This window comes from Prolixibacter denitrificans, assembly GCF_003014495.1.
GTDB classification, from domain to species: domain Bacteria; phylum Bacteroidota; class Bacteroidia; order Bacteroidales; family Prolixibacteraceae; genus Prolixibacter; species Prolixibacter denitrificans.
Genome location: NZ_PYGC01000009.1, coordinates 1 through 57,671, shown reverse-complemented (window position 1 = coordinate 57,671; position 57,671 = coordinate 1). Strand labels below are relative to the sequence as shown.

Here is a 57,671-nt window from a genome sequence, read left to right as displayed (position 1 = left end):
TTTCTTAAGTATTTACAGGTAATTTACCGGGTTGGTTTTCACCTCCGATAAGCGAATGGCAAAGTTAGGGAAATTTTTGGTAAGTATTTCATAAAAAACCTCTTTAGTAAACTGTTCGCTTTCGTAGTGCCCGATATCGGCAATCACCAGTTTATCTTCGGCATCGAAAAACTGGTGGTATTTGAAATCGCCGGTGATGAAAACATCGGCTCCCGAAGCTTTGGCTTCGTTCAACAGGAAACTGCCTGAACCACCGCAAAGGGCTACTTTTTCAACCGGTTTGTTGAGCAGGCGGGTGTGGCGAACAGCTCCACAGGCAAACGTTTCTTTAACCTTTAGCAGGAAGGTTTTTTCGTCCATCGCTTCCGGAAGACTACCAACCATTCCCATACCGGTTTCGAACCACTCGTTTTCCAACGGATAAAAATCGTACGCCACTTCTTCGTACGGGTGACTTTCCAGAAGCGCCCGCAAAACCTTACTTTTCCGGTAACGGGGAAGAACGGTTTCCACACGGACTTCCTTTTCTGTATGTTGCTTGCCACGCTCGCCGACGAATGGATTGGTGTTTTCGCTTCCGCGGAAAGTGCCCTCTCCCGGAAGGTTAAAGCTGCATTGATCGTAATTGCCAATGTGGCCTGCTCCGGCAGCAAAAATGGCTTCACGTACTTTTTCAGCGTGCTCAACAGGGACGAAAGTTACCAGCTTCAACAGCTGTCCTTTCATTGGTGAGAGGATTTGACAATCCTGTAAGCCCAGTTTTTCACACATCTTGGTGTTTACCCCGCCTGGAACACTGTCGAGATTGGTGTGAGAGGCGTATATGGCCACATCATTTTTGATGGCTTTGATCACACAACGCTCCACATAGTTTTTACCGTTGAACTGCTTCAATCCTTTGAAAACGATGGGGTGGTGGGCGATTATCAGGTTGGCTCCCGTGGAGATAGCTTCGTCAATTACCTCTTCAGTTACATCCAAAGTCAATAAAACGGCGTCTACTTCGTCGTTCGGGTGACCGACAATCAAGCCGGCGTTATCGTACGATTCCTGAAATGAGGGAGGAGCCAGCGCTTCCAGTTTGCTGGTAATGTCACGTATCTTGAGTTTCATGCTCGCGGTTTTTAGGCGGGTAATCAGGATAAAAAAAGAAGAACCTGTTACAGCTCTTCTTTAATCTCCAGTAAAAAGTTCTTTATGTCCTGCAGTTTCTTCACTACTTCGTAAGTATCCTGAGTTCCCTGCCGGTTTTCTTTTATCTTTTTGTGCGCACCTTTGAGTGTCATTCCCCGTTCCTTCACCAGGTGATAAATCAGACCGAGGTGGTCGATATCTTCTTTGGTAAAAAAACGGTTGCCCTTTTTGTTTTTGTGCGGTTTGAGAGAATCGAATTCTTTCTCCCAGAAACGAATGGTTGACGGCCGGAGATCGAACATCTCGGCTACCTCGCCAATCGAGTAATATAGTTTTTCCGCTTTGGGCTGTTTAAATGGCACAGTGTTGTTTTTTTAGTCAAAGCTTTGTCCCATGTTGGACGAAATTTCAATCATCTTTTCATACTCCTGCGGCGACAAATCGAGGAAGTAGTAGTTCTGGGGGTTCACCTTTTTACCATTCTTATGTACTTCGTAGTGAAGGTGTGGTGCTGTTGATGTTCCGGTGCTTCCCACGAAACCAATTACATCCCCCCGCTTCACTTTTTGTCCCGGTTTTACATTGAATGCGCTCAGGTGAGCATACTCCGTTTCGAAGCCGTATCCATGGCTGATCAAGATGTGGTTTCCATAACCAATCTTGGAACGGCGAATCCACTTTACTACACCACTCCCCGTTGCGAATACCTCGGTTCCGGTAGGTGCAGAGAAATCCATTCCGTAGTGAAACTTACGAATTTTATAAATCGGGTGGATGCGGTATCCCCATCCGGATGCGGTGCGTTTTAAATCCTTGTTCGAAACCGGCATGATGGACGGCAGGCTGGCTAACATCTTTTCCTTGTTTAGAGCCATCTTCATCACATCATCGTACGATTTGGACTGAATGTAAATCTGCTTCGTTAAAACGTCCAGCTTGCGAGCCGTCGAGATAACCAAATCAGCATTATCCATACTTTCCAACTGTGAGTAGCGGTTTATTCCACCGAAGCCCGCTTTCCGAACGGATGCCGGAATGGGTTCAGCTTCAAAAATAACCCGGTAAATATTGTCGTCACGATACTGAATATCCTTCAATACCTTACTCATGTTGTCCAGATCCTTGTTCATTAAGGTATATTGCGTGAGCAACCTTTCGTTCTCACGTTTCATCCGGCGAAGTTTGGGGGAATCAAAAAACTGGAGAAAAATCATAGAAATGATAACCGCCAGTACTATACTCGTGGAAAGGTAGCCAAGCAATCTCTTGACAAGAGACTTAACATTTCGTTCAATCTTGTCGTAACTGAGCGTTTCAGGGTTAAATCTGTAGTTGGTTTTACCCATGCTGGTCCTTTATTTTACAATATGTGTTAACAAATTTAACGAAATAATCTAAATTTGCAAGGATCAATAAAACAGACCCTTCAAACGGTTGCAAATCTAAAATTTTTTTCGAGTTTCGCAGGAGAAAACCCGATGAAGCGGGTCAATTTTAACATTTATTCGAATTAAGCTTCTTGATTATGAATTCAAAAGAGATACGTCAAACATTTCTCGACTTTTTTGCATCGAAACAACATCAGATTGTTGCCTCAGCACCGATGGTGGTGAAAAATGATCCAACGCTGATGTTTACCAACGCGGGGATGAACCAGTTCAAGGATATCTTCCTGGGGAATTCGCCGGTAAAATCGCCGAGGATAGCGGATACACAGAAATGTTTGCGTGTTTCGGGTAAGCATAACGACCTGGAAGAAGTGGGACACGATACGTACCACCATACGATGTTTGAGATGTTGGGTAACTGGTCGTTTGGCGATTACTTCAAAAAAGAAGCGGTCAACTGGGCGTGGGAATTGCTCGTTGGCGAATTCAAGATTTCTCCCGAACGTTTGTATGCTACCGTATTTGAAGGCGATGAAACAGATGGCGTTGCAGCTGACGAAGAAGCCCGTGGTTACTGGAAACAGTACTTGGCGGACGATCATATTCTGAACGGAAACAAGAAAGACAACTTCTGGGAAATGGGCGATACCGGACCGTGTGGCCCCTGTTCCGAGGTTCATGTTGACTTGCGTGACGAACACGAACGTGTCAAAAAAGACGGACGTTTGCTGGTCAATAAAGATCATCCGCAGGTGATTGAAATCTGGAACCTGGTGTTCATACAGTATAACCGGAAAGCTTCAGGTAAACTGGAAGAGCTGCCGGCGAAACATGTCGATACCGGAATGGGATTCGAGCGCCTTTGTATGGTATTGCAGGGCAAGCAGTCGAATTACGATACCGACGTTTTCCAACCGATCATTAAAGAGTTGGGCAACCTGGCCGGTGTAAAGTATGGCGACGACGATAAGACGGACATTGCCATGCGTGTGGTGGCCGACCATTTGCGTGCGATTGCTTTCTCCATCACCGATGGACAGCTGCCGTCGAATAATAAAGCGGGTTACGTTATCCGCCGGATTCTTCGCCGTGCGGTGCGTTATGGTTACACCTTCCTGAATTTCCGGAAGCCGTTTATTTTCCAGTTGGTCCCGGTTCTTATTCAGAATATGGGAGAAGCTTTCCCGGAACTGAAGAAGCAAGAGGAGCTGGTGACCAAGGTGATTCACGAAGAGGAGGAATCATTCCTGCGCACGTTGGAAACCGGAATTCGTATGCTGGACAACATCATCGAAGAGACTAAAAAGAACGAATATAAAGTGGTTAGTGGTAAGCTGGCTTTTGAATTGTACGATACGTTTGGTTTCCCGCTCGACCTGACTGAGTTGATTCTCCGTGAAAACGATTTGGTTGTTAACCGGAAGGAATTCAACGAGGCGATGGAAGCCCAGAAGAATCGTTCGCGGAATGCCACTCATCAGGAGACCGGCGACTGGATTCAACTGCAGGCCGACGATGAAGAGGAGTTCATCGGGTACGAGCACCTGGAGGCTAAAGTGAAAATTACCAGGTATCGCAAGGTAAAAGTGAAGAACAAAGAATCGTATCAACTGGTCTTCAACTTCACTCCTTTTTACGCTGAGTCAGGTGGTCAGGTTGGTGATACCGGCTACATCGAAGTAGACGGCAAGAAAATAAGTATTCTGGATACCCAGAAGGAAAATAACCTCATCATTCATTACGCGAAAGAGTTACCGGCCGATCCATCGGCAACGTTTGTCGCGCATGTCGATAGCCGCAAACGGCAGTTGACGGCCAATAACCACTCGGCAACACACTTATTGGACCACGTTCTGAGAGAAGTGCTGGGTGAGCATGTGGAGCAGAAAGGTTCGTTGGTGAATGAAGATTACCTGCGTTTTGACTTTTCGCATTTTCAGAAGGTAACCGATGAAGAGTTGGACGAAATTCAACGTCGGGTAAACCAGATGATTCGCAGGAACCTGAAGCGCGAAGAGTTCCGGGCTGTGCCAATGCAGGAAGCGATGGACATGGGAGCGATTGCGTTGTTTGGTGAAAAATACGGCGACTTGGTTCGTGTGATACGTTTCGGCGATTCAACCGAATTGTGTGGAGGAACGCACGTGGAAGCTACCGGTGAAATCGGTTTGTTTACCATCGTTTCCGAAGGTTCCGTTTCGGCAGGCGTTCGACGGATTGAAGCCATTACGGCTGACCGTGCAGAGCAGATGATGGTACAAAACCACAAAGTGCTGAAAGAGGTTTCGGGTATGCTGAATAATCCGAAGAATCTAAAAGTTTCGGTCGACGAATTCCTGAAACGCAACAACGAACTGACGAAGCAAATCGAGGCTTTCGAGAAGGAAGCGGTTGGTATTATGAAGCGCGATTTGCTGCGTGAAGTGCAAGACATTAATGGTGTGAGCTTTATCGCCCGTCAACTGGAAGTAAACAACTCAGCGATGCTGAAGGATTTGGCTTTCCAGCTGAAAGGAGAAATTGATAATCTGTTCCTGGTACTGGCTGCTGAAATCGATGGTAAGGCGAATCTTCATATCATGATTTCAGATGCTTTGGTGAAAGAACGTGGTTTCAATGCCGGCAAATTAATTCGCGATTTAGCGAAGCATGTGAAAGGCGGCGGTGGTGGACAGCCATTCTACGCAACAGCCGGAGGAAAAGAACCTGCAGGAATTCCAACTGTATTGGAGGAAGCATCCAATTTGGTGAATCAGTAAATAAGATTAGTAAAGATATCAATTGAAAGGCTGCCTGTTATGGGCAGCTTTTTCTGTATGAAGGGGGAAGTTTTAAGAAAAAGAAAATTATTTCAGCCGAAACGGTATCTATCTTATGTCCTTAAATACAGACACTTTTAGTTATTTATATATGTTTTAAATTTGGAGCATGTCGCAAAATCTCATATTTCATACTGAGATAAAACCGCGCAGATGCTATTTTTGTCAGATGCAGAGACCTGCCTTTTGTAAATTGAACTAAACCAGTAAGGATAATGAAAGTGACCAGAACATTTGATCTGCTCGATCGGATGGCCGCCAACTTTGATAAAGAGGTAATCATTGCCGGCAAACAGGATGGAAAGTGGAAGACGTACAGCACCCGGCAATACATCGAAAAAGTAAATCATTTTAGTTATGGCTTGTTGGCTTTGGGAATAAAACCCGGCGACAAAATTGTCACAGTTTCCAATAGTCGTCCCGAATGGAATATCATGGATATGGGGATGGCGCAGGTTGGAGCCGTTCATGTAGCCCTTTATCCTAACCTGACGGAAGAAGAATATACTTACCTGCTTTCCCATTCCGATTGTCGTGCTGTGGTGGTGGGAAACCGTACTATGTACAACCGTCTGAAGAAAGTAGCCGATGCATCTGAAAATGTGGAATTCTTTTTCACGATCGATGATATCGACAGTGAGCGTAGCCTGTCAGAAATATGCGTGTTGGGAGAGAAGCATCAGGACGAATACAAAGAAGAGGTTGAACGAATTAAGAGTGGCATTACCGAAGAAGATTTACTGTCCATTATTTATACTTCAGGAACTACCGGAACCGCGAAAGGCGTTATGCTGGCTCACCGAAGTGTCGTGACGAATGCTGTTGCCACTTCTTCCCGAAATAAGGTTGATGAAAACGATAAAGCCATTAGTTTCCTTCCGCTATGCCACATCTACGAACGCATGATCAATTACCACTACCAGTACAAAGGCGTTAGCATTTATTATGCGCAAAACCTGGGAACGGTAGTAAATGATTTACGCGACGTGCAGGCCGATACGTTCACTACCGTTCCTCGGTTCCTGGAAAAGGTTTACGACAACATCATCGCCAAAGGGAAGGACCTGACTGGTATTAAGAAGTCAATATTTTTCTGGGCGGTAAGACTCGGAGAGAAATTTGACCCTTCGAAGAATTACGGACCTTTTTACCGCTTCAAACTGAAGATGGCCCGCAAACTGATTTTCGACAAATGGCGTGCAGCCCTTGGCGGGAAGATTCGTGTCATTATTACTGGTGGAGCGGCCATGCAGGAACGATTGGGCCGTATTTTCTCTGCAACGGGAATCAGCATTCAGGAAGGTTACGGACTGACCGAAACCGGACCTGTGATTGCTGTTAATGGCTGGGAAAAAGAAGAGAAGATGGTAGGCACTGTTGGACCTGTTCTGGAAGGTGTAGATTGTAGGATTGCTGAAGACGGCGAGATTTTGTGCAAAGGTCCCAATGTGATGTTGGGTTATTACAAAGATCCGGAATATACCGCAGAGGTGGTCGATAAAGATGGTTGGTTCCACACCGGTGATATCGGAACATTGATTGATGGCAAGTTTTTGAAGATTACCGACCGGAAAAAATCGATTTTTAAGCTTTCGGCCGGAAAATATATTGCTCCACAGGTGATTGAGAACAAACTGAAAGCTTCCGGTTTTATCGAACAGGCTTTGGTGGTGGGAATGAACGAGAAGTTCGCTGCTACTTTAATTTCTCCATCCTTTGATTACCTGCATTTCTGGGCAGCGAAGCACAAGATAAACTATCGTGATAACGAAGAGCTGATACAGAATCCGGCGACGATTGACCGGATTCAAAAAGAGGTGACTTTGATAAATCAAACGTTAGCTCCTCACGAGCAAATCAAAAAGATAAAAGTGGTGGCCGATGAGTGGACCCCGGCAACAGGAGAGTTGTCGCAGACGCTGAAAGTGAAGAGGGATGTGTTGATTGAAAAATACCAGGCTGAGCTGGAAGAAATATTCGGTCATCCGCACAACGCCCGCCAATAATTCGATAACGATTTCAGAACTACAATAAATGAGTGCAGTAACACGTACATTCGATCTCCTCGATCACTGTTTGAAAAACTTTCCGCGCGAAGATGCTCTTTGCCGGAAAGAGGGAAACGAATGGAAAAAGTACAGTACAGAAGAATATGCCCGTCATGCTTATTTGATTGCCTACGGTTTAATGGCTTTGGGTCTGAGACGAGGCGACAAGGTAGCCACCGTAAGCAGCAACCGTCCCGAGTGGAGTTTCCTCGACATGGGACTGTCGTTGTCAGGCGGCGTGCATGTTCCCATTTACCCAACGATTAGTGAAGAAGAGTACCGGTATATTCTGGCACATTCCGAGGCCCGTTTCCTGTTTGTCTCCGATGCGAAGATGTATGAAAAATTGAAGCCACTGGCTGATGAGCTGGAGTCAATCGAAGAGATATTCTCGTTTAACGAAGTGGAAGGGGCGCGACACATCAGTGAAATTTATTCGCTGGGCGAAACCAATGAGAGCCATTTTCGAGGAGTAGTTGGCGAGCTGAAAAACAGCATGAGTGAGGATGAAATCGCTACACTCATTTATACTTCCGGTACAACCGGAAAACCAAAAGGTGTGATGCTGTCGCACAAGAATCTGGTGTCCAATTTTAAGGCGCATGCGCAGAATCACGAATTGGGAGATCAACACCGGGTCATTTCATTTTTGCCACTTTGCCATGTGTACGAGCGGTCGATGAACTACCATTTTCAGTACAAGGGAATGGGAGTTTATTACGTCGAAAGCATTGCTCAGATTATGCCGGCGGTGAAAGAGGTGAAGCCTCATCTCTTCAACACGGTGCCTCGTTTGCTGGAGCGTATTTATGACGGGATTATCGGAAAAGGAGAACAACTGACCGGAATCAAACGCAAAATATTTTTCTGGGCACTTGGCCTGACCGAACGATTTGATTATCAAGTGAAGTTTGGCCCGGGATATCGTCTGAAGCTCGCTATTGCCGACAAACTGGTTTTCTCGAAGTGGAGAGCGGCACTTGGTGGAAATGTGCATTACATTGTTTCGGGCGGGGCAGCTTTGCAGGAAAGAATTGCCCGTGTGTTTGGCGCAGCGAAAATCTGCACGCTCGAAGGTTACGGTTTGACGGAAACCTCACCGGTCATCGCGGTAGCGAACCCGGCTACCGGCGAACTGAAAATTGGCACCAATGGTCCGGTTCTTCCCGGTGTTGAGGTGCGGATTGCCGATGACGGAGAAATCCTCGTGAAGGGACCGAATGTGATGCAGGGATATTACAAGGAACCGGAGATGACCCGGGAGGTAATCGACGACGAAGGATGGTTCCACACCGGCGATGTGGGAACATTAGTTGAAGGAAAATACCTGAAAATTACCGATCGAAAGAAGGAAATTTTTAAATTGTCGGGCGGAAAATACATCGCACCCCAGATGATTGAGAATAAATTCAAGGAATCTCTCTTCATCGAGCAGATGATGGTGATTGGTGAAAACCAGAAATTTGCCAGTGCGCTGATTTCACCTAATTTTGATTTTCTGCACGACTGGTGTGCCGAACGGAAGATTCACTTTCATGATAATAAAGAGTTGGTTCGGACACCGGAAGTGATGAATCAATACCGGAAAGTGGTTCGCGAAATCAATAAGGTTTTGGGACAGCACGAGGAAATCAAACGTTTCCGGTTGGTTTGTGAAGCCTGGTCGCCCCAGTCGGGCGAGTTGTCACAAACACTGAAGCTGCGGCGTAAATTCGTGGCGCAGAAGTACAAGAAGTTGATTGACGATATTTACAATAACCCGGTGTAGTAGCCGGTGACTAAATCCAACCTATCATTTATTCTGAAGGGAAGATTCATTATCCGGATCTTCCCTTCTGTATGTGTAAAACTTTTAAAGGCGGTTGGAGTTGAATAGTATAGGAGTGGTAGTTTTCAGAAAAACAGCATCTTTTTTTCTGATTATGTAAAAATCAATCTTTATTAACGATCGGGTTTTACAGCTAATCCATTACTTTTGTCAGGTTAAAGAGAGTTACTTTCATCGTACTTGCTTTACCGAATAATCCAGTATGCAATGGAGAAAATTTTAATAACCGGTGCCACGGGGAATGTAGGGTTGGCAACGCTGAAGTATTTAGGCGAAAAAAATCTGCCCGGAGTAGAATTGCTTGCTGCCGTTCGGGATGAGGAACGTGCACACCATGATATTGGTGCAGGGAATTGCCAGTTTATCCCATTCGAGTTTGACGAACCTTCGACTTATGCAGCTGCACTCGAGGGCGTGACGAAAATTTTGCTGGTCAGGCCACATCAACTTTCTGATGTGTCGAAATATATTTACCCGTTTTTAGATGAAGCGGCCCGTCGCGGGGTGAAGCAAATCGTTTTCTTATCGGTCATTGGGGCTGAGCGGAATAAATTGCTTCCTCATTACAAGATTGAGAACTACCTGCTGAACCTGGGAATCAGCTACACATTTGTGCGGCCCTGCTTCTTTATGCAAAATCTCACGACCATTCACCGGAAGGAGATTCTGGAAAATAACAAGGTGTATATCCCAGCCGGAAATACGCCGGTCAACTACATCGATGTGCGTGACGTGGCTGAAGTGATGGGACGGGTACTTACCGAACCGGGCCACGAAAATATGACGTATGAGATTACCGGCTCGCAAACCATGACTTACTATGAGTTGGTGGGAATTCTGTCTTCGGTTCTCGATAGGGAAATTCGTTATCCCCGCCCCAGCACGCTGATGTTTATGCGGCAGAAAATCAGGGAGAAAAAACCGTTGGCTTTCGTGAAGGTGATGGGATTGTTGTACAGCGGTGCCAGGAACGGTAAGATGAATGTGGTAACCGAGGATTTTAAACGGCTTACCGGTCGCGACCCGATTGATTTCAAAACGTTCGCTAACGCGTATAAGCACAAGTGGATAAAAAAGGAAAAGAAATAAAATCAGATAAATCGAAGCCGGTCAGTGAACCGGCTTTTTTTTGTGCTACAACTTTTCCAAAGTTTCGAACTTTGGAAAAGTTGTTTACAGCATATTTTGTAAATAACTTTAAGACTTCGTGGTATAATTCTCTTCATCCCGGCAGGGATGACATGTTGTTAGCAAGGTGGCGTTGATGTATCCATGGGACTCCGGCCGGAGTCGTATCACGTTTTTCGTTTTGCAGCTCTAACAATATATGACTCCTCCGGAGTCTTTTCGATAAGTCAGCTGCCGGATTTTTTAATTCCCCTGAATCTTCTTCATACAGCAATGTTTGTATTTTTTCCCTGAACCGCAGGGACATAAATCGTTTCGGCCCACATTACTGGTAATGCCGGCCAACATAGGTTTTTCCGTTTCGAAAAGAGGAGCGAGCTGCTGGTAATGGTTTTTCCACTCACCGCGCTGCAGATAGTAACTGTTCGGGTGCTTTTCCCCCTTTTTCAAAACCTCCAGCGCATAAGCTATTTCCACCCGGATGCGGTTTTCTTCGGTTCCCGTCTGCGTGTGCTGTTCGTACTCTTCGTAAAAGGCTTGCAATGCTGGTTCGCATTCAGTCATGCCAGCTTCTGCTGCCTGTACAGCGAGCAATTCCCTCCACTTTGTCTTCTTATCTTTCAGCAAAGCAGAAACTTTCTTAGCATGTGTGTTATCGGCGAAAGCCAGACATTCGTACAGAAAAAGGTACGGCGTTTCGTGTTCTTCCTTTACTTCCTTGGCGATAGCATCCAGGAAGGTATCAATCACTTCCGGGAACTTTTCGGCCAGCAATCCCACCAGGTAAAGTCCCTGCTCATTCAAAATGTCCCAGTCGGGCGCATCGGGTGTAGTGAAGAGTTTGACAACCGCATCGGCCATTTTCCGGGTGGCGTGGGCTTCCGCCAGAATGGCGTACCAAAGCGGCAGATTGGAAAACTGACCATTCTTTTTCAGCATCAACGCTTCGTCGTACGCATGCTCCAGGTGGAAAATGATCTTCTCTTCCAGCTCTTTGCCGGTAGGTTGTCGGTACAGAAAATCCAGTGCATCAAACGGAATTCCGTCTTGTGTTTTATGCAGAATGGCCAGCGCCTCTTGGGTTGTCATATGATATATGGTTTGATGGGGGCAAAGATAAAGGAATAAAAAGAGTTTGCCAGTTTTGCCATTCTTGCAACTCTATATTCTCACCTTATCTCCATTTCATCCCGTCACCTTTTCTCCCGCTCACTAAAAACGACTTCGAACCATACTTTATGTTTCAAAAGAGCCTATGTTGGTTTCTAATTATCGACAAAGTGTTGTCAGACTGTTAAATTGAAAGTTGCAATCCTGCTGGATAACATGTTTATGGTCCAATTTTTTGATGAACGGTTCAAATTCTTCCATGAATGATGCGATCTTTTCCGTAAACGTCACTTTCAATTTTTACTGGTGCCTCAATGTGAGTGCTTTGGGGGCGTGTTGATTTGGCTTTCTGGTTAACATCATTTAATTTAACAAAACAAGCAGATAAAATCGATCAAACTTCGCGGGGAAAGAAAAGTGCTGCACATCGACCGGAAAAACCGGCATGGAAACTCCATGCTCATTTATAACCTCAAACAAACTAATCATGGCACAAAATGATTTGATCAAAGTGGAATTTACACCCGAACAACTGGATGCAATGAAACAGGGACTGCAGCAGGTAACTAACGTGATTGACCCGATTGCTCCCGTATTGTCGAACGACGACCGCCGTAACTATGGCTCGGTTGCCGAGCAAAACAAGCTCCTGATTAATAGCTCGAAAAGCTACATGGAGCAGTTTCCGGATTTGAAACCGGCTTTTGTGGACAAGGCAGAGTTCGACCGCGATTTTGCCGCCCGAAAAGAGATCGAGGCGCTTCTGATTGTGATGTCGGATTTGCAGCGGAAGCTCACCGATATGAAAATCCTCCTCGATCATGACAATTACCAGGATGCCTTGATGTTTTACCGTGGCATTCGTTACATGGCCCGTGAGAGGGTAGCCGGAGCGGTGACCATCTATAACGACCTGAAGCAGTACTTCCCGCGCAGCACGAAAGCCGAAAATGTTGATTAATGCCATATCCCTGACAGGGTTCCGAACCCTGTCAGGGTTTTTCGTTCGTTGAAATCATTACGGGATATAATTGGTTAAAGCCTGAATGAAACGTGCATAAGTAGGCACGATATATCGTGCCCCTACAATGCACCTTTGTTCTGCGCTTCCGCCCTTGTAGGGCCACGACATGTCGTGGCCGGGTATCAAAATCGAATATTACCCCGACGTTCACAACCTGACAGCGTCGAAAGACCTGTCAGCGTTAGGAGAACAGCCCGCTTTAGGTTATTTATCGCAGTGATCCATCATCAGAACCTTTGTATGCTGAAAATCATCACTCCTAATGGTTCTTTTTACATTTCCTTCCGGTGAAATAACCTTTACTATCATTAAATCATCGGAGTTATTGACAGGATTGGCCTTTCGGGATGGTAAAACGAAGGTTCACAACATTGAATTTGAGATTCGAGGCTCAAAAAGAAGGATGCACTTCGATAAAACAATGATTCGAAATTCAAAACAACCGGATAACAGGGCTACCGAAATGGATAAAGTGGGTAGTCAGCCCAATCGAAAGGCAATTCCACCTAATTCATTGGCCGAAAGACTGATTATTTTAGGTTCGGGACCTGATGGATTACGTTAAATACAACAAAAGGAGAAAAAGTTATTCAATATTGGAATAAAGGAAATGCAAGCAGAAAAAAAATAGGATATCGATTTAAAATTTGAACTTGTGTACGTAATGGCAGTATTTGTTATTGTGTATTGCTCTTGTACAGGTAATATCGTTAGTTATAAATTTTGGCTGGTGCTTAATTTATTCTTTTAGAATTGAAGGAATTTTATCCATATTTATTGTGTCTAACTTAAAATATGAAGTAATGTCTGATTATCAATTTTCAATATTCTTTGTGGCTTTTGTCGCGATTATTTTTACAATTTTTATTTCATGGATTGATGGGCGTATTGAAATTAATCAAAAAAGAAGTAATATAGTTTACTATTATGTTTTAGGATTGATATTTTCATTACTGCCAATATATTATATCGTTCACCCATCTTTATATGTTTTCTATTACTCATTAAGAAGTGCACGAGATATTGAACCCAATGATGTCATTGATTTAATAAGTTATGTTGTTTCTTTTTTGGGATATGTTATTATTGGTTATGTTCTTAACAGAAGACGCCATTATATTAAGCATAAAATAGAGGAGGATCAGAAAAAATCTTTGAGATATCTGCTGCTGCCTTTTACCATGATTGGATGGTATCTAATGTCTTATTATGGTGTAAAATTATTTGTAAAGCTGACGATGATTGCGTTTGAAATGCTTCCTGGAGGTATAGCCTTAATGATTATTTTTGGCTTTTTATCTATGCTGGCATTTGTATTTATATATTTTATCGCAGTAGGACTTCCGACTTTGTTAGATAAGTTAATTAGGAGTTTGTATGGCATGAAGTGGTTCTCAGTTATAGCACATTGTTTTATGGGATTTTTGGGAATATATTCCATATTGTCAGAATATGCCCATCATCCTCCTCAAATGATGGATGCGCAGGATAATATGCAGGTTATGTTTTTAAGGTATATGTGGGAAACTGCACCAATAAGAACAATACTTGTAGTTTTGCCGTTTTTGGCGTTGTTAATTTACTTCATGTATATAACAAATATCTATTTATTCATTTTGAAAAAAAATAAAAATCTGTAGCTATTAAATAATGTTTGGTGTACTAAAGTTCGGAGGATGTCGCCTTGAAAGGGCTTAAGGACGGAGAAAAGTCGCAACAATAGAGGTCTTTCGGAATTTGGCTAAAGCCAATATATTCTTTCCCATTCTGTCCCCCGACTAAAGTCGGGGGCAATTGGAACGATGAATTATAGTAGCCCCACCTCATTGCGCTGGAATTTACAGTTGCCCATGGCTTCAGCCATGGGATGGAAAGCTATACAATGATGGGCTTTAGCCTAAATTACTTCTAGTCGGGTATCCCTTTGTTTTGGAACAAAAAAAAGAGGCCGCCCAATATCCGGGCGGCCTCTCTTTCAGTAAAAATATAATAATGTAGATTAAGCTTCGGATGCTCTTTCCAGCCTTTTCAGAATCATGAAAATAAAGGCGGCTGAGACCAAACACATCACCACCAGGATGAGGAAGAATTGCCATAATTCCAGCGTATCCCAGAATTTTCCAATCAATCCGGCCATCAGGTTACCAATGGCGGTAGCTCCGAGCCAACCTCCCTGGGCCAGACCTTTGTACTTGGGCGGTGCCACTTTCGATACAAACGAAATACCGATAGGACTCAGGAACAACTCGGCAATGGTGAGCGTGAAGTAGGTGCTGATTAGCCAGTACGGCGATACCAGTGAATCTGAAACGTTTCCGTGTAGTGCCCCGGGCGACATCAGGTTGTCTGATGCCAGGATGAGCAACGTAAAACCAAGTGCCGTCAGGATCATCCCGATACCAATCTTCTTCGGTGATGAAGGTTCTTTGCCAATTTTGCGCAGCATGGTGAAGAATCCTACAATCAGCGGTGTCAGGAACACGATGAAAATCGGGTTGAAATGCTGGAACAACTGCGGAGAGATCATCATGGTGTCATCGTAACTGTTGTACACCATTCCGGTAATAATTGAGCCTACAACGAAGACTCCAAAGCCGATCGCCCGGAATTTGGAGGCCAGTTTCCGGCTAAACGTCATAATCAATCCGATGATAGCAAACAGCAATGGCAGGAATGCACTTAAGTCGAAGAACATAAATGTGAACCGGCTTACCTTGCTAACAGTATAATCGCGCGCGAACACAGTCATGGTAAATCCATTCTGGTGGAAGGCCATCCAGAAGAACATGACAACGAAGAACACCAGCAACAAAGCCACCAGACGCTTGCGGGTTGCTTCCGGTGTCATGTGCACCATCTTGTCTTTCAGGTTCACATCCATTGATTTTTGTTTCTCGGTCACGTCAGCAGCTTTGTAATACTTGCGGAATCCGATAAAAATCAGGAGTGAAACAACCATACTAATGGCTGCCAAAGCAAAACCAGCGTTGTATGACTGAGATAGCGTGTCGAGGTACAAGTGGCTGAAGTGGGTTAAATCAGTGAATTTATCACCCATTTGCTCGTGAGCCAGTTTCATCAATTCGGTTGTGTCTTTCAGCTTTCCATCGAGATAGAGATGAGCCATGTTTGGAATCTGGGCGTTGTAAAACAATCCGGCCTTTTTCAGGATCATGTTGCTGATACCGGTCGCTGCCGAAGGAGCGAAAAACGCACCGATATTGATTCCCATGTAGAAAATGTTGAAAGCATTATCGCGGTTGGCGCTGTATCTCGGGTCATCGTACATGTTACCCACCAGGGCCTGCAGGTTTCCTTTAAAGAAACCGGTTCCCAGTGATATAACGGCAAGCGCCGCTACCATTAACAGTAGTCCTTGTCCTGGTATGGCCAGCATGAGATAGCCGAGGAACATGACAATGGTTCCGATAGTAATGGTTTTTCCGTAACCCCACACTTTGTCGGCCATAATACCACCAATGAGGGGAAGGAAATAAATTCCAAACAGGAAACCACCGTAATAGTCACCCGCTGTAGCTGTTGAGAAGCCAAATTTTGCCTGGAGATAGAGGGTAAAAATAGCGAGCATGGTATAGTACCCGAAGCGTTCACCCATGTTGGCAAAAAACGCGACATATAGTCCTTTAGGATGTCCTTTAAGCATAAATTATGATTTTGATAGATTAGTTCGAAAATTCGCAATCGGACAAATATAATTAACTTTTTTTTCCATAAAGGAGAGCCAGGTCATACATCAACATGTTGTATGAAAGAAAATGACCAGCATCCGAAGGTCTGAATATGGAAAAGCGGCCGTGATTTTGTAAATTCGTTCAACATGCAGGTATTGCAGGATATCACAAAGCGAATGGGAATTCATAAAGCTGTCCAGTTGGGTGCGACAGGGATAAATATCACCCCTAAATCCCCTAGAGGGGACTTAAGCCGCCCCTTTAGGGGAGGTTTGGAGGGGTGAAAACAGGTTTGTTCTCAATTGGTTTAAGGCTGTAGTAATTCTGCTTCTACTTTGTTATACAACATCTTTCAGAACAAAAAACGATCATCTATGAAACTTTTTGCCACCAGCCAGATTGCCGGTATTGATAAATATACCATTGAGCATGAACCCATTTCTGATATCGATTTGATGGAGCGGGCAGCATCCACTTTGGTCGACTGGATTCTGCATCACGCCGAACCGGACCAGCATCTGATATTCTTTGTGGGACCGGGTAACAATGGTGGCGATGCGTTAGCTGCTGCCCGAATGCTGGCATGGGCACTTTCCGGTATCGATGTTTATATCATGGATTTGGGAAAGGGAATGTCCGAATCAGCCAATACCAACCTGGAGCGTTTGCAGCAGCAGAACCGCACACAAATCGTTTATTTAAATGCTGATGCTCCGATGCCGGAAATCAAACCGTCCGACTGGGTGGTTGACGGCTTGTTTGGGGCAGGCTTGTCACGTCCGTTGAAAGGTTTGCCGGCGAAAATCGTGAAACACATCAACGCCTCCGGTGCACAAGTCATCGCCATTGATATTCCTTCCGGCCTGATGGGAGAAGATAACCGACAAAACGATCGCGATTCCATTATACGCGCCGATGTGACGCTTACGTTTCAGTTTCCGAAAATCAGTTTTCTCCTGCCGGAAAACGATCCGTTCACCGGCCATTGGATAGTTCTGGATATTGGTTTACACCCGGATGGAATCGGGCAAACGGAGACCCCTTTCTTCTATACCGACCATCAGGTAGCCAAAAGTCTCTTGAAAGACCGGAGAACCTTCGCCCACAAGGGGAACTTTGGGCACGCGTTGTTGATTGCCGGAAGCTACGGAAAAATGGGCGCTGCTGTTCTGGCATCGCGTGGTTGTCTTCGTTCGGGAGTCGGTTTACTCACCACCCATGTTCCCCGTCTCGGATACAACATCCTGCAAAACAGTATTCCGGAAGCCATGGCCAGCATCGACCAGTCGGATTTGATGTTCACCCAGAATCCGGATTTGGCCTCTTTCGATGCGATTGGTATCGGGCCTGGTTTGGATACGAAGTGCAATACCGGGCGCGGTGTTCAGCGCATGCTGGAAGAAGAATTGAAAAAGCCGATGGTTATCGATGCAGATGGATTGAACCTGTTGGCGAAAAATCCGGAGTGGTTGAAGTTGCTTCCCCCTGAAACCATTCTGACACCGCATCCGGGAGAGTTTGCCCGGTTGACGCACCCGGTGGAATGTGGATACGAACGATTGCAACTGGCCAAAGAATATGCGCGGGATAATGGTGTTGTGCTGGTATTGAAGGGTGCTTACACGGCTATTGCCTGCCCCGACGGAACCTGCTGGTTTAATAGTACAGGTAATCCGGGAATGGCTACGGCTGGAAGCGGTGATGTGCTCACAGGAATTCTGCTGGGCTTGCTGGCACAGGGATATACGGCTAAAGAGGCAGCTATTTTGGGCGTTTTCCTTCATGGGTTGGCTGCTGATTTCGCTGTTGAGGAAGGTTCGCACGAAGCACTGCTGGCAGGCGACATAACTCAGCACCTCGGATTGGCATTTGCCACACTTAAAGATTCTTAAAGATTTTGTGAAAGCAAAAAAAACTATCAAATTTGGGGATATTTGTTTCTGTTAATCTCTCTTTTTCACTGAGAGAAACTGAGAAAAGAATTTGCTGGTGTATGAGGTAGCAGAAACAAGCAGACTTAAGACAATGAGGCAAAGCGGTATGAAATCTTCCCGATAAGGGTGTTTTTGCGACTTGCCGTTTTTATGTGGTTGAATGAATAATTAAAGAAAAATGAAAAGTATATATCTTACTTTACTGGGCGTACTGTTTGTTGCCGGACAGGTGATGGCATCGCCCAAAGATGACAAGCGCAAAGATGGAGAACAGGTTCCTTTTACAGGAAGCGTTGTTTATTCTTTGCCGGAGACGGGGATTAGGGTAACCGTTGAAGCGGAACAGGTGAAATTTGTTCACGGTCCGTATTACCAGTACGCCGAAAAATATCTCGGAATTCCGAATGCACCTTCTACCGACCGGGAAACCTGGAAAATTACCAATGTGAGCCTGGAGACCTATGGTGAACCGGACCCGAATGAAGTGCATAAAGCATCAGGTCCTTATGCTTCGGCTTTAAGCCTGACAGCAGACGGAGTGTTGATTGGCATCAACAGCGATGTGAAATCGGGGAAAGAGGATGTGAGCAGTTCCGTTTATACACCGGATGTGGCGGTGCCGGATGAGCCCTGGCCCGATCGATCGATGCATTCGTTCTTGAATGAGGTGGATACGATTTCGCCGGAGATGTACACTGCCAAAACGTTGCAGCAGAAAGCGCTGGAAACCGCACACGATATTACCAAAATCAGAAAGCGGAAATTCAAATCGCTTGTTTTCGGATACGATAAAGCTTTACCCGATGGTGAGGCATACAATACCATGGTGGCTCAGCTCGATAAACTCGAAAAGAAATATGTGGGGCTTTTTATTGGAAAGTCATACAAGGCAAAGCATACGTATGTTTTCAATATAGTTCCCGGAGCGAAGAATGGTAAGAGCCAGATCGTGTTCCGGTTCTCTACTTCGAAAGGCGTGGTTCCGACCACCGATCTTTCCGGGAAACCAGTGATGCTGGAGCTTGACCCGAATACCAGCCTGGAGAAAAGCAATGGCCAGATGGCGGCGGTGCAGCCAACCACAACTCCTGAAACAAGCAACAGCGGTTTGTTTTACCGGATTCCCGGAAATGCAGAAGTGCGTTTGTTGGACGGGACGCAAACTTTGCTGGAGTCGCACCTGACGCTGGCACAGTTCGGCAAAGTGGCTCCCATTCCCGAAGGCCTGCTCAACGGGAATTATTCCATACGCTTGCATCCGGCTACCGGCGCGATTCAACGCATTAAGGAGAAAAATAAAGAAGAAATTCAATAGTTGATGAATGCGGACTACGGTCCGCATTTTTTTGTTGCTATCGGCTTTTCCTGATGTTTCCCAACATCTTTGAAGCAACGCATGGCTCTCCCAAACCTCCGGTTTTAAAGGGTTTTGATTTTTAACATCGTATTTTTTTTGTCAAAATATGACGTAAATCGCCTTTGTTGAGCAGAATATCTTCCGGTTTTTATTGTATTTTGGGCTGCCAATAGGAAAAAATCATTTGTAAGTAAATAGATAATTATGACTGAAGCAATTCGAAAATCGTTGAGGGAATCACCAAAAGCAAGGTGGACGGCGATGGTTGTCGTATCACTTTCGATGTTTGGTGCATATTACTTTAACTATGCTTTGTCGCCTGTAAAGCCAATTCTTGAAAGTGCTTTAGGGTGGACAAGTTCTGATTTTGGTGTCTACACCTCTGCCTATGCCTGGTTTAACGTCTACTTTTTGATGTTGATTTTCAGCGGTATTATACTTGACCGTCTGGGGATTAAGATTACCGGTTTAGGTGCTACCGTTTTAATGGTACTGGGTACAGGTGTTAACTATTGGGCTATTACGGCACCTTTCCCCGCCGGCGCTCATGTTACTCTTCCGCTGGTTGGTGATATCAAAACGGAAGTACTTCTTTCATCCATTGGATTTGCCATTTTTGGTGTAGGAAGTGAGGCGACCGGAATTACCGTTTCGAAGGCGATTGTGAAATGGTTCAAGGGTAAAGAGATGGCGTTGGCAATGGGATTGCAGATGTCGATTGCCCGTTTGGGAACTGCTTTAGCGTTGGCGATTTCGCTGCCATTGGCTCTTCATTTTACTTACAGGGCTCCTGTAGCGTTTGCCTTCATCCTGATGTTGTTGGGAGTCATCGCGTTTATCACCTATATCGTACTGGATACCAAACTCGATAAGTCGGAAGAGCACATCGAAGTTGAAGAAGAGGAGCCGTTCCGTTTGAGGGATATCGTGATGATTATTTCGAACAAAGCGTTTTGGTACATCGCCATCCTTTGTGTTCTCTTCTATGGTGCGGTTTTCCCGTTCTTATTCTACGCAACCGACTTCATTATCAACAAATATCATGTATCACCTTCGCTGGCAGGGTTGATTCCTAGCTTGTTGCCTTTCGGAACCATCTTCCTGACTCCTTTCTTTGGTGGTATTTACGATAAGAAAGGAAAAGGTGCGACCATCATGATCATTGGTGCTGTCATGTTGATTGTGGTGCATGGATTCCTTTCTATTCCGACCCTTGATAACTGGATTTTTGCCGCCGCCATGGTAGTCATTCTTGGTATTGCTTTCTCGCTGGTGCCGTCAGCCATGTGGCCATCAGTACCGAAAATTATTCCTGAAAAGCAATTGGGAACAGCTTATGCTGTTATCTTCTTCATCCAGAACATTGGTCTGATGTTGATTCCGCTTTTGTTGGGTGTTGTACTGAACTCGACCAACCCGAATGTGGCACCGAACAAGACCATTATCCGGAAAGCTGTTGAGATGAGTTACACGCAGGCGCTGAAGAAGGAGAACATTACCCTGGACGCTAAAGCGCTGAATATTGCCATTGAGAAAACAACCAGTGGTGTGGTCGATTCAATTGTTGAGTCGGCTTCTTATGTGCCTACACCGCAGAGCGAAATCAATCCGGAGAAAGTTGAAAATTCAATAGTTTCCAGTAACCTGAACATGTTGGGAAGTCCGGAGATGGGAGTAACCCAGGAAAAAGTGCTGGACAAAATGGGCTCTACTTTCAAGAAAGCTACTTTCGAAGTGGTGACCAAAGAGAAGCTGAACATCCGGTATGATTACCAGTACGACATTCTGATGTTTACATTGCTGGGAATTTTGGCCCTGTTGTTTGCCTTCCTGTTGAAGCGCGAAGATTTCAAGAAAGGATATGGTCTCGAGAAACCAAATATCGAGAGCTAACACCTAAGAATACTGATAAATTCAAAGGGCTGACCGTTTTCCGGTCGGCCCTTTTTGTTATTCCCTCTCGGGGAAATCATGAGTTTTGACAGGGCAAACCTCCTTCTGATTTGTTATTTTTAAGGATTCAAAAGAAAACTTCCATTAATCATTCGCTGTTCAGGACATTAGAAAATTTGTTTTAAACATTATTATAATCGAAAATTATGAGTAAAGAGATTACCAATCTGGAGCCCAAAGCACTTTGGGAAAATTTCTATCAACTGACTCAAATTCCACGTCCATCCAAAAAGGAGGCAAGAATTCAGGAGTTTATCGAGAACTTCGGAAAATCGCTGGGACTGGAAACCATCAAGGATGAAACCGGTAACATTATCATTCGCAAACCGGCTACCCCGGGAATGGAAAACCGGAAAGGTGTTGTTTTGCAGGGCCACCTCGATATGGTTCCGCAGAAGAATAACGATACAAAGCACGATTTTGAAAATGATCCGATTGATGCATACGTTGATGGCGACTGGGTAACCGCTAAGGGAACGACCCTGGGAGCTGATAACGGTATCGGTGTGGCAGCTGCCATGACCGTGCTGGCTGATAAAAATATGCAGCACGGACCGGTTGAAGCCCTTTTTACCTGTGACGAAGAGACGGGGATGACAGGCGCTTTTGGGTTGAAGAACGATGTCCTGAAAGGTGATATTCTTTTGAATATGGATTCGGAAGACGAAGGTGAATTGTATGTTGGTTGCGCCGGTGGTGTTGACGCCAACATCGAGTTCGAATTCGACCAGGTGGTTGTTCCTTCCGGCGTGAAAGCTTTTGATTTGGTTATTTCCGGATTGAAAGGTGGACACTCAGGAATGGACATTATTCTGGGTCTGGGAAATGCCAACAAATTGCTGGTTCGTTTTCTGAAATATGCGGTAACTGAACTGGATGTTCGTCTGGCCGGAATCAACGCTGGTGGGTTGCGTAACGCAATTCCCCGTGAAGGTACAGCTAACATCGTTGTCCCTGAAGAGAATGTTGATGCGTTGAAGAAAGCGGTTGCGAAATACGAGGAGGTATACAAAGCGGAATTGAGCAGTCGCGAACCGAACCTGAGTTTTGTAGCCAAAGAAGCTGATATGCCGAAATCGTTGATTGACGAGGCGGTTCAGGATGGTTTGATTGATTCGGTGAATGCCTGCCCGAACGGTGTTATCCGCATGAGCGACGATATGCCCGGACTGGTAGAGACTTCAACAAACCTTGCTTCGATTAAATCGGAGAATGGAACCATCGCCATTCAGTGTCTGTTGCGTAGTTCGGTTGATACAGCCAAAGATTATCTGGCTGATCGTATCGACAGTGTGTTCTCTCTGGCCGGAGCTACTGTTGTATTTACAGGTGGATATCCCGGATGGAAGCCGAACATGGCTTCACCGATTCTGAAGCAGATGCAGCAGATTTATAATGATAAATTCGGTAAGATACCGGAGATTAAGGCGATTCATGCCGGGTTGGAATGTGGTTTGCTCGGAGCCGTTTATCCCAAATGGGATATGATTTCGTTTGGTCCGACCATTCGTTCTCCTCACTCTCCTGATGAGAAAGTACACATTGAATCAGTGAACAAATTCTGGGAATTCCTGGTTGAGACACTGAAAAATGTAGAAGAAAAATAAAGGATTAATTCCTTACAAGCATTAAAAAAAGCTTTCCTCTAACGGGAAAGCTTTTTTCTTGTTATCTGTTTTGTAGTATTTTATCAGTGCCGGGGCATGGTTTCGATAATCTCGCCTTCATCCGTCAGGTAATAACCCATTGCGTGCGCTGTCAGGCAGGCATGGACCGGGAGAATTTCGACGAGGTCGCCAATTTTGAATTTGTTGAATTCCTGCGGCGAAACCTTCAATATTCCATGTTCCTGCGACAAATCGTGCAGGTAATTCATTTCGTTCAAAAGAATGCGTTTGTTGCCATCTCTCCTGACGATGCGTCCGTACAGTTTTTTACCATCGATATTCATGATGTAATCTTTCGAAAAATGAACGGCTCCACCATGGATGACCACTTCATTTCGTGATTGATTTTTGGATACGACAGGGCAAACCATCCGAATGGCAATTTGGTCGTATTCACATGCGCTGAGTTGCTGTTGCATCAAATCGTAGAATACAAAATTGCCGGGCCGGATTTCGTCAACGCCACGGAAATCATCGCTAATGCTGCACGAAGGAGTATCACCGATGGAAATTTCCAAATCGGGGAATACCGGGGAAAATTTTGTTTTCAGACGGTTCAGTTTCATCAGCGCATCGAAGTGGATATTGTATATGGTATGGCGGGCTTTGGTTTTGTAGGTATGACCTGAATGAGAGAGAAATCCCTTGAATTTTACATTTTCCTTATACAGCAGAGCATATTCCAGCAGATTTTCGATTTGCCCTTCGCGGTCGGCTTCAATACCTGTACGACCGTGCCCGGTGTCAATTTTCACATAAAAATCGACCACGGATGTCAGCTTATTATTGAGGAATTTCAGAATTTCATGAGTCTCGACAACAAGATTGAGCTTAATCTTTTGTGCTAATGCATTGATGTTGTCAATTTCAAGCGGATTGACAGGAAAGGCAATGGTGATATCATCCCATCCCTGTTCTGCAAAATATTCAGCCATTTGCACAGAGGATACCGTAATGGCAGTGACTCCATATTCCCGAAACCAGGAGCCTATTTCTGCAGAAACATGGGTTTTAAAATGTGGCCTGAAGCGGAGTTTATGCTTTTCGGCCTTGTTGGCCATAAATTCGATGTTCGACAGGCATTTCTTTTTGTCCAATACTAAAGTCGGGCGAATGATTTCCATTAATTCGGTTTTATTTCGGTCTGACAGAGTTTGCTATCCACTTTTTTCATCAACTCGCATCTTAAATTATACAAGTTTTTCGAAATTCCAACTTTGTAGATGTGTGCTTTGATAAAACGCTTGTGTTCTGAAGGTAATAATGCTGCACGAGTCATCAGGTAGTCACGGATTTCCATTAGCGAAGGCAGTTCTTCAGTTGGTTCACCATTTTCGTAAACAACGTGCTGCAGCTTCTCTCTTCTCAGATGTGATACCTGTGTATATTTTTCAGGATGATGCGGATGATAAATGTATTCAGCTTCATTCGGATTTTCATCAGCCAGTAAAATCCCATCGCGGTAGAAAAAGCCTTCCTCATCGTAGTAACGATAGACTTCTTTCTTTCCCGGAAGGGTTACTTTTTCAATGTTTTCCGAAATTTTCATTCGCGGAGTACCGTTGCACTCAGCCAGTTTGTATACGCCATCGAGGGCAGCTTCCGGCTTTCCGGTCACCATTTCGGTTCCAATCCCAAAGGCGTCTATGGGCGCTTCCTGTTCTTCCAGACTTTTAACTACGTGCTCGTTGAGCTGGTTGGAGGCGAATATCTGAAGGTATTCAAGTCCGGCTGCATCCAGTTGTTTTCGGGCTCGTTTGCTCAGGTAAGCAAGGTCACCACTGTCGAGCCGGATACCTATCATTTTCTCTCCGCGTGCTTCCATCTCCTTCGCCACTTTGATGGCATTCGGGACACCACTTTTTAGCGTATCGTAGGTGTCAACCAGCAGAACGGTATTTTTAGGATGGATGTCGGCAAATGTGCGGAACGCTTCCAGTTCGTCTTCGAAACTTTGAATCCAGCTGTGGGCCAGCGTTCCGGAAACCGGAATATTGAATGCTTTGCCAGCGAATACGTTGGAGGTAGCTGATGCTCCGCCGATGACAGCGGCCCGGGATGCGTGGATACCTCCCAGTCCATGAGCCCGGCGCAGACCAAAATCGACAAATGTTTTCGCTTTGCTAACATGTTTGATCCGGAAAGCTTTCGTTGCTACCAGCGACTGAAAATTCAGCAGATTCAGCAGCATCGTTTCAATAAGCTGTGCTTCGATAATATTTCCTTCAACACGTAGTATCGGTTCGCCCGGAAAGACGATTTCCCCTTCCTTCATGGAGATAATTCGTCCATTGAATTGGAAATCTCTCAAGTACTCGATGAAATCAGGATGAAGTCCGGTTTCCTTCAGGTATTCAATATCTGAATCGGAATAATTGAAATGTTTCAGCAATCTTAAAACTTCACCTAAGCCGGCATAAACCAGGTAACCTCCTTCGTAAGGATTGGTCCGGAAGAAATAGTCGAACGTAACCTGTTCGTCCTTCTTTCCGGAAAGAAAATAGCCCTGGGCCATGGTGAGTTCGTAAAAGTCGGTATATAGTCCCAAATGGTCGTTCAATGTCTGCATAATATGTCGTGGAGGATGTTAAACCTTAAATATACTGATAAATTGACTAAACAAGCTAATTATGTAGATTTTTCCAAGGGTTGAAGGCAGAGAAGGAGAAGTGTTGTCTTATAGGTTTTTAGTTACCATAATTTTATGGTAATGTAAATGCATTCCAGATTATGAAATATTGAAAGAAGGATATAGAAAATCCCGGCCAAATGACCGGGATTTGTGGGGATTAAAAGATTTTAAACGATTTCTCGAATAACGGTTGCAGCTCTGTTTGGCCCCACCGATACGATGCGGATGGGAACGCCCACCTGTTCCTCGATGAAGCTGATGTATGATTTCAGCTCATCCGGGAACTGATCTTCCTGGGTAAGATGACTGATTTCGGTATGCCATCCCGGCAATTCGGTGAAAACCGGTTCGACATGTTCATCCAGTTCGTATGGGAATTCATCCGTTTCTTTTCCATCGATACGGTAAGCGGTACAAACTTTGATGGTTTCAAACTCATCCAACACATCGGCTTTCATCATAATCAATTCGGTTACACCGTTGATCATGATGGCATATTTTAGTGCTACCAGGTCGAGCCATCCGCAGCGACGCGGACGACCGGTGGTTGAACCGTATTCATTTCCTTTGTCGCGGAGTTGCTGGCCTTCGTCATTGAACAATTCCGTCGGGAATGGTCCCATTCCTACACGGGTGCAATACGCTTTGAAAATACCGAACACATCACCGATTTTGTTGGGAGCGATGCCCAGTCCGGTACACGCTCCGGCACAAACCGTGTTGGACGAAGTTACAAACGGATAGGAGCCAAAGTCGATATCCAGCAACGTTCCCTGCGCTCCTTCAGCAATCACAGTCTTTCCGGTTGCCAACAGATTGTTGACGTAGTTTTCACTGTCAATCAGCTGGAACTGCTTCAGGGTTTCGATGCCTTCGAACCATACTTTTTCGTATTCGGCCAGTTCGGCTTCGTAGTCGTAGTGATAATAGTTGCTCAGTAAGTCCGTGTGCTGTTTGACACGTTCTTTGTATTTTTCTTCAAAATTACTGAGAATGTCACCTACCCGAAGTCCTTCCCGACCAATCTTATCACGATAGGTCGGTCCGATTCCTTTTAGAGTGGAACCAATTTTCCCTTCACCTTTGGCTGCCTCCGAAGCTGCATCCAACAGTCGGTGTGTCGGCAAAATTAGATGTGCCTTTTTGGAAATGAATAAATTTCCGGTGATATCAAATCCTATTTCCTTCAGGGAATCAATCTCTTTCTTAAAAATACAGGGGTCAATAACTACACCATTACCGATGATGTTAATCTTGTCGCCACGAAATATTCCGGAAGGAATGGTGTGTAAAACGTGTTTGATGTCGTTAAATTCGAGGGTGTGACCTGCGTTGGGACCTCCCTGAAAACGAGTGATTACATCGTAACGGGGGGTGAGTACATCCACAACTTTTCCTTTACCTTCGTCACCCCATTGAAGGCCTAGAAGTACGTCTACTTTCATTTTCAAAAATGTTAAGTATTCAGGCTCTGATTAGCGGAACCGGTTTTGATTTAAGATTCTATGTAATTAACTCAGAACCACTTGCTACTGTGATTGTAGCTGGCCGGTACGGCCTGTCGACGGCTGGAAAATTACGGCTAAAATTACAACTTTTTTCCGAGGGGGCATAAAAAATCCCGCCGAATGGCGGGACCGGGTATTGATAATAAAACTATTTGCGTCAATATATTCAGTCGTTATCGATACGCTCCCCGTACAGGTAAAGTGAGTGGTGAGACAACTTGAAATTGTTATTTTTGCAAGCTTCTTCAATTATCTCACGTATTCGCGGATCGTAAAATTCCAGAACTTCGCCTGTTTTCAAATCAATCAAATGGTCATGTTGCGAAGAGGCAAACGTTTTCTCGAATTGTGCTATGTTTTTACCAAACTGGTGTTTCACCACCAATTTACAATCGAGAAGCAATTCGATCGTATTGTAGAGCGTTGCACGACTCACCCGGTAGTTCTTATTCTTCATCGAGATGTATAACGACTCGATGTCAAAGTGTCCTTCCCGGGAGTAAATCTCGTCTAAAATTGCGAACCTCTCAGGCGTTTTACGGTGACCCTTTTTCTCAAGGTATTCCGTAAAAATATTTTTTACTGTTTCTTTGGTTTTCTGCGGATTATTCATACTTAAACCAAGTTTAAATAGAGAGGTAAAAATATAAAATTTAATTCAAATAAGTATAAATTTCTGGAGTCATTTTTCAAATCAAAGCTCCTTTCTTTCAACCGAGTCAATTCCCTTTATCTCTTTTAGCTTAGAAAGCAGGTTATCCAGGTCCTCTGTATGATGGACGTAAAGATAAAGGTTCCCTTCAAAAACACCATCATGTGTGTCAAAATTTATGGAGCGCATATTGATTCCATATTCATTGGAAATCACATTGGTAATCTGGTTCACCATTCCCTGGCGGTCGAATCCCCTGATGTAAATGTGGGAAAGATAGGACAGAACTTTAAAACGGGTCCATTTAGCCTCAAGAATATTGTCTCCCTGGCTCGACATCAGTTTTATCGCTTCCGGACAGGTTTTTTTATGAATTAGAATATTTCCGCTGTCGGCAATGTAGCCAACCACATCATCACCGGGAATCGGGTTGCAGTCGGTTGCCAGGATGTAATTATTCTGCTCCGGATTTTCTTCCAGAAGGAAGGGTTTCTTTTTATCGATAACCGGACCTGATGATTTTTTCTTTGACGAAAAGGTTAGTTTCCAGAATTTGACAAACTTATTTTCCGACTTCTTTTGCAGAATCTCTTCCAGCTTTTCGAGCTTCAAAAGCCCCATCCCGATTTCTGCATACAGCTGTTCTTTGGTGTGCAGGCCAAAGTGATTAATCAGCTTTTTCAAGGTATTGGCCGAGGGTAGCACGTTTAATTTTCCCAGCTCTTCGCGCAAAATCTCTTGTCCGTTCTCGATGTGTTTGCGTTGCTCTTGTTTGAAGGAGTCACGGATTTTGGACTTGGCTCGCGCGGTAACGGCAATTTCCAACCACGATGGTTTCGGGTTTTGCTTATCGGAAGTAAGGATTTCGACCTGGTCGCCACTACTAAGCACATGACTCATAGGAACCAATTGGTGATTTACCTTGGCCCCAATGCATTTGTTTCCCAGTTCGGTATGGATGTCGTATGCAAAATCGAGAACGGTTGCATCCTTGGGCATCATTTTCATATCGCCTTTCGGCGTGAAGATGATGATTTCCTGCGAATACAAATTGAGCTTGAACTCATCGAGAAAGTCGAGCGCATCGGATTCCGGGTTCTGAAGCAGCTCCCGGATTTTTTCGAGCCATCGGTCTATCTCACTTTCCGCGGAATTATCGCCCTTGTATTTGTAGTGGGCAGCAAAACCACGTTCGGCAATTTCATCCATCCGTTCGGTCCGTATTTGTACCTCTACCCATTGACCTTCCGGCCCCATCACGGTGACGTGAAGTGCTTCGTAACCGTTTGCCTTGGGAATGGTAATCCAGTCGCGAATACGGTCGGGCTTGGGCTTGTAAATGTCGGTAATGAGGGAGAGGATATCGAAACACTGCCGTTTCTCTGACAGGCCGGGTTTGGGTTTAAAGACGATGCGGATTGCGAGGAGGTCGTAGATTTCGGAGAAGGAGACTTTCTTGTTTTGCATCTTATTCCAAATGGAATAGATGGATTTCGGTCGCCCGCTGATGGTGAAATCGAAATGTTCCTCGTATAATTTCTTTTGAATGGGTTTGGCAAACACATGCACCAGGTAATTAATGCGCTCTTCCTGGTTGTGCAGCTGCAAATCGATTTGCTGGTAAGCTTCCGGATGTTTGTATCGGAGACTCAGATCTTCCAGCTCTGTTTTGATGGAGTAAAGTCCCAAACGATGAGCCAGCGGAGCAAATACGTACAAGGTTTCACCGGCAATTTTCAGCTGCTTGTTCCGGGGCATCGAATCGAGGGTGCGCATGTTGTGCAACCGGTCGGCCAGTTTGATCAGAATTACGCGTACGTCATCCGAAAGCGTGAGTAGCATCTTCCGGAAGTTAACGGCCTGTTTGGAATCGAAGGTTCCCGATAGCTTGGTCAAACCGTCAACGAGGTTCGCTACTTTCTCACCAAACATATTTTCGATATCTTGAAGCGAGTAGTCGGTGTCTTCCACTACATCGTGGAGAATCGCGGCTGTAGCTGATTTGGCGCCGAGGCCGATTTCGCTGGTAACAATTTTCGCTACCGCGATGGGATGAACGATATAGGGTTCACCAGACTTTCTGCGCACACCCAAATGAGCCTTGTTGGCGAAGTTGAAGGCTTTTACAATAAGCGCCTTCGCTTCGTCGGTCAGCGGACGGTTGAACGATTTCAGCAAATCGTCGAAGATGTCCTGGATGTATCGTTTTTCGGCTTCGGTCTGTAAACCCATTCAATTGCTGTTTAAAATGTTTTGTAATCAGCTATTTCGAATTGGTAAAAATAATTTTTTACCGGTTAAATATTTCATCCCTGTGAAATATAATTCAATCTTCTTTCGCAATAGGCGAAGGACTGAATCAGGAATGCACAATTGTTTTGCCAAAATGTCAAATCCGGGTGGTTGCCGAATGGTTGTTTTCGTTGAAACGTTGCGAAAGTTCGTTTTGTTTCTGACTTCAGGTTGTGGGATCGTGAATTTTGGGTTATTCGCCACTTTCCAATCGGCGGAAATCATTCTGTGCCTGCTCGTAGGTTTCCGGTATCCCGATATCGAGAAAATATCCGTTAGCCGGGAAAGCTCCGCAGGAAATCTGCCCGATTTGCTTTTCGAGGAAATCTTTTTCAAAGGAAAATTTGGCTGGATAACTTCCTTTTTGCAGGATATCTTTTTCCATCAGGTAAACACCTCCGTTGATAAATCCCTGCGCTACTTTTTCCTTTTCGTGAAACGCCTGAATCTTCCCCTCTGTAATTTCGACACGACCATAACGATCGAAGTCGGTCAATTCTTTCACGGCCAGGGTTAAATCGAAATTTTTCTTCAGATGGAAATTCTCCATTTCAGCCAGAGGTACTTTGAATAACGTATCTCCATTGAAAAGGAAAACACGCTCACTGGTTACCTGTTCCAGGGCCAGCTTGATGCCTCCTCCGGTTCCCAGCGGCTCCGGCTCAACGGCATATACTATCTCCATCCCAGCGTGCCGATGACCGAAATATGCTTCAATCATTTTGTATTTGTACCCTACCGATAAAATAACCCGCTCGATGCCTTGTGTCGAAAGTTCATTTAAAAGATAGGAAAGGAAAGGTTTGCCGTTTATAGCGGCCATGGGTTTGGGCATGTCATAAACAACATCCTGGAGACGGGTACCCAGCCCGCCGGCTAATATAATGGCTTCAACGGTTTTCATTTCTTAGTTTGGTGTAACGGTTATACATTATTTTAACGCATAACACATGGCTTAATTGTCTGGTTGACCAAACAGGTTACTTTCTACAATTTCGCAGAAAATGTGTCCCATCAGGATGTGAGCTTCCTGGATGCGGGGCGTATCGGTTGATGGAACATTGAGCAGTATATCGGCCAGCGTTTTCAGTTTTCCACCTGTTTCACCGGTCATCGCAACGGTATGCATCCCTTTGTTTCGGGCAGTTTCCATCGCTTTCACAATGTTGCCTGAGTTTCCACTCGTTGAAATACCAACCAGCACGTCTCCTTTTCTTCCGGTTGCTTTGATATAACGGGCATAGCCGGTTTCAAAATCATAATCGTTGGCAACTGCTGTAAGAAACGATGTGTTGACGTGACAGGCTTCGGCGTCGAGAGGGTCTCTGTCGAGGTAGAAACGACCGGAAAGTTCTGCAGCCAAATGTTGCGCATCAGCAGCACTTCCACCGTTTCCGCAGAAAAGAACTTTTCCTCCTTCCCGGTAGGTGCGTGTAATCAATGCTGCTACGAGCTCAATCTTCGCAATTAAATCGTCGTTTTCCAGAATGCGACGTTTTACGTCCAGCGCTTCGGTTATGCGTTCTCTTATCATGGTTTTATTTGCGTACAGTTTAACTGGTCCAGGTGCTCAGGCCGTGTTTGGTAAATCCGTACCGTTTGACCTGACCGCCAAATTTCAGCAGGCTTTCCACCACCGGATAGCGGGTGTTTCCCGGACAATAAAAAAACATAAATCCACCACCGCCGGCGCCTGAAATTTTTCCTCCGGTGGCTCCGGCTTTTAATGCGGTGTCGTAAATTTCGTCAATTTGCGGATTGGAAATCCCTTCCGCCATCTTTTTCTTGTTCTGCCATCCAAAATCGAGAATCGTTCCCACCTGGTCCAATTCTCCCTTCAACAAAGCTTCTTTCATCAAAATAGCTTGCCGCTTGATGTTGTGCATGGCTTCTATGGAAGAAGTATTCTTTTTAGTGACATTTTCCCGCTGTTGCTCGATGATGGTCGAGGAGAGGCGACTGGTTTCGGTGTAATAAAGAACCAGGTTGAAAGCCAGTTCGTCCAGAACGCGTTGGCTGATGCGCAGCGGATTCACGATCACCTTATCTTCTTTGTAAAACTCCATGAAGTTTACTCCGCCAAAAGTCGCAGCATATTGGTCCTGTTTTCCACCGGCCTGAGCTAAATCGACCCGTTCGATGGCGTAAGCCAGTTGTGCGATATCGTATTCGCCCAGCGGAAGTTTCAGCCATTCGGCGAAAGCACCAAGAATTGCCGCTACCAATGTTGAGGAAGAGCCCAGTCCCGATCCGGGGGGCGCGTCCACGTATGTAGTCAGTGTGAATGACAGCGGCTTCTGTGTAAAATCGCGAACAATCCGGTTGTAAATGCCTTTCAGCAAATCGAGCTGACCATCGATGGGAAGTTGCCCGGCAGAGGCTAATGTGAGATGCTCGCCTTTGTCGACTGCATTCAGGATGATTTTACCATCGGTTCGCGGTTCGATCGTAGCATAAGCATACATGCTGATGGTGGCATTCAGAATGGCGCCGCCAAACAGGTCAGAATACGGCGAAACGTCGGAGCCGCCGCCGGCCAGTCCAATTCGTAACGGAGCTTTACTTCGGATGATCATACATTAGACGATTTGTTGTACACTTCGCTGATGGTCTCTACCATCCGCTGCCATGAATATTTTTTCTTTTCTTCTTTTACCTGTTCTTCAAATTCAGCCTGACGTTTATTTTCATAAAAGTCAACCAACGCGTCAGCAATCGCTTTTACATTCGGTTGTACCACGTAACCTACCTTCTGGTCGGGAATGATTTCCGACAAACCACCAACATCGGTTACCAACATGGGCTTCTCGAAGTGGTAGCCGATTTGCGTTACGCCGCTTTGTGTCGCCGATTTATAGGGTTGAACAACCATGTCAGCCACGCTGAAATATTTTGTCACCTCGCTGTCGGCAATAAAATCTGTTTGGAGAATAAGATTGTCGCCCAGCTCAAGTTTTTTAATGAGTTGAAGATAGTTGTCTGGCGGAGCATAAAACTCGCCGGCTACCAGCAATTTGACCGGATATTTTCGAAGGCGTTCATCTGCGAAAGCTTCCAAAAGCCAGTCGAGACCTTTGTAGTCGCGTATAAAGCCGAAGAAAAGGAGATAACGAAAATTCGGATCCAGATCCAACGCTTTGGCGGCTTCTTCCCGCGGAAGCGGAGCCCCAAAATTGTCGAAAAGCGGATGAGGGCATAAGCCACGTGGTTTGTTTTGGTCGAATTTGGCAATGTCGTTGAATACGCTTTTCGACATAGCTACAAATCCGTCGACAGCTTTGGTGAAAAAGCGGGTAAAGGGTTTATCTCCCGGACGTGGTTCGTGCGGAATGATGTTGTCAGCAATGGCAATTACCTTCGTTTTTTTGTTCTTCCGGACGCGTCGTGCAATGGTGCCGAAGCAGGGCGCCATGAACGGTAGCCAGTATTTGAAAATGACGATGTCCGGTGCTTCTTTCCGGATACGGTTACCGATTTTTCTCCAATTGAGCGGATTGATGGAATTGACCGTGGCCCGGATGTCGAGATCGTTCGGTGCTTCCCAATCGGCATACTGGGTTTTTCCCGGGAAAAGAAAGTTGGGATACTGCAGGGTAAATGTTTCGATACGAACTTTATAGCCTGACGCCTGAAATTCGCGGGCCAGGCGCTCATTGTATGCGGCCAGTCCTCCCCTGAAAGGCCATGCAGTTCCGATAATGACTACTTCTTTCTTCAATACATGAAAATTTACAAACAAAAGTACGATTTTCGGTATGATGCCAAAACCGAAATGCAATTCAACCGATAATTCCTGGAAATCACCCGCCATGTCATGAGCCTCATTTGAAATTAACTGCATAAGAATCATACAACTTTTTCATCCGGATGATAGTTGTTCGGCGTGAACGATTATCTTTGTTTTCTTGTTGAAAAATGGAAAAATTCGGAAAATGAACGAACGACCACTCATATTGCTCACCAACGATGATGGTGTTTATGCCAAAGGATTAAAGGAAGTAACTGAAGTAATGCGCCTATTTGGCGACATTGTCGTTGTGGCTCCTGATAGTCCTCGCTCCGGCATGTCGCATGCCATTACGGTCGATCGGCCGCTGCGCGTGAATAAACTGGAGGAAGAAGAGGGTCTCACAATTTACTCATGTACCGGAACACCGGTTGATTGCGTGAAACTGGCTTGTAACCAGTTGCTCGAGCGGTTACCCGATTTTGTGATCTCCGGAATTAATCACGGAGCCAATAGTTCGGTTTCCATTTTGTATTCCGGAACGATGGGCGGTGCTATCGAAGGTTGTATTCACGGCATTCCTTCCATCGGTTTTTCATTGAATGACTACGACACCGATGCCGACTTTGCCCGTTCCAAAGTGGCCGTTGCCCGTATTTTCCAGGTAGTGGCCGAACATGGTTTGCCCGATGGCGTTTGCCTGAATGTGAATATCCCGAAAGGAGAGGTGAAAGGCATTAATTTCTGTCGACAAACACGCGGTAAGTGGGAAGAGGAGTTCGAACACCGGACCGATCCTCATGGCCAAAGTTACTACTGGTTAACCGGCTATTTCAATAACGCTGAAGCGGAAGCCCGCGATACTGACGATTTTGCCCTGAAGAACAGCTATGTTTCAGTTGTTCCTGTCACCATCGATTTGACAGCTTACCAGGCGTTCCAACACATGAAAACCTGGAAGTTTTAACCATGGAGAATCAGGAACAACAAAAGCAGCCTGTGAAGCTGAATAATATTTGGCTGGGTGTGTTAGCCGGAGCCTTGATGCCGGTAGTATTCTTTGTGTTATACTATTTATTCCGGTTTGGATACATGCCATTTTCAGCATTTATTCATCGCTTAGTGGAAACGAATACGATTATTCACGTGTTAAGCCTGGCGGTTTTTCCTAATCTCGGACTATTCATGCTGTTTGTTCGTGGAAATCGGTTGCGTTCGGGAAGAGGCGTATTATTGGCAACGATTTTATATGCCGTGGTGGCTTTTATCGTGAAATTGTCCTAGGCGATTTTGACTTTCTATCGGAATTTAATTCGATTCATCTAATTATAAATCTTGCTACGCGTGAAGTATTTTATCATTGCCGGTGAAGCATCGGGCGATTTACACGCCTCGCATTTGATGCGCGAACTGAAAGAGGAAGATCCGCAGGCCGAGTTTCTTTATTTCGGGGGCGATTTGATGGAAGCCGAAGGTGGTAGATTGCTGAAACACTACCGTGAAATGGCTTACATGGGCTTCATCACGGTAGTGAGAAATCTGGATAAGATTAAGGCCAACTTCAAGCTGGCAGAAAAGGAGTTGCTTGCCTGGCAGCCTGACGTACTGATTCTCGTAGACTATCCTGGTTTTAACCTGCGCATGGCGAAATTTGCCAGGGAACACGGTATTCGGACATTCTATTATATCTCCCCGAAAATCTGGGCATGGAAAACCAAACGCGTGAAGAAGGTGAAGCAATTCATCGATGAGATGTTCACGATCTTTCCCTTCGAAACTGAATTTTACGCCAAATACGATTATCCCGTCCGTTATGTGGGAAATCCCACTGTCGATGAGTTGGCGGTGCGGCCTAATCAGGATGAGACATTCGATACATTTGTGTCGCGTAACCAACTATCGGGAAAACCGCTGATCGCTTTGCTGGCAGGTAGCCGGAAACAGGAAATCAGCAACATTCTCCCGGTAATGGCTGAAGCGGCATCGCGTTTCCCGGAATATGAATTTGTGTTGGCCGGTGCACCTTCGCAGACAGAGGAATTTTATCGTCAGGTTTTGAAGGGCAAAGATATTCCGGTTGTCTTTAATCAAACCTACGAATTGCTTCAACAGTCAACGGCGGCGTTGGTGACCTCCGGAACGGCGACCCTTGAAACTGCAGTCATGAATATTCCCCAGGTGGTTTGTTATAAAATGGAGCTTGGGAAAATTGCCCGATGGGGAAGGCCGTTTTTGCTGAAGATTCCTTATTTTTCGCTGGTCAACCTGATTGTGAACCGCGAAATTGTGAAGGAATTGTTCCAGGACCGTTGCACTGTTGATACGGTGAGCGCTGAATTGAAGCAGGTTCTGGGAGATGAAGCCTACCGGGAAAAAATGCTGAGCGGTTACGACGAAATGCGCCAGCGGTTAGGGGAACCCGGATGTGCTGCGCGGGCTGCCAAACAGATGGTTGAGCTGCTGAAATAATTCAATAGAAAAATATTGCCGTTTATGTACAGTCTGTTCAGAAAGGAAATCAACCAGTTCTTCGGTTCGCTGATCGGTTACCTGGTGATTGTCGTTTTTTTACTCTCCACCGGTTTATTTCTTTGGGTCTTTAATGGAAATTATAATATTCCGGACAATGGATATGCCACTTTGGACGGACTGTTTTCCATGGCTCCGTGGGTTTACCTCTTCCTTATTCCGGCTGTTACCATGCGGATGTTCGCTGATGAAAAGCGTACCGGAACCATGGAGTTACTGCTCACCCGTCCGCTTTCCACATTTCAGTTAGTGCTGGCTAAGTACTTAGCGGCACTGGTTGTAGTTGCTCTGTCGTTGGCGCCCACTTTGCTTTATTTCTTTTCGGTTTACCATTTGGGTAATCCGGTGGGAAGCATTGATACGGGGGCGACCTGGGGAAGTTACCTGGGGCTTTTCTTTTTGGCGGCTATCTACCTTTCCATTGGTTTATTCGCCTCCTCATTAACGGATAACCAGATTGTCGCTTTTATCCTGGCGCTGTTTCTGTCATTTTTCTGGTACACGGGGTTTGATTTTGTTGCGGGCTTGCCGGTTCCGTCCGGTGTAGCCGAAACTCTTTCTTCATTGGGAATTAACCAGCATTACGAGTCGGTGAGCCGGGGTGTGCTCGATTCGCGTGATTTGTACTACTTCCTGGTGATGGTTGGCTTGTTTTTGCTCCTCACGCAGATTTCCCTTTTCTGGAAGCGTTTTCCTAAAAAGCGCGCAGTTCTCCGATTGGGAATTTACATTGCGGCTACGGCACTGGCAGCTGTTTTAATGACCAATCATTTCTTCCGGATTGACTTTACAGCGGAAAAACGCTTTACGCTGGCCGATCAGACACGCGAAATTATGAAAGAGGTTGACCAACCAGCCGTTGTCAATGTTTATCTGAAAGGCGATATGTTACCAGCTGGATTCCGAAAGCTGGCCAAGGCAGTCAAAGAGAAGTTGATTGATATGAATGTGTATGCCGGTGCGCCGGTTCACGTGCAATTCATCGATCCTTACCAGGAAGTAAAGCCTTCGCAGCGCAAAGGTTATTTCGATTCGTTGGTTGACGAAGGATTGAAGCCAACCGATCTGCGCATCAAAACCGATCAGGGAACGTCTACGCGGCTTGTTTTTCCTTCGGCTGTTGTTCGGTTGCATGGTCACCAAACGGTGGTCAACTTCCTGCAAAACGATCCTTCTTTACCAGCTGAAGAGAATTTAAACCGTTCGGTGGAATTGCTGGAATACCAGTTTGCCCGGGCTTTTCGTGTTTTGATGCAGAAGAAAAAGCCAAAAGTAGCTTTCCTGACCGGACATCATGAGTTGGACCAGTGGCAGGTAAAAGATTTTTCCAATGCATTGAGTGAGAATTACGATGTTGTCCGAATCACGCCTGATGATTTGCTGGCAGCGCCCGATAGTTTCCGTGCGGTGATTGTTGCCGATCCGGAAAAGGCTTTCCCCGAAAGAGACAAGTTCGCCCTCGACCAGTATGCCATGAAAGGTGGTCGTCTGATGTGGCTGATCGATCCGGTGCAGGTGAGCATGGACAGCCTCTCCGAAGGAATGATGACACTGGCGTTTCCGCGAAAATTGAATTTGCAGGATCAGTTGTTCCATTACGGTGTTCGTCTCAATCACGACTTGGTTCAGGATGTGCAGTGCCGGATGATTCCGGTGAATACGGCACTAACCGGACAGCCTCCAAAATTTACGCCGGCACCGTGGTATTTTTCGCCGTTGCTGATGCCCTCACAGAATTCGCCGGTAGGAAAGAACCTGAATCGCCTGATGGCTGATTTTGTTAGCTCACTCGAACTGGTTGGCGAAAACCAGGATGTGAAAAAAACTGTTCTTCTCACTTCTTCGGCGTATGCCCGGACAACCGAAACGCCGATGGAGGTGAGCCTGGATATGATTAACGAACCACCGGCCCGCGAGCTTTTCACGCAACATCACATCCCGGTAGGAGTTTTGCTCGAAGGAAGATTTTCGTCGGTATTCAAAAACCGGATGTTGACCGAATTGCATTTGCCAAATGGAATGGAACCGAAGTACGAGAGTCCGCACACCAAGATGATGGTCTTCTCGGACGGAAATTTAATTGCGAATAAGGTGCATAAAGGCCCCAAAGGAGTTCAGATTTTACCGCTCGGGTATGATCGGTACGCGAAACAAACTTTTGGGAACAAAGCATTTTTTGTGAATGCAGTACAGTATTTGTGTGACGATTCGGGGCTGATGGAACTTCGTACCCGAACGGTGAAATTGCGCTTGTTGGATAAGGTCCGACTCCGCGAAGAAAAATTGAAATGGCAATTGCTGAACCTCCTTGTTCCGGTGCTGTTTATCTTATTGTTCGGTGTCGTTTTCAACTTCATTCGACGAAAACGTTATGCACATTAAGTTAATAAATTCAAAGAAAAACGTATATTGCGAGGTAGGCAAAGTAGGTGAATGTTTGTATCTTCGTAATGTACCTGCCTTGTCAGGACCGAGTGCCTTATATGAGGGCTAATTAATTGAGAATCGTTTAAAAACTAAGAATAACTACCCATGAGATTTGTCGTTTCGAGTACCGAATTACTGAGGCATCTTAATGCAATCAGCAGGGTCATCAGCAATAAAAATACCTTGCCTATCCTCGATAATTTCCTTTTTCAACTCGAGGGCAATACCCTAACGGTTACTGCTTCCGATTTGGAAACAACGCTTATTACAACGCTTTCGCTGGAAAATACAGAGGGAGACGGAAGTATTGCTATCCCGGCTAAGATTTTGATTGATACCCTGAAAGAGTTCCCAGAGCAACCGCTGACCTTCAATATTGACATGGATACCATGGCAGTGGAAATTCTTTCCGAAAACGGTAAATTCTCGATTGTCGGGCAAAATGGTACTGATTTTCCGCAACTTCCTGAGTTGGGAGACGGAGCTACCAGCCTCAGCATGCCCCACGATGTGCTGCTGAGCGGAATCAATAAAACGCTGTTTGCTACCGCTGACGACGAGTTGCGTCCGGTGATGAATGGTGTTTATATCGAATTGTCGGAAGATGACCTGACGTTTGTGGCATCCGATGCGCACAAGCTGGTTCGCTACAAACGAAGCGATGCCCGTGCTGATGTTCAGTCGTCGTTTATTCTTCCGAAAAAGCCGGCTTCGTTGTTGAAAAATTTGCTGCCACGCGAAGATTTTGATGTGAAGCTGGCGTTCGATGATAAGAATGCTTTCTTCAGTTTGACCGGTTTCAAAGTAGTTTGCCGCCTGGTGGAAGGAAATTATCCGGCCTACAATTCAGTTATTCCGGTGAATAATCCGAACCGACTGACAGTTGATAGGGTTGAATTTTACAATACACTGAAACGGGTTTCGGTCTTTTCGAATCAGGCTAGTAACCTGGTGAAATTAGCTTTGACATCTACCGAAATGGTAGTTTCAGCACAGGATGTCGACTTTGCCATTTCGGCCGTCGAGCGCATCAAATGTCAGTACGAAGGACAGGAGATGGAGATTGGCTTTAAATCGACCTTCCTGCTCGAAATTCTTTCCAATTTGTCTTCTACGGAAGTGATGGTGGAACTTTCCGATCCAACAAGAGCCGGAATTTTACTTCCTGCAGAGAAAGAAATCGAAGAAGAAGATGTATTAATGCTTCTGATGCCGATGATGATCAATGCGTAGAAAAGAATTTTTATTAAAATAATCATAGCTAAACCTGACAGAATCCCGCTTCTGTTAGGTTTTTTGTTACTTGTATTTTTATGGAACTGAATTTGAAAAATCCACTGGTGTTTCTTGATTTGGAAACTACCGGTATCAATATTGTCACCGACCGGATCGTTGAAATCGCATTGCTTAAAATCTTTCCTGGCGGAAAACAGGACGAGAAACTGATGTTGATCAATCCGGAAATGCCCATTCCGGCTCAGTCTTCGGCAATTCATGGAATCAAAGATGAAGACGTGAAGGATGCGCCCACGTTTAAGGAAGTAGCGAAAACGCTGGCAAGTTTCCTGGAAGGTTGCGATTTAGCCGGGTTCAACTCCAACCGGTTCGATATTCCGTTGCTTTCGGAAGAATTCCTGCGGGCAGAAGTGGACATCGATTTGAAAAAGAGGAAGTTTATTGATGTGCAGACTATTTTCCACAAGATGGAGAAACGCACGTTGGGTGCAGCCTACGAGTTCTACTGCAACAAGGAGCTGGAGAATGCTCACAGCGCTATGGTCGATACAGTGGCGACTTATGAGGTTCTGAAATCGCAGCTCGATCGCTACTCTGCAGAAGAAGCTGAGGCCAGAGGAAAGAAATTCAATCCGCTGGTGAATGATGTGGATAAATTGTCGGAATTCTCTTCCTTCGATAGGAATGTGGACTTCGCCGGTCGTATCGTTTATAACAGCGATGGCGTTGAGGTCTTCAATTTTGGCAAGCACAAGGGAAAACCGGTTGAGCAGGTGTTGAAAGAAGAGCCGGGGTATTACGGTTGGATGTTGAATGGAGAGTTTCCGTTGTATACGAAGAAAGTATTGACAGCTATTCGTTTGCGTGCATTCAGCAACAATGGTTGATCTCAGAATTAGCTAAATCGATAAAGACATATGAAAATCATTTGCATTGGCCGGAATTATTCGGAACACGCCAAAGAACTGAAGAATGAAGTTCCTACCGAACCGGTCTATTTCATGAAACCGGATTCAGCACTTTTGCTTCGGAACCGACCGTTTTATATCCCTGATTTTTCCAACGAAATACACCATGAAGTAGAGTTGGTGGTGAAAATAGGACGGCTGGGAAAGAACATCCAGGAGAAATTCGCTCATCGTTATTACGATGAAATTGGCTTGGGTGTGGATTTCACGGCCCGTGATATTCAGCGCGAATGTAAAGCGAAAGGTTTGCCATGGGAAAAGGCCAAAGGCTTTGATTCGTCGGCAGTGCTGAGCAATGAGTTTATTGCTAAATCAGAGTTAGGTGATGTGAACAATATTGCTTTTTCGATGAAGAAGAATGGCGAAGTGGTTCAGGATGGGAATTCATCGGACATGCTGTTCAATATTGACAAGATTATCGCCTACGTTTCCCAATTCATGACTTTGAAAATGGGGGATTTGATTTATACCGGAACCCCCTCAGGAGTTGGTCCCGTAGCTATCGGCGATCGACTGGAAGGTTTCATTGGCGACAAGCAGATGTTTGATTTTCAGATTAAATAACTGTATTGGCAGTAAAAAAGAGCCGGAATTCAAATCGATTCCGGCTTTTTTATGGTTATCTGAAAAGGAGGCCGATTCGTAACGATAGCCTGTTGATATCCCTGTTCTTTTTGTAGTAGTTGGTGTCGCCTTCTTCTCCCTGTTGGTAGGTGAGTCGTTGGAAACGATAGCCGCAACTGAAAATCCAGCCCATGTCATTGTTCATCATGCGCATGATGGAAAACTCCGGGTTGAGACTGATTCCTCCTCTTGTTTTCAGCTTTAGGGGAGCGTAGTAAGAGTTTGGGGTATAAAAATCAGAATAGTAAGGGGTGTAGGTCGCTACGTCTTTTTCACGCGCCAGCGGAACACTCCAGCCGCCTTTTAAGGTAATGATTGGGGTAAACTGTTCGGTTGAAAAGAAGAAACTGGCTGTCGCATGCAAAGGCATAACACCGTCATCGAAGAAATCGATTCCTGTCTCAAATCCCGGAGCAAACCAGGAATTTAACCTGTACCCTTGCAAAATGCTAAAGCTAAAAGGAGCTTCGTGTTCTTCGTCTCTGTTTCCCAATAGAATTCCGGCTTGCACGGTGCCAAAGTAGCCTTTTTGGAAACTGGATATTTCAGGCCGGCTGATCTCGGCTAGCTCGATTTGTGAACCATCTTTATTCTTCAATACCAGGCTGCTTCCCGGGAGCCACGATTTTCCGTCTTTCGAAATCAGGTAGAATTTATTTTCGCCGTCGGCGATTCGCAACACACGACCTTTTCTAACTTTCATCACCCTTCCGTTCAGGGTATCAAGCGTAATTCCTTCGGAAACGATTTTTACGTTTTGCGCTGTCAGGTGGGAGATAAAAAAGCAAGCGATTAATAGGAGGCCAATTCTTTTCATTGCTAGTTAGGTTTGTCATTTACTGGATAGACGGAGGCTATCCTACATAAGGTTGCGTCCCCTTTTCAACGCAACCAAAAATCTGTTTCGTGCATCTTTCAGACAGAAAAAACCTAACCGCTATGAAAAAAATAATCTTTCCCTTAATCATCCTCTTTGCTTTGATTTCGGATGGATGTAAGGATAAATTCGCGGTGGAATACACCGTGCTCGAACCGGAATATATGTCCTACGAAGATTTGCGTTCGGCAGTCGTAAATGAAACACCTGTTCCGCTGAAACACCCCGGGAAAATTTATTTTAAGGATAACTACATTTTCGTGAACGAATACATGGAGGGAATTCATGTTTTTGATAATAGTGATCCTGCAAATCCGGAGGAAGTCACTTTTATTGAGATTCCGGGAACTATCGATATGGCGATTCGAAACCAGACATTATTTGCCGATAGTTATACCGACCTGGTGGCTATCGATATTGCCGATTTGCAGAATGTGAAAGAACTGAGCCGCCTGACGGCTGTTTTTCCCTATACTATTCCATCTTACGAAGAGGGGGCAAGAATTGGTTCGGTTGATCAAACCAAAGGTGTGGTGGTCGGCTGGAAGAAGAAAACGATTCACGAAGAAATACCGGAAACATCGAACTATTATCCGGTTCACCCATCCTGGTATGAACTGACCAACGGTGATTATGCTGCCGCTACAAATAGTGGAATAACGGGAGGTTCCGCCAATGGCGCTGCGACTTTTGGTGTAGCTGGTTCGTTGGCTTGTTTTGGCCTGTATGGTGATTATCTGTATGCGCTTTCTGATTATAAACTGAAGCATTTTGATGTGTCGGACAATACAGCGATGCAGGACCTCGGCGCTTACTCAATTCCCGATCCGGAAACGGTGAGTATTTACAATGATTTGCTTTTTGTCGGAGGAAACCGTAGCGTGACCATTTATCAGATAAATGAAGCGGGTGACTTGACGGAGATGGGATTATTCGAACATGTTACCAGCTGCGACCCGGTGGTTATTCAAGGGGATTATGCTTTTTATACCCTGAGAGGAGGCACGCGTTGCGGAAGCGAAGTAAATGAGTTACATGTTCTGGATATATCTGATATTACCAATCCGACCAGAATTTCGATTGTAGAAATGACTGAACCATATGGTTTGGGAATTGATGATGATATGTTGTTTGTATGCGACGGTTCGGATGGACTGAAAATCTATGACGCGGCCAATAAGAAACACATTGGATTAAATCAGATTGGCCACTTCAAGGATATTCAGGCGCGGGATGCCATTCCGGTAAACGGATATTTGTTTGTGATAGGTAACGATGGTTTTAGCCAGTACGATTACAGCGATCCTGCCAATATTCATCGGGTTAGTTTGATTCCGGTTCAGGAAGAATAATGAGTAACACAATAGCCGAAATGTAAAAAGCGCAATCGTTTTTCTTAGGAAAGAGATTGCGCTTTTGTTTTTAATGAAGTATTGTGTCTTATTTTTTCCGGACAACGTGCAATTGACCGGCCTGGTATTGGATTACTTTAACTTTTTCTCCCCGTTCGATAAAGCCGGATTCGGCACGGGCATCGTAAATATCGTTTTCTACCTGAACCTTACCGGCAGGCCGCAGAACCGTGACAGCTACCCCAGTTTTGCCAATCATCAGACCGGTGCCGGCATCGACTCCCACAAAACCTTCGTCTCTGTTCTCAGCCGTATTTAATGCCAGGTTTCTGAACGGACCACCATGAGCAGCAAAAATGATTTTGGTCGCGTAAAGCGCAAAGAAGAAAACGACGATAAAGGCTCCCAGCACTGTTACTACGGCTCGTGTTAACGCTTCCGCAGAAACTCCTTCGAAATTGAGTTTATCGTTGCCAACCATGCTGAGGATTAATCCGCCCATGGCAAAAATAATCCCCAGAATCCCGGCTACACCGAAGCCGGGTATGATAAATATTTCGACGGCAATGAGAATCAAGCCGATAATGAACAGGAGAATTTCCCAGTTGGCGGCCAGGCCTTCCAGGTAAAGCGGTGCGAAATATAGAAGGGCTGCAAAAACAGCAACTCCGAGCGGAAATCCAATTCCGGGAGTCTGCAATTCGAAGTAGATACCTCCGAGAATCGCCAAAATCAAAATTCCGGAGACCATCGGATGTACCAGGAAACCAATGAACTCTTCCAGAACGGTAGGCTTATATTCTTTGATGACATAGTTTCCCAGATGGGCTTTATCAATCACTTGTTGAATATTGCTCACCATGCCTTCGCAGAAACCGTATTTAATGGCCTCGGTAGGAGTCATCGTCAGTACTTTTCCGGTATCGATTATGCCCGGAATGTAAAGGCTCTGGTCGACCATGGCTTCAGCGATTTTGGGATCGCGCCGCCATTTAACGATGGTATCCTGACCTGAAATGATTGTGTCTTTACCGTGCGCTTCGGCGGTTGCCCGCATAATGGAGCGCATGTAACTCTGGTATTTGTCGGGCATGGCCTGGCCGGTCTGGTTGACCACGGTGGCTGCTCCCATGTTCGCACCTTCGCGCATGTATACACTATCGCACGAAAGTGCAATAAGCGCACCTGCTGATGCAGCATTGTTATCGACAAATGCATAAACCGGTATCTTGGAATTCAGAATTTTGGTCCGGATCGAATCGGCATCCAAAACTGTTCCGCCGTATGTATTCAGGTGTATGACAATCAGGCTGGCATCAAGCGAATCCGCTTCGGCGAAAGCCTGTTTGGTTTTACGCCAGACCGCCGGAGCGATATTCTCATCGATATTAAACCTCAGTACCACTTTGGGACTGTTGGTTGACAATGAGTCGGCGTCGTCAGCTTTCGACGGGAAATAAGCCAGCAATAGTATCAGCAAGGTAAGGAGTCTGATTTTCATCTGCAGTATTCATTAGTTTACACGAAAACCGCTTTGCCTTCTTACTTTTCTGTATCAGGAAATGGCAGGAATTCGTTTACCTAAGATTCCAATTTTTCGGCATAATTCCAAAATAATTCCAGTCCCTTTCGCTTGGATTCATCCAACGGATAACTGATATCGCGGCTGTAATATTCCGCCAGGTTATAATCCGGATATTGAGGGGCAATTTCCTGAATGACATCGGGCATGTTGTCGATGCCGACTGCCAGTGCTTCATTGAGAGCTTTTTTGAATTCCTCGGGAAGCGGCTTGTTGGCTGTCCAGCAGGCAAATACAAAATCGAGTCCGGTGTAATTGGCCCATTCCTGGCTTAAATCGTAAACGTGCGGATAGTGCCCGTCAATTTCAAAAACCCGGTCGCCTATAACCACGCCGGCCGTTTTCCCTTTGATGTCGCGGATATGATATCCCGGCTCACCTTTCAGCCATTTTACCTCTTTCTTCCAGAAGAACCGGGCCAATACACGCGCCAGCATCACAGAGGTTCTCGATTGGTAATCGAGGATGATGGTATCAACATCTTCCAGCGGAACTTCGCTTACCAGGACAACTGTGCGAACAGGTCCGCGGGCACCAATACAGTAGTTTGAAATAATTTCAGCTCCCTGAATTTTCGGAATAACGGCTACCGGTACCAAACCTACATCGACTTTGTCCTCGATGAGCTTGGACGCACAAAGAGAAGGCATGTCCAGCGAAAGCTCAATTTCGTTGACAAACCCCGAGTGTTCCAGTCCGTAAATAAAAGGTTTAGTGTTTAGGTAGGAGACGGCGGATATTTTGACTTTTTTCATTGTTGTAGTTCTCCAAAATTGCTGCTAAAAATATGAAAAATATTGGGATCGATTCCTGATATTTTACCATTCCGGATGATATTATCTGATTTACTTTGGCTGGTCGATTTATCATTAACTCAAATTTAATGCTTGCTGTTTTCCTTACTTGAATAGTTTAGGTCGCTGTGAGTTTGGTATTTGAGAATGGAGATGGTGATTCAGTTGAAAAAAAGAACATTAATAAAGGATGAGGAAGATTGTTAATGTAGTCGTTTCCATTAGGCTAAGGCGGAATTTATTAATTTTGCATCGGTTATTAATCTGAATTTAAATCGCTTTATGGATCTGCAAACACTTACCGCTATTTCACCTATCGACGGTCGTTACCGTGGAAAAGTTGAGGAATTGGACGAATACTTTTCGGAGTTTGCCTTGATTAAATACCGGGTCTTCGTGGAAGTTGAATATTTTATTTCACTGACCGAAATTCCGTTACCACAATTGAAATCGTTCGATGGTTCGCTGAAAGAAAAGTTGCGTGCCATTTATGAGGATTTTTCGTTGGAAGATGCGCAGCACATTAAAGACACCGAAAAGGTGACGAATCATGATGTGAAGGCGGTGGAGTATTTTGTGAAAGAGAAGTTCGACGAACTTGGCCTGGAGGTGTTCAAAGAGTTTATTCATTTCGGATTGACATCGCAGGATATCAATAATACCGCTGTTCCGTGTTCCATCCGCGATGCGATTCAGAATGTGTACATCCCAATTTTTGATGAGGTGGTGTCGAAGCTCGAAGAGTTGTCACTGGCGTGGGAGGAAATCCCAATGCTGGCCCGCACACACGGACAGCCTGCTTCGCCAACCCGTTTGGGAAAAGAGCTGAAAGTTTTCATCGAGCGGTTAAATGTGCAGGTGGAGTTGCTGAAAGGAATCCCCTGCTATGCTAAGTTCGGTGGGGCTACAGGTAATTTCAATGCACATTTTGTAGCTTACCCCGAGATTGAATGGGCGGATTTTGCCAACAACTTTGTGCAAAATTCGCTGGGACTTGAGCGGTCGCAGGTAACCACCCAGATTGCTCACTACGATAATTACGGTGCGATTTTCGATAACCTGAAACGCATCAATACCATTCTTCTGGATTTGGATCGCGATATGTGGACTTATATCTCCATGAACTATTTCAAGCAGAAGATCAAAAAAGGAGAGGTTGGTTCTTCGGCTATGCCGCATAAAGTGAACCCCATCGACTTTGAAAATTCAGAAGGAAACTTGGGAATTGCGAACGCTGTCTTCGAGCATCTTTCAGCAAAGCTACCGATTTCTCGCTTGCAGCGTGACCTGACCGACTCGACGGTTTTACGGAATATTGGTGTTCCGATTGCTCACACGGTTATCGCTCTTAAATCGACTTTAAAAGGGCTCGATAAATTGCTGATCAATATGGAAGCGATTGAGGACGATCTGGAAGAAAACTGGGCGGTGGTTGCTGAAGCAATTCAAACGATTTTGCGTCGTGAGGGATATCCGAATCCGTATGAAGCATTGAAAGAATTGACGCGTGTGAACCAGAAAATCAATCGCGAATCGATTCACGAATTTGTCGAAACATTGAACGTTGATGAGAAAGTGAAGGCTGAGCTGAAGCAAATTACGCCGCAGAACTATACCGGAATTCTCATCTGATAAAATATTTTCACTTAAGCGAAAGGATACCTCCACAGGTGTCCTTTCTTAATTTTTAATCTGAATTCCTGTTCCTGAAAGTTTTGCTACTTTTGGAGCGCAAAGTCCGGGCATATTACAGGCGGATTGTGGTTTTTATTTATGTAGTGAGAAACAGGTGAGCGGCATAAAATAGATTGTTTGTATCGAGAAAAGTGTCGTTCTGTTTCGGAACTGAAATCATTTAGCAATGAAAGGTCTTTTTAAACTTCTTGGTCGATATATTCCTCCTTACAAGGTTTACGTGATTTTGAATGTGGTTTTCAACTTGTTGGGGGCAATTTTTGGAGCGTTTTCTTTTGCGGCTATCAGTCCGGTACTGGGCGTGTTGTTTGGTACTCAAAAGATGGTGAATCATCCGGTTGAGTGGGCGTTTACCCTCGATAGTATCAAGCAGAACTTCTTTTATCATATCAGCAAAGTTATCGAAATGCATGGTCGGGATTCGGCGCTGGTTTACATCGGCGGGTTCATGGTGATTGCCGTGTTGCTGAAGGTTGGTTTTACTTATCTCGCCAGTTTCATGATGGTGCCGATTCGTAACGGTGTTGTTCGCGATATCCGGAATCAGATATATCACAAAATACTTTCTCTTCCTATCGGCTTCTTTACCGAGGAACGAAAGGGAGATATTATCGCGCGTATGACCGGTGATGTGCAGGAGATTGAGAATTCTATCATGAACTCCCTGGAAATGTTGTTCAAGAATCCCATTCTGATCGTCATTTCTCTGATTGTGATGATTACCATGTCGTGGTCGCTGACCATTTTTGTCTTTTTGCTGCTGCCGGTAGTTGGTTATTTTATTGGCCGTGTTGGAAAAAGCCTGAAAAAGCCGTCGATGAGCGGGCAGAACAAGATGGGCGAGTTGCTATCGACGATTGAAGAATCGCTGTCCGGATTACGTATCATCAAAGCTTTTAATGCTGAGAAAAAGGTGTCTCAGCGTTTCGAAGGTGAAAACCACCAGTATTACAGTATCATGAATAAACTGATGTGGCGTCGCTACCTCGCTCATCCCATGAGTGAGTTTCTTGGAACGCTCGTTATTGTCATTGTTCTGTGGTACGGCGGTCGTTTGGTACTTCATCATCAGGGCGGATTGAGTGCCCAGGGATTTATCACTTACCTGGTGTTCTTCTATAGTATCATCAATCCTGCAAAGGCCTTTTCTACAGCGCTTTATTCGGTTCAAAAAGGACTTGCTTCTATGGAGCGGGTGGATATGGTATTGAACGCACAAAATAGTATCCGTAACCGGGAAGACGCTAAGCGAGTGTCAGAATTCAAAGATCGAATTGCTTATCAGGACGTGACTTTCCGCTACAAAGAGGACAATGTGCTGAAGAAGGTGAATCTGGAAATTGAAAAAGGAAAAACGGTTGCACTGGTCGGACAATCGGGTTCAGGAAAATCAACTTTCGTCGATCTTCTTCCACGTTTCTACGACGTGAAAGAGGGACAGATCAAAGTTGACGGAATCGATATTCGTGATTTGGATATTACCGATTTACGAAGCCTGATGGGAAATGTGAACCAGGAACCGATTCTTTTCAACGATAGTTTCTTCAATAACATCGCTTTTGGCGTGGACAATGCGACTGAAGAGGATGTAATGAACGCCGCAAAAGTGGCGAACGCGCATGATTTCATCATGAATACTCCGGATGGGTATCAATCGAATATTGGCGATCGGGGAGGAAAACTTTCAGGCGGACAGCGTCAACGTATTTCCATAGCACGGGCCGTTTTGAAGAATCCGCCAATCATGATTTTGGATGAAGCCACATCAGCTTTGGATACCGAATCAGAAAAACTCGTTCAGGAGGCCTTGGATAACTTGATGAAAAACAGGACATCCATCGTTGTTGCTCACCGCTTATCGACCATCAAGAATGCCGATTTGATTTGTGTGTTCCAAAATGGCGAAATTGTGGAGCGTGGTACGCATGACGAGCTGATTGCTGCTGATGGTATCTATAAAAAGTTGCATGCTATGCAGAATTTTTAATATTCCTGTCTGCAAAGAAAAAGCCGCATAACTTCTGAGGATATGCGGCTTTTTTATTTTTTTACATCGAACAGTTAGTTGACGATCGGCAAAAAACTGTGATGTTTGGAGTAATCAAGCATCTGTTTTGCAAAGTTTTCCGGGTACGAAATTCTGATGTCTTTAATTTCACCATCTTCTTCAATTACCTCGTAATCCGGATTCAGGAAACCGGCGTAAGGAGCGAGATTTAGCTTCTTGTAGCGTTCCAGCACTTCGTCGTGCAAATCACGAATAACTTTTACGCCATAGTTTTCAACCAATGCTTTTCCCGCTTCGTAATCGCCTTCTGATTTGATGCGCTGAACCTCCTTCAGCAATTCACCGAAAAGTTCGCGCAAGCGCTGGTAATCATTGATAACAAAGAAGGTTTTATCGTTACGCTCTTTGCGTTCAATCACATTTTCCGAGCTTCCCTTATCGTACACCCATCGGGCAATCAGCTGGCGGTTACGCATATGCGATTCTTCCAGGTCTTTGCCAGTTTCGATTCTAACCAGCTGAGTCAGAAGCCCGTTTCGGATGTAGCCATCGTATTCGGCTTTTGCGGTTTCATCCGATTCAGTCAATCCTAGTTCCACCAATTTGGGATCCATAATAAAATAGAGCGCAAACAGATCGGCGCGGGTTTCTTCGAGCGTTGAATAGTAGTTCTTTAGCGCGTCCACAGTCACACCCTTTTTCATCCGGCCGGAACCGTGTCCAAGGCATTCGTGCAAATCGGTGTGGAGATTGTTCCCGAGATATCCGTGTTTACGGGCACGCTCGATTTCTTCTTTATCCCAGCAAAACTCTTCCAACATTCCATCTCCTAACGACGCCTGATGATAAGCGTAGGTAATATTTTCGATGGTTACCGACTTAGAACCGTATTGCTCCCGAATCCATTCAGCATTAGGGAGATTGATTCCAATTGGAGTAGCCGGATGACAATCGCCTCCCAACATCGCAACCGTAATTACTTTGGCGGAAACGCCTGTCACCTTTTCTTTCTTGAACTCAGTGGAAACCGGAGAATGATCTTCAAACCATTGTGCGTTGTTGCTGATAATCTCAGTACGTCGGGTAGCTTCTTCGTCTTTGAAATTCACGATGGACTCCCAGCTTCCTTTTATTCCCAGCGCATCGCCGTATACTTCAATGAAACCGTTCACGAAATCGACCTGGCTCTCAATATCCTTTACCCATTCGATGCTGTGTTCGTCAAAACTCTTCAAATCACCGGTTTGGTAAAAGATGATGAGCTTGGCGATGCTTCGTTTTTGGGCCGGTGATTCTGCAACTTCCTGTGCCTTTTGTAACCATTTGACAATCTCCTGGATGGCTTCGGAATACAACCCGTTCTCTTTCCACTTTTTCTCGACGAGCTCGCCGTTCTCCATCACCAGTTTCGAGTTTAATCCGAACGACGGCGGATTTTCACTTGCATTGCTGTTCAGCTGAGCATAAAAGAGTTCAGCTTCGGCCTGTGTCACATCTTTGTAGAAGTTATTGGCCGATTCCAAAAGCAAATCTTTCGATGAATCGAGCGAAACCCGCTTGCTTTCCAGTCCCGGGTCGAAAATGATCGGGAGTAATTCGTGTATCAGTTTCTGAGGATGTTCAAAATCAGACCAGTTGGAGCGCCCAATGAGATGGAGAAAATATTTTTGTGAGAAATCGGGTAGGATTTTGTCCATCGAATAATGATGGTGCATTCCGTTGGAAAACCAAATCCGTTTTAAGTAGACTTCGAACTGTTTGAATTCTTTGGTTTTACGGTCTCCATCGAATGTTTGATAAATGGTTTCAAGTACTTTACGCAGGCGCAGATTGTACTCGTTGTTCTGATCCCACAAAATATCGCGGCCAGCCAAAGCTGCGCGACTGAGATAATATATTAGTCTTTTCTGTTCCAGAGTCAGTTGCTCGAATCCGTCGACCTGGTAGCGAAGGATTTTTAAGTCAGCAAACTTTTCGCTGAAAAACTTGAAATTGTCACTCATGACCATAAAATTTCTTTTAAAATCGGGATGATATCCTCGTTAATAGGGTACTTATGCATGGAAAACATATAGCAATGTAAAATGTTCTCCACGGTTGCATTCGGCTGACTGATAGCCTGAACGGTGTGTGCTATTGTTTGGAACTAAGTACGTGAAGTCGCTTGATAAGCGGGTCGCGGTACGACTTACCAAAGGGCAGTGAGTGCGTACCATCTTTTGTTTCCACCTCGAGTGTATTTCCGCGAATGCGCTTAATCTGTTTCACATTCACAATGTACGAACGGTGAATCCGGATAAATAATTTGTTGGGGAGTTTCTCATCGAGGAGTTTTAAGGTGTAGTGCACTGTATACTTATCGTCGAAAGTGATAAACTGTGCGTAGTTCTCGATGGATTCGATGTAAATAATATCTTCGGGATTGACCGGATCAAGTTTCGAGTTGTTTTTGATCCATAAGGTTCCTTTTCCCCATTCGTCTTCAGAGAAAATATCTTCCCGGTCATCCTGATTAGCCTTTGCATCTTTCTGAATGTTAGCAATGGCCCGATTGACAGAACGCATAAAACGAGGAAAAGTAACCGGCTTTAACAGGTAATCGGTGACGTCGTACTCAAACGCGTTTAAGGCATATTTTTCCCGGGAGGAGACAATGATAACCTGCGGAGTATGATCCATCACACTCAGTAATTCCATACCATTCATCTCCGGCATTTCGATGTCGAGAAAAAGAATATCAATTTTGTCCTTGCCTTCTTGCAGGAGTTTCAGTGCGTCTATAGCACTTTCCAAAGAAAAATATTTTTCAAAGAGTTTTGTCCTATCGATGTATTTCTCCAATACGGTCCTGCAAACCCGGTCGTCATCTACGATTAAACAGTTCATAAGCCCATTAATCTTGTTTCAAAGATAGAAAAAATACGAGCAAATGATTTCGAGAGAGTTATCAAAAACTAAAAGTTATTTAATCAGTAGGTTAGAGGGCACTGCTTTTATCTTCGAAGAATTTTTTCTCGATCAGTGCCGAGCTTTTGATGGTTTTTCGTAGCCAGGCCAGACGCATTTCGTCTTTTTCTTCTTCTGTGAACAGGTAATCGATGTCGCTCTGCCGCAGGCGCAAATTCAGGTGGTGTAGTACAATGGCCGCAGAAACAGAGATATTGAAACTTTCGGTAAAACCGAACATGGGAATTTTTAGAAATTCGTCAGCATTCTTTTCTACGACTTCCGAAATTCCGGTTAGTTCTGTTCCGAAAATCAGTGCGGTTTTCCCCTTCTCCAAATCGAAATCCTCGAGATCCGTATCGTTTGCATGCGGCGAAGTGGCTACAATCCGGTAGCCTTTCTCTCGTAATTGATGAATGCAGTCCAGCGTATTCTGCTTCTGGTCGCGATAGTGATGAAGATTAAGCCACTTGGTCGATCCCAGTGTTACATTCGGATTGACCTGGAAACGGTTGTTGTTTTCTATAATATGTACGTCCTGAATTCCGAAGCAGTCGCAGGAGCGTAACACGGCACTGGCGTTTTGTGGTTGGTAAATATCTTCCAGAACGACGGTAAGGTAACGGGTTCTGGAACTTAGGACTTTTTCAAAAAGTTCTTTACGCTCAGGCGTAATGTATTCCGAAAGGTAGTTTATCAGTTCTTTGCTCATGGATGTCAATAAAAAAAGGGAGCCTGAGCTCCCTTTACAATAATCTCTTCAGCCATTATTTACTGAACGCTGTCAGTCAATTCGCTACCAGCTTTGAATTTTACAATCTTCTTGGCAGGAATGTTAATTGTCGCACCAGTTTGAGGATTACGACCCTGACGTGCAGGACGTTCGGTGGTTGCAAATGAACCAAAACCTATCAGAGCAACACGATCACTTTTCTTCAGTGCATCAGTTGTGGTTTTAACGAAAGCATCAAGAGCTTTCTTAGCATCTGCTTTAGTCAGGCCAGCTTCAGCAGCAATGGCATCAATTAATTGAGCTTTGTTCATAGTACAGAAAGTTTAGAAACAACAGGTTAAATAAAATTCGTTTAATACTTTTTTTAACGCTAGTGCCTAATATAAAGAGTTTTAATTATTTTTCACAGCAAACCATGTTAAATGTGTTGTTTAACATATGATTCCCCGCAAATTTGTCTCAAATACCAGTAAAATCAGCTTGTATAAGCCTAATTATTTTGGTTTCACTAAATTGAAAAGATTGAGACGAAAAACAAAATTTTTTTTATCTTTTTTTCTTCATAATGCTCTTAATTTTTTGGGCAGAAACTTTTGCCAGAAAGAAAAAACTTCTACTTTTGCAATCGCTCGGAGAGATGGCAGAGTGGTCGAATGCGGCGGTCTTGAAAACCGTTGTACCGCGAGGTACCGGGGGTTCGAATCCCTCTCTCTCCGCCACCCACGGGTGTAGCTCAGTTGGTAGAGCACTGGTCTCCAAAACCAGGTGTCGGGCGTTCGAGTCGCTCCTCCCGTGCAAAAAGCCGGTTCAGTTTTGAGCCGGCTTTTTTGTTTTTGTAGCTAACCAGTTGATTGTCCCTCTTTTACTGTTTTATGTCACCTAATAAATTTCTTTCTCAGTAGCCGGAAATACTCATTTTTCCGGCTGGGGTGAAATGGCTCCGTATATATAATGGTATATTTGGACAAAAATTTTCCCATGGAAGTCGACTTGTTTATTCCTTGTTTCATCGATCAGTTATATCCGAAAACTGTATGGAACACTATTCGTGTTTTGGAGCGGGCAGGTTGCAAAGTGCACTACAACCCCGAGCAAACCTGTTGCGGACAGCCGGCGTATAACAGCGGTTATTTTGATGAAGCACGGACATTGGCAAGGAAATTTCTGAAAGACTTTCGTGGAAAACGTCCGGTGGTTAGTCCCGGAGCCTCTTGTTCGGGTTATGTGCGTGACGGATTTGCCGATCTGTTTGATGAAATGTCCGGAGAGCACCAGGAGTATATTCACCGTAAGGAAAACGTAATTGAACTGACCGATTTTCTGGTCAATCACTTGGGAGTCGTCGATTTTGGAGCGTCTTTTTCCCATAAAGTGACTTACCATGATGCCTGTTCCGCTTTGCGCGGATATGGAATTCATGAAGAGCCTCGTAAGCTTTTACAAAACGTCGATGGACTGGAGCTTGTCGAGATGGAAGAAACGCACGAGTGCTGCGGGTTTGGTGGTACGTTTGCCGTGAAACACAAGGCTATCTCTTCAGTGATGACGCAAAATAAGGTGGAGAATGCTTTGAAAACAGGAGCCGAATTCATTGTTTCAACCGAAGCTTCCTGTCTGATGAATATATCGGGGTATATCAAGCGTCAAAAGCTGCCCGTTAAAGTGCTTCACATCGCCGACGTACTGGCCGCTTTCTAACAAAAACATCTTCCCATTCTTTCCTGATTTGTCATTTTGAACGGAGTCATTCTGTCAATTCGTCAGCGAATGTCGGTTGGCACAGCCTTTGATTTTCCGGGTGATGGTAAATCGAAAAATTATCAACTTAAAAGAATATTACAATGGAAGGAAGAATTGGTGTTACCAGTGAAAACCTGTTTCCGATTATTAAGAAATTTCTCTATTCCGATCACGACATTTTCCTTCGGGAGATTGTTTCGAACGCTGTGGATGCGACTCAAAAACTGAAGACGCTTGCCTCAGTAGGTAGTTACAGTGGCAATGCCGAAGATTTGAAGGTGCGGGTCAAGCTCGATAAAGACGCCGGAACCATTACCGTTTCTGATAACGGTATTGGAATGACCGAAGAGGAGGTAAACAAGTACATCAATCAGATTGCCTTCTCAGGAGCGAATGAATTCCTCGAAAAATATAAGAACGATGCCAATGCCATTATTGGTCACTTCGGTTTGGGATTCTATTCTTCGTTCATGGTTTCCGATAAGGTGGAAGTCATCACTAAATCGCACCAGGATGGAGCCAAAGCAGTGAAATGGAGCTGTAACGGAAGTCCGGAATATACCATGGAAGAAGTTGATAAGGACGAAGTCGGTACTGACATTGTGATGTACATCAACGAAGATTCCAAGGAATTTCTGGATGAGAATCGTATTTCAGAGCTGTTGAACAAGTACTGTAAATTCCTTCCGATTCCGGTCATTTTCGGTAAGAAAAAAGAATGGAAAGGCGAAGAGTACGTCGAGACTGACGAGAATAACCAGATAAACGATGTGTCTCCGGCCTGGACCCGTATGCCCGCTGACCTGGAGGAAGAAGATTATCACAATTTTTACCATCAGTTGTACCCCATGGCGGATGAGCCACTGTTCAACATTCACCTGAACGTGGATTATCCTTTCAATCTGACCGGTATTCTATATTTCCCGAAAATCAAGAACACTATTGAGGTACAGAAGAACAAGATTCAGCTGTACAGCAACCAGGTATTCGTGACAGATTCGGTGGAAGGGATTGTTCCTGAATTCCTGACACTCTTGCATGGTGTACTCGATTCTCCGGATATTCCGCTGAACGTTTCCCGTTCGTATCTGCAGAGCGACTCGAACGTGAAGAAGATCAGCAGTCACATTACGAAGAAAGTAGCCGATCGTTTACAGGAAATCTTCAAGGAAAATCGTGAAGAATTTGAACAGAAGTGGGATGATCTGAAGCTCTTCATCGAGTACGGTATGCTCACCGATGAGAAATTCTATGAGCGTGCGCTGAAATTCTTCCTGTTAGGAAATACCGAAGGCAAGAAGTTTACCTGGGAAGAATATGAAAACCTCATTAAGGAAAACCAGACCGACAAGGACAACAAAATGGTTTACCTGTATGCTAATCATCACGAGGATCAGTTCAGTTTTATTGAAGCAGCGAAAGAAAAAGGCTACGATGTGTTGCTGATGGAAGATCCGTTGTCAACCCACTTGCTGAATGCATTGGAGCAAAAGTATCCTGAAAAGCGTTTTGTTCGCGTGGACGCTGATGTGGTGGAAAAACTGATTCCGAAAGCTGATGATGATAAAGAAAAGCTCAGTCTGGAAGAAAAGAACGAGCTGAGTCCGGTTTTCCAGGCCATCGTTCCTAACGGGAAAGGTAATTTCATTGTCGATTTCGAAGATTTAGGCGAAACGGCAAACCCAATGGTGATTACCCAGAATGAGTTTATGCGCCGTATGAAAGATATGTCGCAAATGCAGGCCGGAATGAGCATGTACGGCGAATTACCCGACAGCTACAATCTGGTTGTGAATGTTGGTCATCCGCTGGTGAAGAAAGTGTTGGCAGATAAAGACGATGTACTGGCTTCAGAACTGGAAAAGATAAACAACGAGATAGCTGATCAGCAAAAAGAGAAAGAGGCATTGGATAAGCTGAAAGAAGGCCGGAAAGATGAAGAAGTTCCTCAGGAAGAAAAAGACAAGCTGAAGGAGCTGGATGATAAGATTACCTCTCTTGAAGCGGACAAGCGAACAAAACTAGAAGCTTTTGGACGAGATAATCAACTGGCCAATCAATTGGTCGACCTGGCCCTGCTAGCCAACAACATGCTGCGAGGTAGTGATTTGAATAATTTTGTAAAACGCAGTATCGAGTTGATAAAATAAGCATTGCAATAGATTGCAAATGAAGAGGCTGTCCAAAAAGTAAAATTGGACAGCCTTTGTTTTTGTTGTCGCTTTAAGGTTTGTATCTTAAAGGTGCTAATGACAACACGATCAAAC

The 57,671-nt window shown here is 44.9% G+C and carries 44 protein-coding genes and 2 tRNA genes; 25 read left to right on the top strand and 21 right to left on the bottom strand.

Translation table 11 applies throughout. From position 1 onward, the window contains the following. Window positions 1-12: 12 nt before the first annotated feature. The 3 genes from CLV93_RS15505 to CLV93_RS15495 are packed head-to-tail and all read right to left on the bottom strand — an operon-like array spanning window position 13 to window position 2,306. Window positions 13-1,113, bottom strand: coding sequence for a Nif3-like dinuclear metal center hexameric protein (locus CLV93_RS15505; protein ID WP_106543127.1), 1,101 nt, complete (start codon window positions 1,111-1,113; stop codon window positions 13-15). A 47-nt stretch (window positions 1,114-1,160) separates the two neighbouring features. Next, window positions 1,161-1,496, bottom strand: coding sequence for a MerR family transcriptional regulator (locus CLV93_RS15500; protein ID WP_106543126.1), 336 nt, complete (start codon window positions 1,494-1,496; stop codon window positions 1,161-1,163). Window positions 1,497-1,508: 12 nt separating this feature from the next. Then, window positions 1,509-2,306: a M23 family metallopeptidase gene (locus CLV93_RS15495; protein ID WP_281351377.1), complete on the bottom strand. Its 798-nt coding sequence runs from the start codon at window positions 2,304-2,306 to the stop codon at window positions 1,509-1,511. 353 nt (window positions 2,307-2,659) lie between these two features. Here CLV93_RS15495 and alaS point away from each other — a divergent pair, with 353 nt between their 5' ends. The 4 genes from alaS to CLV93_RS15475 all read left to right on the top strand — a co-directional run bounded on the left by alaS (window position 2,660) and on the right by CLV93_RS15475 (window position 10,306). Further along, complete coding sequence (gene alaS / locus CLV93_RS15490; protein ID WP_106543124.1) at window positions 2,660-5,281, top strand: alanine--tRNA ligase; 2,622 nt, start codon at window positions 2,660-2,662, stop codon at window positions 5,279-5,281. 275 nt (window positions 5,282-5,556) lie between these two features. Continuing rightward, window positions 5,557-7,347 carry an AMP-dependent synthetase/ligase gene (locus tag CLV93_RS15485; protein WP_106543123.1) on the top strand — a complete coding sequence of 597 codons (1,791 nt, stop codon included), beginning with the start codon at window positions 5,557-5,559 and terminating at the stop codon, window positions 7,345-7,347. 28 nt (window positions 7,348-7,375) lie between these two features. Continuing rightward, window positions 7,376-9,157: an AMP-dependent synthetase/ligase gene (locus CLV93_RS15480; RefSeq protein WP_106543122.1), complete on the top strand. Its 1,782-nt coding sequence runs from the start codon at window positions 7,376-7,378 to the stop codon at window positions 9,155-9,157. A gap of 267 nt (window positions 9,158-9,424) precedes the next feature. Continuing rightward, window positions 9,425-10,306: an SDR family oxidoreductase gene (locus CLV93_RS15475; RefSeq protein WP_106543121.1), complete on the top strand. Its 882-nt coding sequence runs from the start codon at window positions 9,425-9,427 to the stop codon at window positions 10,304-10,306. A gap of 282 nt (window positions 10,307-10,588) precedes the next feature. On the opposite strand, the gene CLV93_RS15470 is transcribed toward CLV93_RS15475, so the two are convergent. After that, on the bottom strand, window positions 10,589-11,434 hold the full coding sequence (locus CLV93_RS15470; protein ID WP_106543120.1) for a YecA family protein: 846 nt from the start codon (window positions 11,432-11,434) through the stop codon (window positions 10,589-10,591). Between the two features lie 508 nt (window positions 11,435-11,942). On the opposite strand from CLV93_RS15470, the gene CLV93_RS15465 reads away from it, so the two are divergent. From CLV93_RS15465 to CLV93_RS15455, 3 genes are all read left to right on the top strand, one after another. Continuing rightward, window positions 11,943-12,416 (top strand): hypothetical protein, encoded by a 474-nt coding sequence (locus CLV93_RS15465; RefSeq protein ID WP_106543119.1) that lies wholly within the window; start codon window positions 11,943-11,945, stop codon window positions 12,414-12,416. Between the two features lie 484 nt (window positions 12,417-12,900). Then, a complete protein-coding gene (locus CLV93_RS20285; RefSeq protein WP_153637032.1) occupies window positions 12,901-13,044 on the top strand; it encodes a hypothetical protein in 144 nt (47 codons plus the stop codon). A gap of 238 nt (window positions 13,045-13,282) precedes the next feature. Continuing rightward, window positions 13,283-14,119 (top strand): hypothetical protein, encoded by an 837-nt coding sequence (locus CLV93_RS15455; RefSeq protein WP_106543117.1) that lies wholly within the window; start codon window positions 13,283-13,285, stop codon window positions 14,117-14,119. A gap of 359 nt (window positions 14,120-14,478) precedes the next feature. On the opposite strand, the gene CLV93_RS15450 is transcribed toward CLV93_RS15455, so the two are convergent. After that, on the bottom strand, window positions 14,479-16,143 hold the full coding sequence (locus CLV93_RS15450; RefSeq protein WP_106543116.1) for a peptide MFS transporter: 1,665 nt from the start codon (window positions 16,141-16,143) through the stop codon (window positions 14,479-14,481). A gap of 402 nt (window positions 16,144-16,545) precedes the next feature. On the opposite strand from CLV93_RS15450, the gene CLV93_RS15445 reads away from it, so the two are divergent. The 4 genes from CLV93_RS15445 (at window position 16,546) to CLV93_RS15430 (ending at window position 23,022) form a co-directional block, all read left to right on the top strand. Continuing rightward, complete coding sequence (locus tag CLV93_RS15445; RefSeq protein WP_106543115.1) at window positions 16,546-18,063, top strand: NAD(P)H-hydrate dehydratase; 1,518 nt, start codon at window positions 16,546-16,548, stop codon at window positions 18,061-18,063. A gap of 220 nt (window positions 18,064-18,283) precedes the next feature. Beyond that, a complete protein-coding gene (locus CLV93_RS15440) occupies window positions 18,284-19,420 on the top strand; it encodes a DUF4831 family protein (protein WP_106543114.1) in 1,137 nt (378 codons plus the stop codon). 246 nt (window positions 19,421-19,666) lie between these two features. After that, complete coding sequence (locus CLV93_RS15435; protein WP_106543113.1) at window positions 19,667-21,355, top strand: MFS transporter; 1,689 nt, start codon at window positions 19,667-19,669, stop codon at window positions 21,353-21,355. 206 nt (window positions 21,356-21,561) lie between these two features. Then, window positions 21,562-23,022 carry an aminoacyl-histidine dipeptidase gene (locus CLV93_RS15430; protein ID WP_106543112.1) on the top strand — a complete coding sequence of 487 codons (1,461 nt, stop codon included), beginning with the start codon at window positions 21,562-21,564 and terminating at the stop codon, window positions 23,020-23,022. An 83-nt stretch (window positions 23,023-23,105) separates the two neighbouring features. Here the strand turns inward: CLV93_RS15430 and CLV93_RS15425 are convergent, their stop codons facing one another. From CLV93_RS15425 to CLV93_RS15385, 9 genes are all read right to left on the bottom strand, one after another. Next, a complete protein-coding gene (locus CLV93_RS15425) occupies window positions 23,106-24,206 on the bottom strand; it encodes an alanine racemase (RefSeq protein ID WP_106543111.1) in 1,101 nt (366 codons plus the stop codon). Beyond that, a complete protein-coding gene (locus CLV93_RS15420) occupies window positions 24,206-25,651 on the bottom strand; it encodes a nicotinate phosphoribosyltransferase (protein WP_106543110.1) in 1,446 nt (481 codons plus the stop codon). Before CLV93_RS15420 ends, CLV93_RS15425 begins: the two co-directional genes overlap by 1 nt. Window positions 25,652-25,881: 230 nt before the next feature. Beyond that, window positions 25,882-27,159 carry an adenylosuccinate synthase gene (locus CLV93_RS15415; RefSeq protein ID WP_106543109.1) on the bottom strand — a complete coding sequence of 426 codons (1,278 nt, stop codon included), beginning with the start codon at window positions 27,157-27,159 and terminating at the stop codon, window positions 25,882-25,884. A gap of 229 nt (window positions 27,160-27,388) precedes the next feature. Then, window positions 27,389-27,835 (bottom strand): Fur family transcriptional regulator, encoded by a 447-nt coding sequence (locus CLV93_RS15410; RefSeq protein WP_106543108.1) that lies wholly within the window; start codon window positions 27,833-27,835, stop codon window positions 27,389-27,391. An 81-nt stretch (window positions 27,836-27,916) separates the two neighbouring features. Continuing rightward, window positions 27,917-30,106 (bottom strand): RelA/SpoT family protein, encoded by a 2,190-nt coding sequence (locus tag CLV93_RS15405; protein WP_106543107.1) that lies wholly within the window; start codon window positions 30,104-30,106, stop codon window positions 27,917-27,919. A 253-nt stretch (window positions 30,107-30,359) separates the two neighbouring features. After that, a complete protein-coding gene (locus CLV93_RS15400; protein ID WP_106543106.1) occupies window positions 30,360-31,070 on the bottom strand; it encodes a nucleotidyltransferase family protein in 711 nt (236 codons plus the stop codon). Window positions 31,071-31,121: 51 nt separating this feature from the next. Next, a complete protein-coding gene (locus tag CLV93_RS15395) occupies window positions 31,122-31,700 on the bottom strand; it encodes a D-sedoheptulose-7-phosphate isomerase (RefSeq protein WP_106543105.1) in 579 nt (192 codons plus the stop codon). Between the two features lie 19 nt (window positions 31,701-31,719). Further along, on the bottom strand, window positions 31,720-32,742 hold the full coding sequence (locus CLV93_RS15390; RefSeq protein ID WP_106543104.1) for a GHMP family kinase ATP-binding protein: 1,023 nt from the start codon (window positions 32,740-32,742) through the stop codon (window positions 31,720-31,722). Continuing rightward, a complete protein-coding gene (locus CLV93_RS15385; RefSeq protein ID WP_211297872.1) occupies window positions 32,739-34,007 on the bottom strand; it encodes a glycosyltransferase in 1,269 nt (422 codons plus the stop codon). Before CLV93_RS15385 ends, CLV93_RS15390 begins: the two co-directional genes overlap by 4 nt. 91 nt (window positions 34,008-34,098) lie before the next feature. On the opposite strand from CLV93_RS15385, the gene surE reads away from it, so the two are divergent. The 7 genes from surE to CLV93_RS15350 all read left to right on the top strand — a co-directional run bounded on the left by surE (window position 34,099) and on the right by CLV93_RS15350 (window position 41,617). Beyond that, the gene (gene surE / locus CLV93_RS15380) at window positions 34,099-34,860 is read left to right on the top strand and encodes a 5'/3'-nucleotidase SurE (RefSeq protein ID WP_106543103.1); all 762 of its coding nucleotides are present in this window, start codon (window positions 34,099-34,101) and stop codon (window positions 34,858-34,860) included. A gap of 2 nt (window positions 34,861-34,862) precedes the next feature. Continuing rightward, the gene (locus CLV93_RS15375; RefSeq protein ID WP_106543102.1) at window positions 34,863-35,177 is read left to right on the top strand and encodes a hypothetical protein; all 315 of its coding nucleotides are present in this window, start codon (window positions 34,863-34,865) and stop codon (window positions 35,175-35,177) included. 60 nt (window positions 35,178-35,237) lie between these two features. Beyond that, window positions 35,238-36,362, top strand: a complete 1,125-nt coding sequence (lpxB, locus tag CLV93_RS15370; protein ID WP_106543101.1) for a lipid-A-disaccharide synthase — start codon at window positions 35,238-35,240, stop codon at window positions 36,360-36,362. 24 nt (window positions 36,363-36,386) lie between these two features. Continuing rightward, window positions 36,387-38,804: a gliding motility-associated ABC transporter substrate-binding protein GldG gene (gene gldG, locus CLV93_RS15365; protein ID WP_106543100.1), complete on the top strand. Its 2,418-nt coding sequence runs from the start codon at window positions 36,387-36,389 to the stop codon at window positions 38,802-38,804. A gap of 150 nt (window positions 38,805-38,954) precedes the next feature. Continuing rightward, entirely contained in the window at window positions 38,955-40,082 is a 1,128-nt protein-coding gene (gene dnaN / locus CLV93_RS15360; RefSeq protein ID WP_106543099.1) for a DNA polymerase III subunit beta, read from the top strand. Between the two features lie 80 nt (window positions 40,083-40,162). Next, on the top strand, window positions 40,163-40,972 hold the full coding sequence (locus tag CLV93_RS15355) for a 3'-5' exonuclease (RefSeq protein ID WP_106543098.1): 810 nt from the start codon (window positions 40,163-40,165) through the stop codon (window positions 40,970-40,972). Between the two features lie 30 nt (window positions 40,973-41,002). Beyond that, the gene (locus CLV93_RS15350; protein WP_106543097.1) at window positions 41,003-41,617 is read left to right on the top strand and encodes a fumarylacetoacetate hydrolase family protein; all 615 of its coding nucleotides are present in this window, start codon (window positions 41,003-41,005) and stop codon (window positions 41,615-41,617) included. 55 nt (window positions 41,618-41,672) lie between these two features. Here CLV93_RS15350 and CLV93_RS15345 read toward each other — a convergent pair whose 3' ends face one another. Continuing rightward, window positions 41,673-42,494 carry a hypothetical protein gene (locus CLV93_RS15345; protein ID WP_106543096.1) on the bottom strand — a complete coding sequence of 274 codons (822 nt, stop codon included), beginning with the start codon at window positions 42,492-42,494 and terminating at the stop codon, window positions 41,673-41,675. A gap of 122 nt (window positions 42,495-42,616) precedes the next feature. Here CLV93_RS15345 and CLV93_RS15340 point away from each other — a divergent pair, with 122 nt between their 5' ends. Further along, entirely contained in the window at window positions 42,617-43,906 is a 1,290-nt protein-coding gene (locus CLV93_RS15340) for an LVIVD repeat-containing protein (protein WP_106543095.1), read from the top strand. Between the two features lie 88 nt (window positions 43,907-43,994). Here the strand turns inward: CLV93_RS15340 and CLV93_RS15335 are convergent, their stop codons facing one another. Together CLV93_RS15335 and CLV93_RS15330 are read right to left on the bottom strand one after the other, a co-directional pair. Next, entirely contained in the window at window positions 43,995-45,407 is a 1,413-nt protein-coding gene (locus tag CLV93_RS15335) for an NfeD family protein (RefSeq protein WP_106543094.1), read from the bottom strand. Between the two features lie 80 nt (window positions 45,408-45,487). Further along, window positions 45,488-46,243 carry a menaquinone biosynthetic enzyme MqnA/MqnD family protein gene (locus CLV93_RS15330; RefSeq protein ID WP_106543093.1) on the bottom strand — a complete coding sequence of 252 codons (756 nt, stop codon included), beginning with the start codon at window positions 46,241-46,243 and terminating at the stop codon, window positions 45,488-45,490. Between the two features lie 321 nt (window positions 46,244-46,564). Between CLV93_RS15330 and purB the strand changes: the two genes are divergently transcribed. Together purB and CLV93_RS15320 are read left to right on the top strand one after the other, a co-directional pair. Then, window positions 46,565-47,914, top strand: coding sequence for an adenylosuccinate lyase (gene purB / locus CLV93_RS15325; RefSeq protein WP_106543092.1), 1,350 nt, complete (start codon window positions 46,565-46,567; stop codon window positions 47,912-47,914). Window positions 47,915-48,143: 229 nt separating this feature from the next. Then, window positions 48,144-49,964 (top strand): ABC transporter ATP-binding protein, encoded by a 1,821-nt coding sequence (locus CLV93_RS15320; protein WP_106543091.1) that lies wholly within the window; start codon window positions 48,144-48,146, stop codon window positions 49,962-49,964. Window positions 49,965-50,038: 74 nt separating this feature from the next. Here the strand turns inward: CLV93_RS15320 and CLV93_RS15315 are convergent, their stop codons facing one another. From CLV93_RS15315 to CLV93_RS15300, 4 genes are all read right to left on the bottom strand, one after another. Then, entirely contained in the window at window positions 50,039-51,988 is a 1,950-nt protein-coding gene (locus CLV93_RS15315; protein ID WP_246187204.1) for a dipeptidyl peptidase 3, read from the bottom strand. A gap of 130 nt (window positions 51,989-52,118) precedes the next feature. After that, the gene (locus tag CLV93_RS15310; RefSeq protein ID WP_106543089.1) at window positions 52,119-52,871 is read right to left on the bottom strand and encodes a LytR/AlgR family response regulator transcription factor; all 753 of its coding nucleotides are present in this window, start codon (window positions 52,869-52,871) and stop codon (window positions 52,119-52,121) included. Window positions 52,872-52,962: 91 nt separating this feature from the next. After that, window positions 52,963-53,643: a TrmH family RNA methyltransferase gene (locus CLV93_RS15305; protein ID WP_106543088.1), complete on the bottom strand. Its 681-nt coding sequence runs from the start codon at window positions 53,641-53,643 to the stop codon at window positions 52,963-52,965. A 59-nt stretch (window positions 53,644-53,702) separates the two neighbouring features. Beyond that, window positions 53,703-53,975 carry an HU family DNA-binding protein gene (locus CLV93_RS15300; RefSeq protein WP_025864360.1) on the bottom strand — a complete coding sequence of 91 codons (273 nt, stop codon included), beginning with the start codon at window positions 53,973-53,975 and terminating at the stop codon, window positions 53,703-53,705. A gap of 320 nt (window positions 53,976-54,295) precedes the next feature. Here CLV93_RS15300 and CLV93_RS15295 point away from each other — a divergent pair. The 4 genes from CLV93_RS15295 to htpG all read left to right on the top strand — a co-directional run bounded on the left by CLV93_RS15295 (window position 54,296) and on the right by htpG (window position 57,554). Beyond that, window positions 54,296-54,383 (top strand) — tRNA-Ser (locus CLV93_RS15295). Window positions 54,384-54,386: 3 nt separating this feature from the next. Beyond that, a tRNA-Trp gene (locus CLV93_RS15290) sits at window positions 54,387-54,459 on the top strand. Between the two features lie 183 nt (window positions 54,460-54,642). Continuing rightward, on the top strand, window positions 54,643-55,362 hold the full coding sequence (locus CLV93_RS15285) for a (Fe-S)-binding protein (RefSeq protein WP_106543206.1): 720 nt from the start codon (window positions 54,643-54,645) through the stop codon (window positions 55,360-55,362). Between the two features lie 143 nt (window positions 55,363-55,505). Beyond that, window positions 55,506-57,554: a molecular chaperone HtpG gene (gene htpG, locus CLV93_RS15280; protein WP_106543087.1), complete on the top strand. Its 2,049-nt coding sequence runs from the start codon at window positions 55,506-55,508 to the stop codon at window positions 57,552-57,554. Window positions 57,555-57,671 lie beyond the last annotated feature (117 nt).

Excerpts from the sequence above, each read along its gene's own strand:
- CLV93_RS15505 (WP_106543127.1), bottom strand. The coding sequence starts at position 1,113 with ATGAAACTCAAGATACGTGACATTACCAGCAAACTGGAAGCGCTGGCT.
- CLV93_RS15495 (WP_281351377.1), bottom strand. The coding sequence starts at position 2,306 with ATGAAACGTGAGAACGAAAGGTTGCTCACGCAATATACCTTAATGAAC.
- alaS (WP_106543124.1), top strand. The coding sequence starts at position 2,660 with ATGAATTCAAAAGAGATACGTCAAACATTTCTCGACTTTTTTGCATCG.
- CLV93_RS15485 (WP_106543123.1), top strand. The coding sequence starts at position 5,557 with ATGAAAGTGACCAGAACATTTGATCTGCTCGATCGGATGGCCGCCAAC.
- CLV93_RS15480 (WP_106543122.1), top strand. The coding sequence starts at position 7,376 with ATGAGTGCAGTAACACGTACATTCGATCTCCTCGATCACTGTTTGAAA.
- CLV93_RS15475 (WP_106543121.1), top strand. The coding sequence starts at position 9,425 with ATGGAGAAAATTTTAATAACCGGTGCCACGGGGAATGTAGGGTTGGCA.
- CLV93_RS15470 (WP_106543120.1), bottom strand. The coding sequence starts at position 11,434 with ATGACAACCCAAGAGGCGCTGGCCATTCTGCATAAAACACAAGACGGA.
- CLV93_RS15465 (WP_106543119.1), top strand. The coding sequence starts at position 11,943 with ATGGCACAAAATGATTTGATCAAAGTGGAATTTACACCCGAACAACTG.
- CLV93_RS20285 (WP_153637032.1), top strand. The coding sequence starts at position 12,901 with ATGATTCGAAATTCAAAACAACCGGATAACAGGGCTACCGAAATGGAT.
- CLV93_RS15455 (WP_106543117.1), top strand. The coding sequence starts at position 13,283 with ATGTCTGATTATCAATTTTCAATATTCTTTGTGGCTTTTGTCGCGATT.
- CLV93_RS15450 (WP_106543116.1), bottom strand. The coding sequence starts at position 16,143 with ATGCTTAAAGGACATCCTAAAGGACTATATGTCGCGTTTTTTGCCAAC.
- CLV93_RS15445 (WP_106543115.1), top strand. The coding sequence starts at position 16,546 with ATGAAACTTTTTGCCACCAGCCAGATTGCCGGTATTGATAAATATACC.
- CLV93_RS15440 (WP_106543114.1), top strand. The coding sequence starts at position 18,284 with ATGAAAAGTATATATCTTACTTTACTGGGCGTACTGTTTGTTGCCGGA.
- CLV93_RS15435 (WP_106543113.1), top strand. The coding sequence starts at position 19,667 with ATGACTGAAGCAATTCGAAAATCGTTGAGGGAATCACCAAAAGCAAGG.
- CLV93_RS15430 (WP_106543112.1), top strand. The coding sequence starts at position 21,562 with ATGAGTAAAGAGATTACCAATCTGGAGCCCAAAGCACTTTGGGAAAAT.
- CLV93_RS15425 (WP_106543111.1), bottom strand. The coding sequence starts at position 24,206 with ATGGAAATCATTCGCCCGACTTTAGTATTGGACAAAAAGAAATGCCTG.
- CLV93_RS15420 (WP_106543110.1), bottom strand. The coding sequence starts at position 25,651 with ATGCAGACATTGAACGACCATTTGGGACTATATACCGACTTTTACGAA.
- CLV93_RS15415 (WP_106543109.1), bottom strand. The coding sequence starts at position 27,159 with ATGAAAGTAGACGTACTTCTAGGCCTTCAATGGGGTGACGAAGGTAAA.
- CLV93_RS15410 (WP_106543108.1), bottom strand. The coding sequence starts at position 27,835 with ATGAATAATCCGCAGAAAACCAAAGAAACAGTAAAAAATATTTTTACG.
- CLV93_RS15405 (WP_106543107.1), bottom strand. The coding sequence starts at position 30,106 with ATGGGTTTACAGACCGAAGCCGAAAAACGATACATCCAGGACATCTTC.
- CLV93_RS15400 (WP_106543106.1), bottom strand. The coding sequence starts at position 31,070 with ATGAAAACCGTTGAAGCCATTATATTAGCCGGCGGGCTGGGTACCCGT.
- CLV93_RS15395 (WP_106543105.1), bottom strand. The coding sequence starts at position 31,700 with ATGATAAGAGAACGCATAACCGAAGCGCTGGACGTAAAACGTCGCATT.
- CLV93_RS15390 (WP_106543104.1), bottom strand. The coding sequence starts at position 32,742 with ATGATCATCCGAAGTAAAGCTCCGTTACGAATTGGACTGGCCGGCGGC.
- CLV93_RS15385 (WP_211297872.1), bottom strand. The coding sequence starts at position 34,007 with ATGCAGTTAATTTCAAATGAGGCTCATGACATGGCGGGTGATTTCCAG.
- surE (WP_106543103.1), top strand. The coding sequence starts at position 34,099 with ATGAACGAACGACCACTCATATTGCTCACCAACGATGATGGTGTTTAT.
- CLV93_RS15375 (WP_106543102.1), top strand. The coding sequence starts at position 34,863 with ATGGAGAATCAGGAACAACAAAAGCAGCCTGTGAAGCTGAATAATATT.
- gldG (WP_106543100.1), top strand. The coding sequence starts at position 36,387 with ATGTACAGTCTGTTCAGAAAGGAAATCAACCAGTTCTTCGGTTCGCTG.
- dnaN (WP_106543099.1), top strand. The coding sequence starts at position 38,955 with ATGAGATTTGTCGTTTCGAGTACCGAATTACTGAGGCATCTTAATGCA.
- CLV93_RS15355 (WP_106543098.1), top strand. The coding sequence starts at position 40,163 with ATGGAACTGAATTTGAAAAATCCACTGGTGTTTCTTGATTTGGAAACT.
- CLV93_RS15350 (WP_106543097.1), top strand. The coding sequence starts at position 41,003 with ATGAAAATCATTTGCATTGGCCGGAATTATTCGGAACACGCCAAAGAA.
- CLV93_RS15345 (WP_106543096.1), bottom strand. The coding sequence starts at position 42,494 with ATGAAAAGAATTGGCCTCCTATTAATCGCTTGCTTTTTTATCTCCCAC.
- CLV93_RS15340 (WP_106543095.1), top strand. The coding sequence starts at position 42,617 with ATGAAAAAAATAATCTTTCCCTTAATCATCCTCTTTGCTTTGATTTCG.
- CLV93_RS15335 (WP_106543094.1), bottom strand. The coding sequence starts at position 45,407 with ATGAAAATCAGACTCCTTACCTTGCTGATACTATTGCTGGCTTATTTC.
- CLV93_RS15330 (WP_106543093.1), bottom strand. The coding sequence starts at position 46,243 with ATGAAAAAAGTCAAAATATCCGCCGTCTCCTACCTAAACACTAAACCT.
- purB (WP_106543092.1), top strand. The coding sequence starts at position 46,565 with ATGGATCTGCAAACACTTACCGCTATTTCACCTATCGACGGTCGTTAC.
- CLV93_RS15320 (WP_106543091.1), top strand. The coding sequence starts at position 48,144 with ATGAAAGGTCTTTTTAAACTTCTTGGTCGATATATTCCTCCTTACAAG.
- CLV93_RS15315 (WP_246187204.1), bottom strand. The coding sequence starts at position 51,988 with ATGAGTGACAATTTCAAGTTTTTCAGCGAAAAGTTTGCTGACTTAAAA.
- CLV93_RS15310 (WP_106543089.1), bottom strand. The coding sequence starts at position 52,871 with ATGAACTGTTTAATCGTAGATGACGACCGGGTTTGCAGGACCGTATTG.
- CLV93_RS15305 (WP_106543088.1), bottom strand. The coding sequence starts at position 53,643 with ATGAGCAAAGAACTGATAAACTACCTTTCGGAATACATTACGCCTGAG.
- CLV93_RS15300 (WP_025864360.1), bottom strand. The coding sequence starts at position 53,975 with ATGAACAAAGCTCAATTAATTGATGCCATTGCTGCTGAAGCTGGCCTG.
- CLV93_RS15285 (WP_106543206.1), top strand. The coding sequence starts at position 54,643 with ATGGAAGTCGACTTGTTTATTCCTTGTTTCATCGATCAGTTATATCCG.
- htpG (WP_106543087.1), top strand. The coding sequence starts at position 55,506 with ATGGAAGGAAGAATTGGTGTTACCAGTGAAAACCTGTTTCCGATTATT.